General features: G+C 62.2%; 43 protein-coding genes and 4 pseudogenes. 21 read left to right on the top strand and 26 right to left on the bottom strand.

What is annotated here, in order from left to right:
• Positions 1-128: 128 nt before the first annotated feature.
• A pseudogene (locus tag ACLHZ1_RS08565) lies at positions 129-605 on the bottom strand (transposase); the annotation flags it as partial.
• Between the two features lie 900 nt (positions 606-1,505).
• Here ACLHZ1_RS08565 and ACLHZ1_RS08570 point away from each other — a divergent pair.
• From ACLHZ1_RS08570 to fabA, 4 genes and pseudogenes are all read left to right on the top strand, one after another.
• Positions 1,506-1,922, top strand: coding sequence for a helix-turn-helix domain-containing protein (locus ACLHZ1_RS08570; protein ID WP_206220025.1), 417 nt, complete (start codon positions 1,506-1,508; stop codon positions 1,920-1,922).
• Positions 1,923-2,108: 186 nt separating this feature from the next.
• A pseudogene (locus tag ACLHZ1_RS08575) lies at positions 2,109-2,711 on the top strand (transposase).
• 240 nt (positions 2,712-2,951) lie between these two features.
• On the top strand, positions 2,952-4,928 hold the full coding sequence (locus ACLHZ1_RS08580; protein WP_427261734.1) for a Lon protease family protein: 1,977 nt from the start codon (positions 2,952-2,954) through the stop codon (positions 4,926-4,928).
• Positions 4,929-5,004: 76 nt separating this feature from the next.
• Positions 5,005-5,565 (top strand): 3-hydroxyacyl-[acyl-carrier-protein] dehydratase FabA, encoded by a 561-nt coding sequence (gene fabA, locus ACLHZ1_RS08585; protein WP_427261735.1) that lies wholly within the window; start codon positions 5,005-5,007, stop codon positions 5,563-5,565.
• Between the two features lie 78 nt (positions 5,566-5,643).
• Here fabA and rmf read toward each other — a convergent pair whose 3' ends face one another.
• The 14 genes from rmf to ACLHZ1_RS08655 all read right to left on the bottom strand — a co-directional run bounded on the left by rmf (position 5,644) and on the right by ACLHZ1_RS08655 (position 25,963).
• Positions 5,644-5,820, bottom strand: coding sequence for a ribosome modulation factor (gene rmf, locus ACLHZ1_RS08590; protein ID WP_084205227.1), 177 nt, complete (start codon positions 5,818-5,820; stop codon positions 5,644-5,646).
• A gap of 163 nt (positions 5,821-5,983) precedes the next feature.
• The gene (locus ACLHZ1_RS08595; protein ID WP_427261736.1) at positions 5,984-7,636 is read right to left on the bottom strand and encodes a DUF3466 family protein; all 1,653 of its coding nucleotides are present in this window, start codon (positions 7,634-7,636) and stop codon (positions 5,984-5,986) included.
• A gap of 8 nt (positions 7,637-7,644) precedes the next feature.
• The gene (gene uup, locus ACLHZ1_RS08600) at positions 7,645-9,558 is read right to left on the bottom strand and encodes an ATP-binding cassette ATPase Uup (protein WP_427261737.1); all 1,914 of its coding nucleotides are present in this window, start codon (positions 9,556-9,558) and stop codon (positions 7,645-7,647) included.
• Between the two features lie 66 nt (positions 9,559-9,624).
• Positions 9,625-9,861, bottom strand: coding sequence for a glutaredoxin family protein (locus ACLHZ1_RS08605; RefSeq protein ID WP_427261738.1), 237 nt, complete (start codon positions 9,859-9,861; stop codon positions 9,625-9,627).
• Positions 9,861-12,044 carry a bifunctional 23S rRNA (guanine(2069)-N(7))-methyltransferase RlmK/23S rRNA (guanine(2445)-N(2))-methyltransferase RlmL gene (gene rlmKL, locus ACLHZ1_RS08610; protein WP_427261739.1) on the bottom strand — a complete coding sequence of 728 codons (2,184 nt, stop codon included), beginning with the start codon at positions 12,042-12,044 and terminating at the stop codon, positions 9,861-9,863. Before rlmKL ends, ACLHZ1_RS08605 begins: the two co-directional genes overlap by 1 nt.
• A gap of 238 nt (positions 12,045-12,282) precedes the next feature.
• Complete coding sequence (locus ACLHZ1_RS08615) at positions 12,283-12,819, bottom strand: cell division protein ZapC (RefSeq protein WP_408793338.1); 537 nt, start codon at positions 12,817-12,819, stop codon at positions 12,283-12,285.
• A 99-nt stretch (positions 12,820-12,918) separates the two neighbouring features.
• Positions 12,919-13,929: a quinone-dependent dihydroorotate dehydrogenase gene (gene pyrD / locus ACLHZ1_RS08620; RefSeq protein WP_408793339.1), complete on the bottom strand. Its 1,011-nt coding sequence runs from the start codon at positions 13,927-13,929 to the stop codon at positions 12,919-12,921.
• A gap of 65 nt (positions 13,930-13,994) precedes the next feature.
• Positions 13,995-18,836 carry an NAD-glutamate dehydrogenase gene (locus ACLHZ1_RS08625; protein ID WP_427261740.1) on the bottom strand — a complete coding sequence of 1,614 codons (4,842 nt, stop codon included), beginning with the start codon at positions 18,834-18,836 and terminating at the stop codon, positions 13,995-13,997.
• 272 nt (positions 18,837-19,108) lie between these two features.
• On the bottom strand, positions 19,109-19,330 hold the full coding sequence (locus tag ACLHZ1_RS08630; RefSeq protein WP_427261741.1) for a DUF2835 family protein: 222 nt from the start codon (positions 19,328-19,330) through the stop codon (positions 19,109-19,111).
• A gap of 100 nt (positions 19,331-19,430) precedes the next feature.
• Positions 19,431-22,055, bottom strand: a complete 2,625-nt coding sequence (gene pepN / locus ACLHZ1_RS08635) for an aminopeptidase N (RefSeq protein WP_427261742.1) — start codon at positions 22,053-22,055, stop codon at positions 19,431-19,433.
• Between the two features lie 135 nt (positions 22,056-22,190).
• On the bottom strand, positions 22,191-24,203 hold the full coding sequence (gene prc / locus ACLHZ1_RS08640; protein WP_427261743.1) for a carboxy terminal-processing peptidase: 2,013 nt from the start codon (positions 24,201-24,203) through the stop codon (positions 22,191-22,193).
• A gap of 8 nt (positions 24,204-24,211) precedes the next feature.
• Positions 24,212-24,856, bottom strand: a complete 645-nt coding sequence (proQ, locus tag ACLHZ1_RS08645) for an RNA chaperone ProQ (protein WP_408793347.1) — start codon at positions 24,854-24,856, stop codon at positions 24,212-24,214.
• A 102-nt stretch (positions 24,857-24,958) separates the two neighbouring features.
• Complete coding sequence (locus tag ACLHZ1_RS08650; protein WP_427261744.1) at positions 24,959-25,417, bottom strand: GAF domain-containing protein; 459 nt, start codon at positions 25,415-25,417, stop codon at positions 24,959-24,961.
• Between the two features lie 84 nt (positions 25,418-25,501).
• A complete protein-coding gene (locus tag ACLHZ1_RS08655; protein WP_427261745.1) occupies positions 25,502-25,963 on the bottom strand; it encodes a hypothetical protein in 462 nt (153 codons plus the stop codon).
• Between the two features lie 289 nt (positions 25,964-26,252).
• Between ACLHZ1_RS08655 and ccoN the strand changes: the two genes are divergently transcribed.
• From ccoN to ttcA, 11 genes and pseudogenes are all read left to right on the top strand, one after another.
• Positions 26,253-27,677, top strand: coding sequence for a cytochrome-c oxidase, cbb3-type subunit I (ccoN, locus tag ACLHZ1_RS08660; RefSeq protein WP_427261746.1), 1,425 nt, complete (start codon positions 26,253-26,255; stop codon positions 27,675-27,677).
• A 17-nt stretch (positions 27,678-27,694) separates the two neighbouring features.
• On the top strand, positions 27,695-28,309 hold the full coding sequence (gene ccoO, locus ACLHZ1_RS08665; RefSeq protein WP_408793354.1) for a cytochrome-c oxidase, cbb3-type subunit II: 615 nt from the start codon (positions 27,695-27,697) through the stop codon (positions 28,307-28,309).
• A gap of 11 nt (positions 28,310-28,320) precedes the next feature.
• Entirely contained in the window at positions 28,321-28,500 is a 180-nt protein-coding gene (locus tag ACLHZ1_RS08670) for a cbb3-type cytochrome oxidase subunit 3 (protein WP_408793356.1), read from the top strand.
• On the top strand, positions 28,500-29,486 hold the full coding sequence (gene ccoP, locus ACLHZ1_RS08675) for a cytochrome-c oxidase, cbb3-type subunit III (RefSeq protein ID WP_427261747.1): 987 nt from the start codon (positions 28,500-28,502) through the stop codon (positions 29,484-29,486). Before ACLHZ1_RS08670 ends, ccoP begins: the two co-directional genes overlap by 1 nt.
• 126 nt (positions 29,487-29,612) lie before the next feature.
• Complete coding sequence (locus ACLHZ1_RS08680; protein ID WP_408793360.1) at positions 29,613-30,101, top strand: FixH family protein; 489 nt, start codon at positions 29,613-29,615, stop codon at positions 30,099-30,101.
• A gap of 86 nt (positions 30,102-30,187) precedes the next feature.
• Positions 30,188-32,557 (top strand): annotated as a pseudogene (locus tag ACLHZ1_RS08685) (heavy metal translocating P-type ATPase); the annotation flags it as partial.
• A gap of 115 nt (positions 32,558-32,672) precedes the next feature.
• The gene (gene ccoS, locus ACLHZ1_RS08690; protein ID WP_041992418.1) at positions 32,673-32,861 is read left to right on the top strand and encodes a cbb3-type cytochrome oxidase assembly protein CcoS; all 189 of its coding nucleotides are present in this window, start codon (positions 32,673-32,675) and stop codon (positions 32,859-32,861) included.
• Entirely contained in the window at positions 32,845-33,531 is a 687-nt protein-coding gene (locus tag ACLHZ1_RS08695) for a sulfite exporter TauE/SafE family protein (protein ID WP_427261748.1), read from the top strand. The genes ccoS and ACLHZ1_RS08695 overlap by 17 nt, the downstream gene beginning before the upstream one ends.
• Positions 33,532-33,600: 69 nt before the next feature.
• Positions 33,601-34,353 carry an FNR family transcription factor gene (locus ACLHZ1_RS08700; protein ID WP_427261749.1) on the top strand — a complete coding sequence of 251 codons (753 nt, stop codon included), beginning with the start codon at positions 33,601-33,603 and terminating at the stop codon, positions 34,351-34,353.
• A gap of 127 nt (positions 34,354-34,480) precedes the next feature.
• Positions 34,481-35,428 carry a universal stress protein UspE gene (uspE, locus tag ACLHZ1_RS08705; RefSeq protein WP_427261750.1) on the top strand — a complete coding sequence of 316 codons (948 nt, stop codon included), beginning with the start codon at positions 34,481-34,483 and terminating at the stop codon, positions 35,426-35,428.
• 67 nt (positions 35,429-35,495) lie between these two features.
• Positions 35,496-36,404 (top strand): tRNA 2-thiocytidine(32) synthetase TtcA, encoded by a 909-nt coding sequence (gene ttcA, locus ACLHZ1_RS08710; RefSeq protein ID WP_427261751.1) that lies wholly within the window; start codon positions 35,496-35,498, stop codon positions 36,402-36,404.
• 76 nt (positions 36,405-36,480) lie between these two features.
• On the opposite strand, the gene ACLHZ1_RS08715 is transcribed toward ttcA, so the two are convergent.
• Together ACLHZ1_RS08715 and ACLHZ1_RS08720 are read right to left on the bottom strand one after the other, a co-directional pair.
• A complete protein-coding gene (locus tag ACLHZ1_RS08715; RefSeq protein WP_427261752.1) occupies positions 36,481-37,152 on the bottom strand; it encodes a DUF2987 domain-containing protein in 672 nt (223 codons plus the stop codon).
• A gap of 9 nt (positions 37,153-37,161) precedes the next feature.
• On the bottom strand, positions 37,162-37,899 hold the full coding sequence (locus ACLHZ1_RS08720; RefSeq protein ID WP_427261753.1) for a hypothetical protein: 738 nt from the start codon (positions 37,897-37,899) through the stop codon (positions 37,162-37,164).
• A 580-nt stretch (positions 37,900-38,479) separates the two neighbouring features.
• Between ACLHZ1_RS08720 and rbsD the strand changes: the two genes are divergently transcribed.
• The 6 genes from rbsD (at position 38,480) to ACLHZ1_RS08750 (ending at position 44,362) form a co-directional block, all read left to right on the top strand.
• A complete protein-coding gene (gene rbsD, locus ACLHZ1_RS08725; RefSeq protein WP_427261754.1) occupies positions 38,480-38,899 on the top strand; it encodes a D-ribose pyranase in 420 nt (139 codons plus the stop codon).
• 21 nt (positions 38,900-38,920) lie between these two features.
• Entirely contained in the window at positions 38,921-40,450 is a 1,530-nt protein-coding gene (rbsA, locus tag ACLHZ1_RS08730) for a ribose ABC transporter ATP-binding protein RbsA (protein WP_427261755.1), read from the top strand.
• Complete coding sequence (gene rbsC / locus ACLHZ1_RS08735; protein WP_408793372.1) at positions 40,447-41,412, top strand: ribose ABC transporter permease; 966 nt, start codon at positions 40,447-40,449, stop codon at positions 41,410-41,412. The genes rbsA and rbsC overlap by 4 nt, the downstream gene beginning before the upstream one ends.
• A gap of 43 nt (positions 41,413-41,455) precedes the next feature.
• The gene (gene rbsB, locus ACLHZ1_RS08740) at positions 41,456-42,331 is read left to right on the top strand and encodes a ribose ABC transporter substrate-binding protein RbsB (RefSeq protein ID WP_427261756.1); all 876 of its coding nucleotides are present in this window, start codon (positions 41,456-41,458) and stop codon (positions 42,329-42,331) included.
• Between the two features lie 97 nt (positions 42,332-42,428).
• Positions 42,429-43,361, top strand: a complete 933-nt coding sequence (gene rbsK, locus ACLHZ1_RS08745; RefSeq protein WP_427261757.1) for a ribokinase — start codon at positions 42,429-42,431, stop codon at positions 43,359-43,361.
• Positions 43,361-44,362 carry a substrate-binding domain-containing protein gene (locus ACLHZ1_RS08750; protein WP_427261758.1) on the top strand — a complete coding sequence of 334 codons (1,002 nt, stop codon included), beginning with the start codon at positions 43,361-43,363 and terminating at the stop codon, positions 44,360-44,362. Before rbsK ends, ACLHZ1_RS08750 begins: the two co-directional genes overlap by 1 nt.
• Positions 44,363-44,460: 98 nt before the next feature.
• Here ACLHZ1_RS08750 and ACLHZ1_RS08755 read toward each other — a convergent pair whose 3' ends face one another.
• The 9 genes and pseudogenes from ACLHZ1_RS08755 to pheS form a co-directional block, all read right to left on the bottom strand.
• Positions 44,461-46,173, bottom strand: a complete 1,713-nt coding sequence (locus tag ACLHZ1_RS08755; RefSeq protein ID WP_427261759.1) for a diguanylate cyclase domain-containing protein — start codon at positions 46,171-46,173, stop codon at positions 44,461-44,463.
• An 11-nt stretch (positions 46,174-46,184) separates the two neighbouring features.
• Entirely contained in the window at positions 46,185-46,676 is a 492-nt protein-coding gene (locus tag ACLHZ1_RS08760; RefSeq protein WP_427261760.1) for a molybdopterin-dependent oxidoreductase, read from the bottom strand.
• Positions 46,677-46,823: 147 nt separating this feature from the next.
• Complete coding sequence (gene cobB, locus ACLHZ1_RS08765) at positions 46,824-47,597, bottom strand: Sir2 family NAD+-dependent deacetylase (RefSeq protein ID WP_427261761.1); 774 nt, start codon at positions 47,595-47,597, stop codon at positions 46,824-46,826.
• A 171-nt stretch (positions 47,598-47,768) separates the two neighbouring features.
• Positions 47,769-48,413, bottom strand: coding sequence for a GNAT family N-acetyltransferase (locus tag ACLHZ1_RS08770; protein ID WP_427261762.1), 645 nt, complete (start codon positions 48,411-48,413; stop codon positions 47,769-47,771).
• Entirely contained in the window at positions 48,414-49,652 is a 1,239-nt protein-coding gene (locus ACLHZ1_RS08775; protein ID WP_427261763.1) for a response regulator, read from the bottom strand.
• 8 nt (positions 49,653-49,660) lie between these two features.
• A pseudogene (locus ACLHZ1_RS08780) lies at positions 49,661-53,639 on the bottom strand (response regulator); the annotation flags it as partial.
• Between the two features lie 45 nt (positions 53,640-53,684).
• A complete protein-coding gene (ihfA, locus tag ACLHZ1_RS08785) occupies positions 53,685-53,984 on the bottom strand; it encodes an integration host factor subunit alpha (RefSeq protein WP_427261764.1) in 300 nt (99 codons plus the stop codon).
• Positions 53,985-53,987: 3 nt separating this feature from the next.
• Positions 53,988-56,387, bottom strand: coding sequence for a phenylalanine--tRNA ligase subunit beta (gene pheT / locus ACLHZ1_RS08790; protein ID WP_427261765.1), 2,400 nt, complete (start codon positions 56,385-56,387; stop codon positions 53,988-53,990).
• Between the two features lie 12 nt (positions 56,388-56,399).
• The gene (gene pheS / locus ACLHZ1_RS08795; protein ID WP_427261766.1) at positions 56,400-57,383 is read right to left on the bottom strand and encodes a phenylalanine--tRNA ligase subunit alpha; all 984 of its coding nucleotides are present in this window, start codon (positions 57,381-57,383) and stop codon (positions 56,400-56,402) included.
• Positions 57,384-57,671: the final 288 nt, after the last annotated feature.

Here is a 57,671-nt window from a genome sequence, read left to right on the forward strand (position 1 = left end):
AGATCGGCGAGGCCGATAGCCTGGAAAAACTCGAAGCCCTGCTACCCTGGAACGTCCCGCTGGAGCCCATTGCAAAAAAAGTGGCGCAATACAACGAAGGCAAGTAGGTCGATTTAGCGGCGCTTACGATCCAGCGGCCGGTTTTGCCATTCGTGGACCTGCTCGATGACACGTTCGGTCACCTTCGATACCAGCCCCGCCGAGATGTCGGCGTCATACATCTCTTTGAACGCGTCCACGATATCCCGCGTGCTCAAGCCCTTGGCGTAGAGGGCGAGGATCTGGTCGTCCATCTGGGTCAGGCGTGACTGGCCCTTGCGGACGAACTGAGGTTCGAAGGAGGAGTTACGGTCACGAGGGGCCTGGATAGTGACCTCTCCGTGCTGTCCTTTTAGGCGCTTGGTGGAATAGCCATTGCGATTGTTGCCGGTCCCACGGCCTTGTGGGGCGTGTTTCTGGTAGCCCAGATGCTCGTCCATCTCGGCATTGAGCGCGGTCTCGACGGTGAGCTTGATCAGCTGTTGGGTGAGGGTGCCGAGATCTTTTTCAGATTTGATGTCTTTTGCCAGCTCAGCGGCCAGTGCTTTGAGTTTGTCTTGGTCCATTTGCTTACCCACGAAGGTATCCTTTTGAAAAAGTTACTTATTCGTGGGCGGTTACACAATTGGATTTACAGGCTCCACTTGATCGTTGCCAGCAAGACTTTGACAATACACATCTTGGTCTCACGCGTAAAATAAACCATACACTAAAAACCCAAGATAGAGTAAAACAATACGATCCTGAAGAAGAAATGCGTCGTCTTCTTTCTGGCATTGGTTAATCCGTGCTATTGATCATTTAATTAATATTTGACGGCATCAGTAAGATCCCTACCCTACTGTCTTTGTAATATCTGTTAGATAATTCCCTAGTTTTCGCTAACTCGCCCAAAGGTGTCAGGATCTGCAGGTTGATAGTTCTCTGAGAACATGTTTTGCAAACGATGATCTTGCCTTAAATTTGCCAACGTCTGAAAAAAACAGTCTTCACACAAATACACCTGGTAGCGTTCACCATGGTGGTGCACAGAACTGTAACCCCAGCTGGCTTCCAACGTGCCGTATTCCTGCGTGCCGCACGAAGTTCTCGTACTGCAACCACAAACATCACAGAGAATATCGACAACCTGTTTGGTCGGGTCCATGACTTCCACTATTCATAGTAATATTCCTTTTTTAACCCTACAGCACCGAAAATCGATGGCCACCATTGGGATTTGGAGGCCTTCTGAATCGCCTACCCCTATATATAAGTTATTTTATCACGACAAAACTTTGCAATCGTCTAAAGGTATTGCAGATCGAATCTCATGGGTGAAACGTTCTAGCAGTGTTAGGAGTTCTCATAGTAAGATGAAATTATGCATGTTAACAACTTGTTCATCACTCTCATTTCTGACAGAATATCCTGCTCCAGATAGTCGCTATTCTCCGCGAGTACAGGAGAAACAAGGAGCTACTATCATGTTAAATCCGGCTCTGGTCCAGATTAGAGCAGCATTAGCCCAAGTGCCTTACATCGCCCACATCAATAATCAGGACGATTATGAGCGAGCTCTTGAGCTGATGGACGAGCTGATCGATGACTATGAAACCAATAAGCAATTGATTCAGTTGCTTGCAACCAGTCTCGAGCGCTGGGAAGACGGGGCTGTCGAGTTCGCCGACTTCAACAAGGCTTTAGCAGGCGTGGAGCCGGGCATTGCTGTCTTGAAGACTTTGATGATCCAGCACCGACTGGGGGTGGCTGACCTGCCTGAGCTGGGCTCCAAGTCCAACGTGAGCAAGCTGCTCAATACCGCAGAGGGCAAAAAACTTACCCGCCAACATATCGAGGCGCTCAGCAAACGTTTTTCAGTGTCACCAGCACTGTTTTTTTGATTTCCAGTGGAGCTAATCCAACTCAAGTTAGATCGTCGCGCTTGGAGGCGGTATAACCGGTCGTACCAACCCATGAAATTTAAGTGTTTCCCATCTTCAAGCTAAATAAGCGTCCTGTTGTAGTGGTCTAATCATCCCGGACACCATTTTAGTTGGTACAGTCGCCACCATGACTTGAGGTGTTCAATGACAAGATTACGTCGCTCAGTTACTGCCGGGTTCAAGCTGGATGCCGCATCCCTGGTACTCGACCAGGGATACTCTGTCCCCGAAGCCAGCCGTTCACTGGATGTCGGTGAAACCATACTTCGCCGCTGAGTTCAGCCACTTCAATCCGAACGCAGTGGCACCACCCCAATCAACAAAGCGCTAACTCCGAAGCAGCAGAAAATCCAGGAGCTGGAAGCCCTCATCACCCTGGTCTGCTACGCTTTCGCTGTCCCAACGTCCTGTTTTTACAAAAATTTAGCCCTGAAGCGGACCATTAACAGTTAGCGGATGAAACAACGAAGCGAGTTGTGCCATTTGTTTAAAGAGAACCGGGCTGGTATCCAATCAGCCGGGCATTTCGGCAACGGTTGTGGCGCTGTCGCATGGCTCAAAGCATGAGTCGTCGTGGTAACTGCTGGGAGCGTCAACGCCCCGCTGGAGCGGTTGTTCAGAAGCCTGAAGTCAGAGTGGCTCCCTGTGACGGGATACATTAGCCTGCGGGAAGCAAAACGGAATATCAGTTATTACCTGATGGATTACTACAACTGGCGGCGTCCACATCAACACAGTGATAGCTAACCGCCAGCAGCATCCGAAAATCGACCTACCTAATGTCCGGATTTATTTGACTACCGCCCCTTCCTATTCATGAAGTGATTTTAAGTTCATGAAATACAAAAAATTGATTTATATGAATAAAAAGCAATGAACTACCTTGGTAGTATAGACTTGTTAAATGTGATATTCCATTTCCTGTCACGCCTATACGAACTGTGTATAATGGCAACAATTGCTCCTCTCTCCGACCGGATGTCTTAAGTGGCTGAATTAACATCAGAACAACTGAAACCCGCTTTTGCGATTGACCTCTTTGCTCCCCTGAGCGAACTCGACCCTATTCCCTTTGCCGCCTTGCAACCCAGAGCCATTTCAGCCATCAAGCGTCTGGCCAGTTTCGACGGCGATTGCCCCGTGATGCTGATCAACGGCTTCCCCGGCGCAGACTACGAACAGGTGTGCCGCACCCTGATTGCCGACACCCATGGCAAGGACGGCGATCTGTTCGATCTCTGCTATACCGAGAACCTCAACAATCCATTCAAGCCCATCTGGCTGCGACTGCAACCGGGCACAGGGTTCGAATTTTGCGAGATGGTTGGCGAGCTGCTCAAGCTGATGAGCCATCATCTGGATGCCGAGCGCCTGGTGACCCGCATCATGCGCAAGCAGAAGGATGACCCCAAGATAGCCGACTTCCTGTCGGATCTGTCGGCCCATGTCGCCCTCGGCCTCGAGTTTCAGCACCCCGTGCTCATCAACCTGCTGATCCATCACGAAGATCAGCAGGCCCCCGTGGTCTATGGCCGGGATCTGAACTGGGACACCCTGTTTGGCTCCATCAACTATCAGACCGAGCAAGGCTCGGTCTACGCCAACCAGCATCTGCTGGAGCCGGGCCTGATGCGTCAGGCCAATGGCGGCTATCTCATCTTGCAACTCGATGAGCTGCTGGATCAGCCCCACCTCTGGTTCAAGCTCAAGAACGCCATGCTCAAGGGCGAGCTGGACTGGAATGCCTACCAGGAAGGCAAGACCCTGACTCCCTTCTTCGCCCCGGAGGCGACGCCTATTCGGCTCAAGCTGATCCTGGTCGGCGATCGGTTGGAAGTGGCCGAATTCCAGATGCTCGACCGTGACATGTCGGAGCGGATCTTCCTGCGCGCGGACCTGGTCTCCGAGGTGGAGATTGACGATGAACTGCCTGACTTTCTCGGCTACCTGGCCTGGATCCGCCAGCGCTGGTCCCTGCTGGACTTCACCCCGGCAGCCCAGGCGGCGCTCTGCCGTCACGCCAGCCGGCTGTGCGACCATCAGGAGTGGCTCTCCCTCTCCGAGGTGCAGCTCACCGCCCTGATGCGGCTGGCAGACAGTCTGGCCCGGGAGCTGGAGGCCGACATCATCGATCAGGAGCACATCGTCAATGCCCTGGCCGAGCAGGATTTCCGCTTGAATTACCTGGTTGAACAGTCCGATCAGGGGGTGATCGATGGCCAGATCCTGCTGCAGACCGAGGGGGAAGAGATAGGCCAGATCAATGGCCTCTCCGTGATCCAGGTCGCCGGCCACCCCTACGATTTTGGCGAGCCGGTTCGCCTCACCGCCACCGTTCATCTGGGAGATGGCGACGTGGCGGATATCGAGCGCAAGGCGGAGCTGGCCGGTCATATCCATGCCAAGGCCATGATGATCATCCACGGCTATCTCTCCAACAAGTTCGGTGCGGAGAACCCCTCACCTCTGTCGGCCAACCTGGTGTTCGAGCAGTCTTATCACGAGATTGACGGGGACAGCGCCTCCCTGACCGGCCTGTGCGCCCTGCTCTCTGCCCTCGCCCGCCAGCCCATCTATCAGCACTTTGCCGTCACCGGCGCCGTCGACCAGTTTGGTAATGTCCAGGCGGTGGGCGGGGTCAACGAGAAGATCGAGGGCTTCTTCCGGGTGTGCCAGATCCACGGCCTCAATGGCAAGCAAGGCATTCTGTTGCCCGGTACCAATGCCCAGCAACTGAACCTCTCCGACGAGGTGATTGCCGCCGTCGAGCAGGGACTGTTCCACATCCACCCGGTGGACCATGTGGAGGAAGCCATCGAGCTGCTGACCGGCTGCGTGGCCGGGGAGCCGGATATGCCGGATACCCTGTTTTTCCGCATCCAGCAGCGGCTGGACGATCTCAACGGCACTCTGCCCAAAACGGGCATAATGCGCACCATACTGGGCCGTCTGTTTGGCCATTAACAAGTGATCGGAGTTGTCTAGCGCACAGGTGTACGCTAGATTGGCTCCGCTTTGACTCATATGAAGGATACACAGCGTGACCCAAGATAAAACCGCCTCTGCAACTCCCCTCTCCCTCTGTGAACAAGGCAAGACCTCGTTCTCCCGCGAGGAGCTGCTCGCCTGCAGCCGTGGTGAACTGTTTGGTGAGGGCAACAGCCAGCTGCCCGCCCCCAACATGCTGATGATGGATCGCATCGTCACCATCAACGATAACGGCGGCGAGCACGGCAAGGGCGAGATCCTGGCAGAGCTCGACATCACGCCGGACCTCTGGTTCTTCGATTGCCACTTCCCGGGCGATCCCGTCATGCCGGGCTGCCTGGGCCTGGATGCCATGTGGCAGTTGGTCGGTTTCTTCCTCGGCTGGAAAGGCGGCCCCGGCAAGGGTCGTGCCCTGGGGGTGGGTGAAGTGAAATTTACCGGTCAGATCCTGCCGACCGCCAAGAAGGTCACCTACAAGATCACCTTCAAGCGGGTCATCAACCGCAAGCTGGTCATGGGGATCGCCGATGGCGTGGTCGAGGTGGATGGTCGCCCCATCTACAGTGCCACCGACCTGAAAGTGGGCCTGTTCAAGGACACTACCAGTTTCTGATCTTGCCATGTCACGGCAAGCATCAACGCAAAGGGGCCTGTCGGGCCCCTTTCCTGTCTTTGAATGGTGATGAAGTGACTACTTCATGAAGAGTCCTGAACTCCGTCCTTCCATGGCTTCACGCCATCCCCCCAGCCATTGGCCTCGGGCGTCCAGACACTGGTACGGACAAGATTCGCTTTGTTTACCGACAACGCCAGCCTGATAACCGCGAGCGCGAGCTCTCTCCAGACGGTCCCGTTTTTGTCTCTTCATATTCAACGACCCTCTTCGTGGAACGAAAAAAGCGACCAGTTATTCACCAGTCGCTTTCATCATTAACGCAAGGCCAAAGTCAGGTCAAATAAAACTTCCCATGCTAATCGTGGCTTGTGACACAAGGCACTGAACTGCATTACATTTTTATGACCCGCTTTTTTCAGCCACGGCGACGCAGCCAGGCAAAAGGCAGACCCAGCAGAGTCAGCCAGAACAGGCTGCCGCCACCACCACCGCCGCCGTCACCATCCTGACCGGTCTGGTTGACGACCGGGGCGTTGGCCACCACGCGATTGGCGGCTATGCCCTCATAGTTGAGGCTGTCCGGGCTCAGCTTGACGCTGACCACGGTGGCATTGCTGCGGTTGTTGAGGTCGGTCTCGCTGCCATAGCGATAGGCGGTGGCCGCTATGGTGCCATCCGCGCTGATGCCGCTGGCATAGGCGATGTGGTAGTAGGCCCCATTCTGACTGCAACTCTTGCTGCCGGCATCGCTCAGGCCGCAGATGAGGTCGTTGAGATACCAGTTGCTGCCATTGGCGGCGTTGAGCAGGAAGGCTTCCTGCATGCGGTTGGTACCGCCGCTCACCGGCTGGGTCTGATGACGGGAGTCACGCCAGCCGACCACCATGTTGTGATCGTTGATGGCCGCGGCTTCCGAGTTGGCACCGCTGATCGGACTGTTCTTGAGGGGCACGGAGGCGTTGCTGCTCGGGTTGTTCAGGTTGAACACGAACATCTCGACCGGGCGGTTCTGCCCCTTGTTGGTGCCATAACGCTGGTTGCCTATCACATAGCCGTTGGCATTGACGCCGCTGGCCCAGCTGCCGCGCAGGCTGGCATCGCTGTCATCCGGCTTGCCGTCGGACAGGGGAATGGCCTTGGTGGTGCCAGCCGACTTGTTGGCCAGATCCAGGGTCCAGTAGGCGGCGAGATCCAGGCTGTGCTCCGCATACTCTTCGTCGGTGGCCGAATAACCGACCGCGACCCAGCTGCCATCCTTGAGCTTGGCAGCCTGGAGCGCGGAGGCGGTCTGCACCATGTTCTTGTCATCGTCGTAGTAGCTGGTTGGCTGGAACAGGGTGGCAGCGTCATTGTCTACCAGCCAGAAGGCCGCCTGGGTGTCGACCCCAGGGCAGTAGCGGTAGTCGCCGAAGCTGTCGTCATCGCCGTTATAGCACTCTGTGTACTCGTCGGTGGTGACCTTGCGGTTCTTGCCGGTGGCGGCGGTGCCAGTCACCAGGTACTGACTGCCGCTGACATGGGCCACGCTGGTGGCACTGCTCAGCACATTGGTACCGTTCACCTGGTAGCTGCCATCCAGGGCTACCTGGTTGCCGTCGTTGATCACGGCAAAGCCGGTGCGGCTGTTGGCCAGCCCACTGACCGCGTTCTTGGAGGACTTGTAACCCACATAGGTGCCGCTATCGGACCCCATAGCGACCACCAGGCCATCGGTTTCGCTGCCAGACAGGCCCAGGTTGTCGCGCTGGGAGCTGGAGTCGAGGAAGTCGCGGCGCCACTGGTAGCCAAAGTTGGCATTGTCTTCCCAGAAGGCATCGCAGACGTCACTGGAGAGGATGCAGTTCTGATCGAAGCGGAATCTGTCTACCAAAAAGTCAGAGAAGGGTGCGGAGGAGAAGAAGCTGCCCGCATCGTTCGTCAGTTTCACCGCCAGCACGCTGTTGTCGGCGCTGATCCCGACCCCATAGCCCTGCCCCACTTCGGTAATGGTGAAGAAAGGGCTCTGCGCCGCCTGGGCATTGAGGCTGGCGCCGACCAGTACGGCCAGTATGGATAATTGCTTTTTCATCTACGTCCTTAGTCCTGATGTTTCAACGCTTCCAACTCCTCCCAACGGGAGAAGGCCTGTTCCAGTGCTGCCTCGGCAGCACTCAGGGCATGTAGCTTCTGCTGTGTCTGTTCGGCACTGAGCGAGAAGAAGCCGGGCTCATTGATTTCGCCCTGCAATGTATCAAGTTCGGCTTCAAGTTGCTCCAGTTTTGCGGGCAGAGATTCCAGCTCCAGCTGCAATTTGTAGGAGAGCTTGCGGCTCTTTTTGGCGGGTTCGCTCGTCGTCGCGACGGACTCTGTCGCCGTCGGGGCCTTGCTCGCCGCCTTGGCCGGTTGCGCCGCCTGCTGGGCACGGGTCGCCATCATGTCGGCATAGCCGCCCACATAATCGCTGATCCGGCCATCTCCCTCGAACAGCCAGCACCCGGTCACCGTATTGTCGATGAAACGGCGATCATGGCTGACCAGCAGCAGGGTGCCGGGATAGTCTGCCAGCAGCTCTTCCAAAAGTTCCAGGGTTTCGACATCCAGGTCGTTGGTTGGTTCATCCAAGATCAACAAGTTACTGGGCTTCAAGAACAACTTGGCCAACAGTAGACGGTTTTTCTCGCCCCCTGACAATGCCTTGACCGGGGTCCGCGCCCGCTTGGGCTCGAACAGGAAGTCCTGCAGATAGCCCAGGATGTGGCGGGAGCGGCCGCGCACCATGACTTCCTGCTTGCCCTCCCCCACGTTGTCCACCACGGTCAGCTCGGGATCGAGTTGCTCTCGGTACTGATCGAAATAGGCCACCTCCAGGTTGGTGCCCCCCTTGACCAGCCCGCGGCTGGGGGCGAGCTGACCCAGCAACAGCTTGATCAGGGTGGATTTGCCGCAGCCGTTGGGGCCGACCAGGGCAATCTTGTCGCCCCGCAGCACCTGCAGATCCAGCCCCTGGAACAGGGTGCGATCGCCAAAGTCCAGCCCGAGTCCCTCGGTCTCGAACACCAGCTTGCCGGAGCGATTGACCTCGTCCAGTTGCAGCTTGGCCTTGCCCTGCAGCTCGCGGCGCTGAGAACGCTCCCGGCGCATCGCCTCCAGGGCCCGCACCCGCCCTTCGTTGCGGGTACGGCGGGCCTTGATGCCCTGGCGTACCCACACCTCTTCCTGGGCCAGCTTGCGGTCGAACTCGGCATTTTGCAGCTCTTCGACCCGCAGCGCCTCTTCCTTGCCCTGCAGATACTCGTCGTAGTTGCCGGGCCAGGAGGTGATCACGCCACGATCCAGATCGATGATCCGGGTCGCCAGCTTGTGGATGAATTCCCGATCGTGGGAGATGAACACGATGGCGCCGCGAAAGTCCTTGAGGAAATCTTCCAGCCAGTTGATGGCCTCGATGTCCAGGTGGTTGGTCGGCTCGTCCAGCAGCAGCAGATCCGGATCGCACGCCAGTGCCCGGGCCAGAGCCACCTTGCGCAGCCAGCCGCCGGAGAGGCTGTCGAGGGTCACATCGGGATCCAGCCCCAGCAGGGTTAGCACCTGGCTGATGCGGGTCTCGAACTGCCAGCCGTTCTGATAATCGAGCTGCTCTTGCAACTCGCTCATCTTGCGGATGTTGGCGTCCGAGGGATCGTGCCCCAGCTCCAGAGAAATATGGTGGTACTGTTTGAGCAGCTCGCCGACGCCAGCCAGCCCTTCGGCAGCATAGTCAAACACCGTGAGTTCGCTCGAGGCGGGGGGATCCTGCTCGAGGCGGGTCACTTTCAAGTCTTGCTGCAACACCAGACGGCCATCGTCCAGGGGCAATTCGCTGGCAATCACCTTCATCAGGGTGGACTTGCCCGCCCCGTTGCGGCCCACCAGGCAGAGACGCTCGCCCCGCTCTATGGTGAGCTCGGCGTTGTCGAGCAGCGGGAAATCACTGAACGACAGGGAGGCGCCGTGCAATGTTAATAAAGCCATGTTCGTTCCTTATTGCGTATGAAAAAACGGGCGGCAGACTGGATCTCCCCCCGTTTCATCGTCAAATCAGCACTGCTCCTGACGCCCAGTCCAGGCCGTCAGGTCCGCCAGGGTGAAGGGCCAGCCCAGTTCGCGGCCGGCCTCATCGCGCACGACCGGAATGCGCACCCGGTAGGCCTCGAGCCAGTCGGCGTCATCCAGGATGTCGCAGCGGCGGGTCCTGCCAGCAAGGCCGGCCTGCTCCACCAGCGCCCAGGCCTGTTCGCACAGGTGGCAGCCGTCGGTGTGAAACAGGGTCAGCATCAGGCCTGCGCCTCGGTCTGCTCAGGGGCGTGGGTGATGATCCAGCAGTTGTGGATATGCTGGTTGCGCTCGAAATCCTTGGGCCGGGTCTTGCCGGTGATGTTCTGAACCTTGAGACCAGCGGCCTCGAGACCGGCAAGATCCATCTTGAAGTGGCGCTTGTTGTTGGAGAACACCAGGGTGCCGTCCGCCGCCAGCAGGCGTTTGAGGTGCTGCATCAGCAGCAGGTGATCCCGCTGCACGTCGAAGCTCTCGTCCATCCGTTTGGAGTTGGAGAAGGTGGGCGGATCGATGAAGATGAGATCGTACTGATCCTCGGCCTCGGAGAGCCACTTCAGGCAATCTGCCTGGACGAACTTGTGCTGACGGCCCACCAGGGAGTTGAGCCGCATGTTGTCCTGCGCCCAGTTGAGGTAGGTGTGGGACATGTCCACCGTCGTGGTTTCGCTCGCCCCGCCAAGGCCCGCGTGCACGGTGGCACTGCCGGTGTAGGCGAACAGGTTCAGGAAGCGCTTGCCACGGGCCATCTGACCCAGCATGCGACGGGTCTGACGGTGGTCGAGGAAGAGGCCGGTATCCAGGTAATCGTAGAGGTTGACCCACAGACGGGCGCCGTACTCCTGCACCTCCATCCGGTGCTGCTCCTCGGAGAGCTTCTGGTACTGCTGCTTGCCTTCCTGACGCTCGCGCACCTTCAGGATCACCTTCTCGCCGTCCATGCCGGTCACCTTGATGGCGGCCTGCACCATGTCGAGCAGACGCTGACGGGTCTTCTGGGCGGGAATGTCCTTGGGCGCGGCGTACTCCTGCACCACCAGGTAATCCCGATAGCGGTCGATGGCGGCGTTGTATTCCGGCAAGTCGGCGTCATAGAGGCGATAGCAGTCGATCCCCTCCTTGCTGGCCCACTTCTCCAGGGTCTTCAGATTCTTGCGCAGGCGGTTGGCAAAGTCCTGGGCCACCTCTTTCTGGGAGGCCACGGAGTCGAGCGCGATCTGGTAGTTGCGCAGCTGACACTCCAGCGCCCCGTTGAACAGGCGATACTGCTTGTCGGCCCGCAAGCGCAGGCAGCTCAATAGCTCAGGGGAGGCAGACAAAATGGTGACCTTCCAACCCTGGAAGCTGCGGCGCAGGGCATCGCCCAGGGCCTGGTGCACTTCCAGCAGGGCCGGGAACTCCCCGAGACGCTCGCCATAGGGCGGGTTGGAGATGAGCATGCCGATCTCGCGGGCCTCCCCTTCCACAGCAGGCATCGGCAGCGGGTTCTCCAGCGCGGTCACGTCCGCCTGCTTGAAGGTGATGAGGTGGGCCACGCCGGCCGCCTTGGCGTTGTCGCGGGCCTTCATCAGCACGCGGGGGTCGGCATCGCAGCCAAACAGCTTGGCTTCGCAGCGCTGCATGCCGCGCTTGGCGCGCACCTGGGCTTCCATCATCAAGCTCTGCCACAGATCAAAGTCGTGTTGCAGCCAGCGATCGAAACCGAAGCGCTCCCGGCGCAGGGCCGGCGCCATGTCGGCGGCGATGAAGGCCGCTTCGATGAGCAAGGTACCGGAGCCGCACATGGGGTCCATCATGGGCTCACCGGCCCAGCCGCTGCGGGCGATCATGGCCGCCGCCAGGTTCTCTTTAAGGGGCGCCTCCCCTGTGCCCTGACGGTAGAAGCGCTGGTGCAGCGCCGGGCCTGACAAGTCCAGCGTGATGTTGGCCTTGCCCTTGCCCAGGTGCGCCATGATGCGAATGTCCGGCGACTTCTTGTCCACGTCCGGGCGCACATGGCCGCGCTTGGTGAAGCGATCGACGATGGCATCCTTGATCTTGAGCGCCCCGTACTGGGTGTTGCGAATGGCGGGGTTGGTACCGGTGAAGTCCACGGCGATGGTGGCGGTACCGGAGAAGTGCTCTTCCCAGGGAATGGTGTGGGCGCCGAGATAGAGATCCAGATCGTCGTTCATCTGGAATTCGGACAGCACCAGCACGATGCGGGAGGCAAAGCGGCTCCACAGGCAGGCCTTGTAGCCGATGGCCAGTTCGCCCTTGAAGTGGACGCCGGCCACGGTCTCACGGACCTGCTCAGCACCCAGATTGGTCAGCTCGACGGCCAACAGGTTTTCCAGCCCCTTGGGGCAGGTTGCAAAAAATTCTTTCATCACGCTCACGGGGAACCCATAAAAATAGGCCCGCATTATACCCCATTCGCGGCCGTCTTGGCTGCCCCGAACATCACCAACTCCCCCTCAATTCACGGCCAGAGGGAAGATATCGGGGAAACGCGGGGGCGAGCTGCCCCTCGTCCCCTGCGATCCCGCCCGGGAGCGGCAGCTTCTCTTGCAAAAGGCAGCAGGGAAATGGGCACAGGCAGGAAGAGTCAATACGAGAGCCTCGGTCTGCCGGCCAGCAGACAGGCAAGGGGGATGGTGGGGGTCAGCCCACCTGGCGCAGCTCGGGAGCGGCCCTGTGATAGAGGCCCAAGCGGTTGTTCATCACCTTGATCACGGCAAATCTCGGCATCAGCTTGTTGCCGCTCAGCATCAACTCCTCGGTCAGATTGAGGCAGACGCTGGCTTGCTCCCCCGCCTCTATCACCATGAACACCCCTTCACCGTGCTGAGTGTGCATGACCACCAGCTCCCCCCGCTCCGGCATCAGGCGCTGACCCAGTTCAATAAAGAACCAGCTCTGGGGCATCAGGGGTTTATAAAAACGGCTCACCGCGATGGCATTTAATACCAGCTGCACCTGATGAGGCACGCTCCAATTGAGATCGGCGGCGTTGTCCATCAGCTGATAATAGAGGGAGGCATCATCGACACAGAAAGGCTGGGTAGTAAAAGAGGCTGGCACCAGCTGGCGCCCTTGATATTCGGTCGCGAATATCATCTCATCGCTCAGCTCCAACATCAGACGGTCGGACTTCGCATCATAATGCCATTGCCATTGATCGTTCGGTTGGAGAAACATGAGACGCCCTTCCTTGCTGCAGTAATTCGACTCTATTCCAAGTCGATAATTTCGGCAACCTTAATTCCGGGCGTCTTTATATTAAATTGACCAGATACGTCAGATATTGGTCACTATCTCTTTCACCAGGGCCGGCCCCTTATAAATAAAGCCGCTATATATTTGGACCAGGGTGGCACCGGCTTGCAGTTTCTCCCGGGCGGCCATGGCGCTGTCCACACCCCCGACGCCGATAATAGGAATGGCCCCTTTCAGCTCCTGAGCCAATAAACGGATCACCTCGGTGCTCTTGTGCTGCAGCGGACGACCGCTCAATCCCCCCGCCTCACCGGCATGGGGCATGTCATAGATCATCTCGCGCGCGAGCGTGGTATTGGTGGCGATGACGCCATCGATGCCATTTTTCAACAAGGATCCGGCCACCTGTTTAATTTCATCCAGGCTGAGATCCGGGGCGATTTTAACCGCCAGCGGCACATACTTCTTATATTGCGCCGCCAGCACTTGCTGACGTTCTTTGAGGGCGGCCAGCAGTTCGTCCAGCGCATCCCCATACTGCAACTGACGCAGACCCGGGGTATTGGGAGAGGAGATATTGACGGCGATATAACCGGCATGATCATAAACCTTGTCCATGCAGATCAGGTAATCGTCTTTGCCGTTCTCGATGGGGGTATCTTTATTCTTGCCGATATTAATGCCGATCACCCCCTGATATTTGGCGGCCTTGACCCGCTCCACCAGATGATCCACCCCGAGGTTGTTGAAGCCCATGCGGTTGATGATCCCCTCGGCCGGCACCACCCGAAACAGGCGGGGCTTGTCGTTGCCACTCTGGGGCTTGGGGGTCACTGTGCCCACTTCAATGAAGCCGAACCCCATGGCACCGAAGGCGTCGATGCACTCGCCATCCTTGTCGAGCCCTGCCGCCAGACCGACCGGATTGGCAAAATTAAGCCCCATGCAGGTGACGGGGCGTTGGGGCAAGGATTGGCGGAAAAAGATATCGAGCGGTGTGCCATGAAGACGGGCGAGTTGCTTGAGGGAGAGCTCGTGAGCCTGCTCCGGATCCAGCTTGAACAATAAATGCCTGGCGAGGGGGTAAAACATCTTTGCTCCTTAAAAAAAGCCCCGGCAACTGGCCGGGGCTTTTGGGGTGATGATGCCACTCGATGTTATATCGAGGTTCGGCAATTCAACTGGAGCAGGTTCAACTCCCGCAAGGCCACCGAGAACTTGGCGAACTCGTGCGTGCTGGTGGTCTTGAAGTCGGCCAACATATGGGTCCAACGGGACAAGAGTTGCTCATGCTCCGCAATCCAGTCGGCCAGTATGGTATCGCATTCTCCCTGATCTTTGCACCCTTCCAGCACCACGGAAGTGAGGCTGCGTTGCTGCCAGTCCAGATCCTCGCGAAACGACGCTCTGGCCATCGCCTGCCAGTGGTTGCCCACCGGCTGATGGTTGATCTGCTCCAGGAACCAGTGCAGGTCGAGCTTGGCACCGAGGCGATAGTAGACATTGGCCACCCGCAGTATGTCGCTCTGCTGATCCGCCGCAATCTGCGCCAGATCCAGGCAGGAGAAGAGGCTGCTCATGTGGGCCACCTGACGGGCGATGGCCTCTGGCACCTGCCTGTCCATCAGGGCGGCAACCGCCTGGCGGTGTTCGGCCACCTCGCTCTCATCCATCACCTCGTAGAGGTGCTCGCTCAACGCCTCGAAGGCGGGGCGGAAGAAGGCGATGTTCTCCCCTATGCTCCAGCCGCGGTTGCGGGCACGCAGGAACCAGCGTGTGGCGCGGCGCACGATGCGGCGGCTGGCGAACATCAGCTCGAGCTGGGTCTCGGCGTTCACCCGGTTGTCCAGGGATTCGATGTCGCGCCACAGGGGGTCGAAGCCGAACACTTCCCGGGCCATGGCGAAGCAGGTGGCGACCTCCGCCACGGAGGCGCCGGTCTCGTCGCGCATCCGGGTCGCAAAGTTGAGCCCCATGTCGTTGACCAGCATGTTGGCGACCCGGGTCGCGATGATCTCGCCCCGCAGCGGATGCTGGGCCAGGGCCTCGCCGAAGCGCTGTTGCAGCTGCTCGGGGAAGCTGGTGACCAGCATGCGGGCCAGGAAGGGCTCGTCGGTGATCTCGGGGCAGTTGAGCTGCTCCTTGAGCACCATCTTGCCGTAGGCCACCAGCACCGCCAGTTCGGGGCGGGTCAGGCCCTGCCCGGCCGCCATGCGCTCGGAGAGATCCTCGTCGGAGGGGAGGAACTCCAGCGCCCGATCCAGCTTGCCTTCCCGTTCCAGCCCCTGGATGAAGCGCTGCTGCTCCTTCAGCTGATCGCCGCCACGGAACTGGGTAACCGAGATGGACTGGGACTGGCGATAGGCGTTGGTCAGCACTATGTCGGCCACCGCGTCCGTCATCTCGTAGAGCATCTGGTTGCGCTGCTTGAGGGTCAGTTCCCCTGCGGCAACAAGTTGGTTCAGCAGGATCTTGATGTTGACTTCGTTGTCGGAGCAGTCCACCCCGCCCACGTTGTCGGTGAAGTCGGTGTTGATGCGGCCCCCCTGGCTGGCGTACTCGATACGGCCGAGCTGGGTGAAGCCGAGGTTGCCCCCCTCGCCGACGATGCGGGCCCGCAGATCGCGGCCATTGACCCGCAGGGCATCGTTGCTGCGATCCCCCACCTCGCCATCGCTCTCCTTGTGGCTCTTGACGTAGGTGCCGATGCCGCCGTTCCACAGCAGATCCACGTTCAGGCAGAGCAGCGCCTTGATCAGCTCGTTCGGCGCCATGCTGGCCTTGTCGGTGCCGAGCAGGGTCTGGATTTGCGGGCTCAGCTTGATGGACTTGGCGGAGCGCAGGAAGATGCCGCCGCCGGCCGAGATGAGCTCACGGTTGTAATCGTCCCAGCTCGATCCCGCCAGCTCGAACAGCCGCTTGCGCTCGGCGAAGGTGCTGGCCGCGTCCGGCGTCGGGTCGATGAAGATGTGCATGTGGTTGAAGGCGCCCACCAACTGGGTGTGCTCGGAGAGCAGCATGCCGTTGCCGAACACGTCGCCGGCCATGTCACCTATCCCCACACAGGTGAAGTCGGTGGTCTGACAGTCGATGTCCAGCTCGCGGAAGTGCCGCTTGACCGACTCCCAGGCGCCGCGCGCCGTGATGCCCATCTTCTTGTGGTCATAGCCGACCGAGCCGCCTGAGGCAAAGGCGTCGCCCAGCCAGTGGCCGTACTCCTGGCTTATCTCGTTGGCGATGTCGGAAAAGGTGGCGGTGCCCTTGTCTGCAGCCACCACCAGGTAGTAGTCATCCTCGTCGTGACGCACCACATCCCTGGGCGGGATCGCCTCCCCTGCAATGATGTTGTCGGTCACGTCCAAGAGGCCTCGGATAAACAGGCGATAGCAGGCCTTGCCCTCCTCCTGGATCACGGCGCGGGGAGCCCCCACCGGCATCTGCTTGCAGTAGAAACCGCCCTTGGCGCCGACCGGCACGATGACGGTGTTCTTCACCTGCTGCGCCTTGACCAGACCCAGCACCTCGGTGCGGAAGTCTTCCTTGCGATCGGACCAGCGCAGGCCGCCCCGGGCCACCTTGCCCCAGCGCAGATGCACCCCTTCCACCCGTGGCGAGTAGACGAAGATCTCGAATTTCGGCAGGGGCAGCGGCATCTCGCTGATCCCGGCGGGGGCCAGCTTGAAGGAGATATAGGGTTTGACCTCCCCTTCCTTGTCCAGCTGGTAATAGTTGGTGCGCAGGGTCGCCTCTATCATCTCCATGTAGCGGCGAATGATGCGGTCGTCGTCCAGGTTGGCCACCAGATCCAGCTTGGCGGTCAGCTGCTCGTGCAGCTTGGCCAGTACCTTGGCATCCTGCTTGCCAGCCGGATCCAGGCGCGCCTCGAACAGGGAGAACAGCAGCTGGGCCAGCTCGGGATAACGGGTCAGGGTCTCCTCGATGTAGCTCTGGCTGAAGGAGACACCGGTCTGGCGCATGTATTTGGCATAGGCGCGCAGCACGGAAACCTGACGGCCGGTGAGGCCGGCCCCCAGCACCAGACGGTTGAAGCCGTCATCTTCCAGGGTCTTGTTCCAGACGGCGGCGAAGGCCTGCTGGAAGCGCTGCTGGCTCTGGGCCAGGCTGAAGGGCTGATCGCCGCGCAGCAGCATGGAGAAGTCGAGGATCCAGAACACGTCGCCGTTGGGGGTCTTGACCTGGTAGGGGGTCTCCCCTATCACCCTCAGCCCCATGTTTTCCAGCATGGGCAGCACGTCGGAGAGGTGGATGGGTTCGGCGCGGTGGAACAGCTTGAGGCGGACCCGGCGATCGTCCTCCTCCTCCTGGGCGCGGTAGAACAGCATGCCCAGCGGCTCGGCCTCGCTCAGGTTGTCCAGGGCCATGATGTCGGCCACGGCGGAGCCCGGCAGCACGTCTTCCTTGTAGGCGCGGGGGAAGGCGTCGTTGAAGCGGCGACCCAGCTCGTTGCCCTTGGCCTCGCCATAATGGGCCAGCAACACGGAATCCAGGCGATCGTCCCAGCTGCGGGCCGCTTCAATCAGGTTGTTCTGTACTTGGTTCACATCCACATCCACGTTGTTATTGTTCACTCGGACTATGTAGTGGGTCCGGGCCAGCACGCCCTCGGAGAAGTAGACGTTGAACTCCACCTCTTCGCTGCTGCCAAAATATTTCTGCAATATCTGTTGGGTCTTGATCCGCAGCGCCGTGTTGTAACGCTCCTTGGTGACATAGACCATGCAGGAGAAGAAACGGCCGTAGACGTCGCGACGCACGAACAGGCGCAGCATGTCCCGCTCCTGCATCGCCAGCACCCCCTGCCCCGTGGCCAGCAGCTCCTCTTCGCGGGCCTGGATCAGCTCATCGCGCGGGTAGGTTTCCAGCACGTTGAGCAGCGCCTTGTAGGCGTGGGAGCCCGATTCAAAGCCGGAAGCGGCCATGATGCGCTCGAGGCGGTGACTGATGAGCGGGATCTGGGTGGCGCTGGTGTTATAGATGGAGGAGGCGTAGAGGCCGATGAAACGATCCTCTCCCACCACCTTGCCATGCTCGTCGAAGCGCTTGATGCCGATGTAGTCCACATAGGCCGGGCGATGCACCCGGGATTTGCTGTTGGACTTGGTCAGGATCAGCAGATGGTTGGAGAGGGCGGCGTGGCGGGCGCTGGCGGGCATGTGGCCCAGGCGCTGTCCCTCGTCCTTGATGGAGTTCTTCATCAGGCCCAGGCTGGAATCGGGCTGGGGCAGGATCTCGTGGTCCCCCTCCACCGCCTTGACGTCGTAGCGGCGATAGCCCATCAGGGTGAAGTTGTGGGCGGCGACCCACTTGAGGAAGGCGACGGTGGAGTCCACCTCCTCCTTGCTGACCGGGCTGTTGCGGCTCGGCAGCTCCTCGATGATCTCGTTCAGGCGCGCCAGCATGGGCTGCCAGTCGCCGACCGCCAGCGCCACCTCACCGGCCACGGAGTCGAGCTCGGCGGCCAGGGCCAGCATCTGGCTCTCTTCGGTCAGGTGATCGATCTCGATGAGGAAGGCGGTCTCGGCCGATGTCTGCTGCGCCGTGTGCTCCAGATCCAGGATCGCCTCTATCTTACCATCCTTGCCGCGGATGAGGTGCAGCGGTTGATGCAGCATCATGTGGGCCGTGATGCCCCGGCGCTTGAGCGCCATGCGGATGGAATCCACCAGGAAGGGGGAATCCTGCAAGATGATCTCGACGATGGTATGGGGCGACTGCCAGCCATGACGGGTCAGCTCGGGGTTGTAGACCCGGATATAGGGCTCGGTGCCGGTGCGCTGGTTGAGGGCATTCCACAGGCTGAGGGCGGCGCCGTAGAGATCGCTGTCATTGCGATCGTGCAGATCATCGCTCGCCATGTTGCCGTAGAACTTGGCAACGAAGCGCTCGACCAGGGAGGCACTCTTGTGGGGTAGCTTTTGATGGATCAGGCTGAGAACGTTTTCGAGCAGAACTGAGGTAGGGGCGTCTTTCAATGCCATTGCTAGTTTCCTTATCGGACCGACATCACCGACAGCGACATCCACCCTGGATGCCCGCTGGTACAGAGTTGTGCGAAGTGTAATGGGTCGGATCCGGGAAGGCGAGCGAAGCTGATAATGAAATGTTAAAAACTAGCGGCAGATCACGGCTCAGGCTGTCATTAATTTTGTCATTTTAGAAAAATGCAGAAAATATCACTGACAAACTCCGTTTTAACCCGATAGTTAGTGATATTAAGCAGATAATTACGCGGTTTGCTGTTTGGTTTTTGTTAATTTATGCGTTCCAGGCCGATGAAGCGGTGATCGTCCCCCGTCTTGAGCCAAAAACGGCCATGGACCCCGCTCTGGCCGACGAAAGGACGGATCTTGTCCAGCCCCAGCTCCAGGGTCAGTCCCTGATCGCAGCGCACCACCAGGCGGCGGGCATGCCCCTGGTACATCAGCAATATCTCGTCACGGGACAGACTCAAACCAAAGGTAAACTGCTTCACTCCCTCTTCTCCTCCTGCAGGCCGCCGATCCGGGTCGGCGGTCATCAATGACAGGGCCGGGCGATCTGCCCGGCCCTGTTTCCCTTCACTGGCACAAGGCTTACTGGGCCAGGGCCTTGCTCACCTTCTCATAGAGATCCCGGGCCAGGCTCGGCAACCCCTGCAACCGTGCCAGCTCGGCACGGATCAGCCCTCTGCGTTCCTCGTCCAGTCGCTTGAACTGGATAAGCGGCGTGATGAGACGGGACGCCACCTGGGGGTTGATGCTGTTGAGCTCGATCAGCAGATCGGTCAGGAAGCGATAGCCGCTGCCATCCCGGGCATGGAACTGCACCTGGTTGCCCATGGCGAAGCTGCCCACCAGGGCCCGCAACCGGTTCGGGTTGCGGATGCTGAAGGTGGGATGGCTCATCGCCTGGCGCACCTCCTCCAGCACGTCGGCGGCCGGCTTGGCGCCCACCAGGCGCAGCCAGTTGTCCAGCACCAGGCCGTCATGGGCCCACTTGCCCTCGAAATCGGCGAGGAGCGCGGCGCGGCACGGCAGCAGATGGCCGTTGGCCACCTGGAGCGCCGCCAGGGTGTCGGTCATGTTGTCGGCCTGGGCATATTGTTCCCGCACCAGGGCATCGGCGAGTTCTGCATCCAGCGCCGCCAGATAGCCCAGCACCACGGCCTTGAGGGCGCGCTTGGCCATGTCGGCGTGCACCACCTGATAACCGTTCAGGCGCAGGCTCTCATAGCACGTCAGCAGGCGGTCGCCGAAGGCCCTGGCCAGTGCGGCCTGGATCTCGCCGCGCACCCGATGGATGGCGTCGATGTCCGCCACCTCGAACAGCTCGGCCAGGGTCGCCTCAGCGGGCAGCGCCAGGATCTCCGCCTTGAGGGCGGAGTCCAGCGCCTCGTCATCGAGGATGGTGACGAAGGCGCTTAGCAGCGTATCGGACAGCGCCACCCCCTGCCCTTGCTGTACCCGGGCCACGCCGTCGATCACCGCCTTGTTGATCAGCATCTGGGCCGCATCCCAGCGGGCGAACTCGTTGCGGGCAAAGCGCATCAGGAAGGCGAGCGCCTCGTCGCTGTAATCAAAATGCAGCTTGACCGGCGCACTGAAGTCCCGCAGCAGGGAGGGCACCGGCCTGACCGGCACTTGGTCAAACACGAAGGTCTGCTGTGCCTCCAGCACGTCGAGCACGTTGCCGATGGCCTTGCCCTGATATTGCAGCGGGATGACGGCCCCTTTCTCATCGTAGAGCTCGATGTCAAAGGGGATGTGCAGCGACAGCTTTTGCGGCTGATCCTGGGTCGGCGGGGTGTGCTGGCGCACGTGCAGGCGATAAACGCCGCTCGCCGCGTCGTAGTCGTCGGTCACGGTGAGCTCGGGGGTACCGGACTGGCTGTACCAGCGGCGGAAGCGGCCGAGATCGACACCGGAAGCATCTTCCATCGCCTGCACGAAGTCGTCGCAGGTGGCGGCGGAGCCGTCATGACGCTCGAAATAGAGGCGCATGCCGGCCTGGAATGCCGCTTCTCCCAACAAGACGTGCAGCATGCGGATCACTTCAGAGCCCTTCTCGTAGACGGTCAGGGTGTAGAAGTTGTTCATCTCTATCACCACATCCGGACGGATGGGGTGGGCCATGGGGCCGGCATCTTCGGCAAACTGCGGGCCGCGCACGGTGCGCACGTTGTTGATGCGGTTGACGCCGCGCGACCCCAGATCCGAGGAGAACTCCTGATCCCGGAACACCGTCAGCCCCTCTTTGAGGCTTAACTGGAACCAGTCGCGGCAGGTGACCCGGTTGCCGGTCCAGTTGTGGAAGTATTCGTGGGCGATCACCCGCTCTATGCCGTGATAGTCGCCGTCGGTGGCGGTGGCCGGGTTGGCCAGCACGAACTTGGAGTTGAAGACGTTGAGCCCCTTGTTCTCCATGGCCCCCATGTTGAAGAAGTCCACCGCGACGATCATGTAGATGTCGAGGTCATACTCCAGATCGAAACGCTGCTCGTCCCAGCGCATGGCGTTGACGAGGCTCTCCATGGCGAAACCGGCGCGGTCCAGATTGCCCTTGTCGACGAAGATCTCGAGGGCCACCTCGCGGCCGCTTTTGGTGACATAGCGGTCCCGCTCCACGTCGAAGTCACCGGCTACCAGGGCGAACAGGTAGCTGGGCTTGGGGAAGGGATCCTGCCACTGCACGAAGTGGCGGCCGCCATCCAGATCGCCGCTGTCGACCTTGTTGCCGTTGGAGAGCAGATAGGGGTATCTGGCCTTGTCGGCGGTGATGCGGGTGCTGTAACGGGCCAGGATGTCGGGCCTGTCCAGGTAATAGGTGATGCGGCGAAAACCCTCCGCCTCGCACTGGGTGCAGTAGGCATCGCCGGACTTGTAGAGCCCCTCCAGCGCCGTGTTGCCGGCGGCGTCCAGGTCCGTGACTATGGTCAGCACGCACTCGGCGGGCAGGTTGCTGAGTCGCAGCTGGTTGTCGGTCAGCTCATACTGCTCGCACGCCACCCCGTCTATGCTGACGCTCACCAGCTGGAGGCTCTCGCCATCGAGGGCCAGCACCTCATTGTGCTCGCCGTTGCGGCGAATGCGGGAGATGGCGGTGACACGGCAGAGGGGATCCTGCAGCTGGAAATCGAGATCCAGGCTGTCAATCCAGTAGAGAGGGGCTTGATAATCCTGGCGATATTTGGCCGTCATGGCCTGAGAGTGATCGGTCATTATTATGTGCTTCCACGCTTGTTATGGGCGTATCGAGGCTGTCACAAGGCCATCCCCGGGTCAAATAGTTTGCATTCAGGCAAGAGAAAGGGCGACTTGCGTCGCCCTTTTGTCCATGACTCGCCGAGGCTGACCTCAGTGGGGAGCCAGCTTGACCAGATCCGCCGTGATATTGGCGGACTCCAGCAGGTACTCATCGGGTGCCTCAAAGTCCGCAGGCAACTCGTCCAGGCTCTTGATGGCAGGCTTGCCCATCCGCGCCAGGCGCTCGTTGGCCCGCAGCAGGGCCAGGGCATCCTGCTTGTCCTGCTCGGCACGCCGCTGCGCTTCGTTCAGGGAGAGGGATTTCTTGTCCTTCTCGGCACGATACTCCTGGATGTCCTGCAGCACGTAGGCGAACTCGGGATCCGTCTTGATCCTGGCCTGGTGCGCCGCTTCCAGCTTGGGGATCAGGTTGGTGAAGTTGCCCAGGGTCTGATAATCCGCCGAGGCGATCTTGTCCCAGGGCAGCGCATGGAACTCACGGCTCTCCCCCGTCTCCTCCGGCGTGACCGGGGTCGGGAAGCTGATGTCCGGCGCGACACCCTTGTTCTGGGTACTGCCGCCATTGATGCGGTAGAACTTGGCAATGGTGTACTGCACGTGGCCCAGAGGCTGATCGTAGAAGTCGTACACCTTGGCCAGGCTGCGGTGCTGCTGCACCGTGCCCTTGCCAAAGGAGTTCTCTCCCAGGATCAGGGCGCGGCCATAGTCCTGCATGGCGGCGGCGAAGATCTCGGAGGCCGATGCGCTGTAGCGGTCGATCAGCACCGACATGGGCCCGCCGTAGTAGATCTGGCCATCGTCATCGCCATTGACCGAGATCCGGCCCATGTGATCGCGGATCTGCACCACGGGACCGCTGGCGAAGAAGAGGCCGCTCAGGGCAGAGGCCTCGGTGAGGGCTCCGCCGCCGTTGCTGCGCAGGTCCACCACCAGGCCGTCTATCTTCTGCTTGTTGAGGCTGGCCAGCTCCTTGATGACATCGTCATGAAGGTTGACGTAGAAGCTCGGGATCTCGAGTACCCCTATCTTCTTGCCCTGGGTCTTGATCACCTTGGACTTGGCGGCCCGGTCTTCCAGACGCACCTTGTCCCGGGTCAGCTCGACCTGCTCGGTCTTGACGCTGGCGCCCTTGCCACGCTGGATCTCGAGACGCACCTTGCTGCCCTTGGGCCCCTTGATGAGCTCGACCACGTCATCCAGACGCCAGCCTATCACATCGACTATCTTGCCATCCTCCTGCCCCACCCCGACGATCTTGTCATCGGGCTTGAGGTGGTTGGACTTGGCGGCCGGACCACCCGGCACCAGGGAGCGGATCACGGTGAAGTCATCTTCCGCCTGCAACACGGCGCCTATCCCTTCCAGCGAGAGGTTCATCTCGGTGTTGAAGCGATCGGCGTTGCGGGGGGAGAGATAGCTGGTGTGGGGCTCGATGGCGCGCGAGAAGGAGTTCATGAAGAGCTGGAACACATCCTCGCTCTCGGTCTGGGACATCCGCTTGATGGCGTTGTTGTAACGCTTGCCGAGCAGCTCCTTGATCTCGGGCCACTCCTTGCCGCTGAGCTTGAGGCTCAGGGCATCGAACTTGACCCGCTGACGCCACAGCTCGTTGAGCTCGGCTTCATCCCTGGGCCAGGGCGCCCCTTCCCGATCGAAGACGTATTGATCGGGCTGGGTAAAATCGAAAGGGGTATCAAGCAGTTGGAGGGCGTATTCGAACCGCTCATAGCGTCGCTGCTGACTCAGATTGAACATATCGTAGGCGGGCGCCAGACGGCCCCGCTCGAGATCGGTATCGAAGCCATGACGGTATTTTTCGAACCGCTTGATGTCAGAGGCCAAAAACAGGTTGCGGCTGAAGTCCAGATTCTCGAGATACTGATCGAACACCACCTCGGAGAAGGCATCGTCCAGCTTGAACTGCTTGTAATGGGAGCGGGTAAACAGATTGGCAATTCGCTTGCTGGCCGTAGCATGTTGGCTCTCTTGAGCCAACACAGGCAAATCACTTTCCTTGAGCACCGGCTCGACGGCCTGTGCAAGCCCGGCAAGCGCCAGGCTACAGGCGACGAGGGAAAAACGAATTACGCCATGCTTCAACATTTGTCTCCTTAGAGAACCAGATGCTCGAATTTGACGCGCAGCATCATGCCGGTCTGCAGCTGAACCTGCACATCATCCTTGGTGATTTCCTTGATGGTCGCCGGGACCGGAGACTTGCCCAGCACCACGTTGACGGCTTGTTCCACTTTCAGCTCACCGGCCTGGGCCTGACGATACTGCTTGGGAGCAGCAGCGGCGGCGTCCGGTTTGCGCGGGGCAGGACGACGGGGCTTCTTCGGTTTCTCTTCGCGCTTGCCAGCGGCATCGGCCTTGGCCTCGCCTTTGGCCTCTTTCTTGTCGTCTTTGTTGCGACGGTTGGCAAAGACGCGGTCCTTGCTCTCCTTGAGCGCCTGCTTGGCGTGCTCGATGTGCTCTTCGGTCAACAAATCGCCCGGGTTACCATCGAGATCGACGCGAGCCTGGCCGGCCTTGAGGCCGTGCAGATAGCGCCAGCTGGAAGTGTATTGACGCAGGGCGGAACGCAGCATGGTCTTGGAGACCCTGTCATCGTCAGCAAGACGCTCGGCCAGATCCTGGAAGATGCCAATCTTGAGTGGCTTGGCCTCTCCTTCAGCGATGAAGCAGGCCGGGAATTTCTCGACCAGGTAGGCAACGATCTCTTTACTGTTCTTCAGCTTTTCAGTGTTTTCCATGTATAACCTTGGCTTTCATATAAACGCACGGGCAACCCCGGGCACAACAAAGGCCCCATTATAGAGAGCTTGGGGCCTTTTGCGAACCATCTCGCACCTAACTTACAGCAGGCGTTCCAATATTTGGACCGTATCTTCCAGCCCGAGCCGGTCAATCTGGTCAAAACGGTTGAAAACGGGACTGTCGATATCCAGCACCCCTATGATGACGCCATCACGGCGCAGCGGGATCACAATCTCCGAATTGCTGGCCCCATCGCAGGCGATGTGCCCCTCGAACTGGTGCACATCGTCGATGAGCTGGGTCTGCCCCTCGGCCACCGCCGTGCCGCAGACGCCGCGCCCGACCGGGATGCGCACGCAGGCGGGCTTGCCCTGGAAGGGACCCAGCACCAGTGTCTCCCCCTGCAACAGATAAAAACCGACCCAGTTGATCTCGGCCAGCTCCTGATTGAGCAGGGCGCTGAGGTTGGCCAGCTTGGCGATGAGGTCGGGTTCCCCTTCCAGCAGAGCCTGGGCCTGCTGGTTGAGCAGTCGATAAAATTCTTGTTTTTCAATCATGATGAAATGGTCTTGGTTCTCAGATAACCAGTGCAAGGTACCGCCCTGCCTGAAAAATTCAAATTAAATTTGCACCGCCCCCCCTCAACGGGTCACCGACAGCGCCACCTGTTGCCGCTCGCCATTGCGCCATTCGATGACCAGCAGCCATACCATGTGGTGGCTGGTGCAGGCCCCGACCTGGGTGTCGGCCAGCCACTGCCCTTCCCCTTGGGGCTCGAAAAACACCGGGATGCGCCCCATGAACATCTCCTGCCCCTCCAGCCAGCTCTTGATTGGCACTTGTCCCTGCGCCACCCCGTCAAGGCGTATCTGAAACGCCTGTTCTGCCCGCAGGGGGGGGTCATTCAGAGCTACTGTGAGCGGCGCTCCCCCGATCTGGAGCTCGCAAGAGGTGTGGGACAGATCACAGATCCGATCATTTTTCGCGTCCGCGCCTGCGCCGTCCACGCCGTCGAACCAGGTCCGATAGGCCATCAATCCGAGCAAAATGGTCAACACGATGAGCAGATGGGCAAATTTGCGTGAAGTCAGTCTCTCTTTCATTAAAAAACAACCTTGTAAGCTGGCTTTTAAATGCCATTTTCGTGATCTTGCGCATGGTAAAAACTGCGTGATGCGCCTGCGCTCGGAGCCAAATATATCACTGTTTATACTGTTATTTTACCTGTCAGTTCAGTATCATTCCCATCGAATTTTCATTTAGCTACTTTTTGCTTTTCCTTTCGTTAACAGTCGTTAACAACTGAAAAGGCAGTCGCTGATGAATTGAGTTGCCAGTCCCGGCCACCGGGCAAAAATCAAACAACAGCAGCATCGGAAGCGGAATACAACGATGAGCCATACAACAAACCACCCTGAGTACAACTACACGGTTGTCCGTCAGTTCACCATCATGACTATCGTCTGGGGAATTGTCGGCATGTCGGTAGGCGTACTGATTGCAGCCCAGTTGATCTGGCCTGCCCTCAACTTCGATACCCCCTGGCTGACCTACAGCCGTCTTCGCCCCCTGCACACCAACGCGGTGATCTTCGCCTTCGGTTGCTGCGCCCTGATGGCGACCTCCTTATACGTGGCACAGCGCACCTGCCAGACCCGTCTGTTCGGCGGTCCCCTGGCGGGCTTCGTGTTCTGGGGCTGGCAGGCCATCATCGTCGCCGCCGCCATCTCCCTGCCCATGGGGTATACCAGCTCCAAGGAGTATGCCGAGCTGGAGTGGCCCATCGACATCGCCATCGCCGTGGTCTGGGTCTCTTACGCCATCGTCTTCTTCGGTACCCTGATGAAGCGCACCACCTCCCACATCTATGTGGCGAACTGGTTCTTCGGCGCCTTCATCATCACGGTGGCCGTGTTGCATATCGTCAACAACCTGGAGATCCCGGTCAGCGGCATGAAGTCCTACTCCGTGTACTCGGGTGCCACCGATGCCATGGTGCAGTGGTGGTATGGCCACAACGCGGTCGGCTTCCTGCTCACCGCCGGCTTCCTGGGGATGATGTACTACTTCGTGCCCAAGCAGGCAGGCCGTCCGGTCTACTCCTACCGCCTCTCCATCGTGCACTTCTGGGCACTGATCTCCCTCTATATCTGGGCCGGCCCGCACCATCTGCACTATACGGCGCTGCCCGACTGGGCTCAGTCCCTGGGGATGGTGATGTCCCTCATCCTGTTCGTCCCCTCCTGGGGCGGCATGATCAACGGCATCATGACCCTGTCCGGCGCCTGGCACAAACTGCGGTACGATCCGGTGCTGCGCTTCCTGATCGTCTCCCTGTCGTTCTACGGCATGTCCACCTTCGAAGGCCCCATGATGGCCATCAAGACGGTCAACGCCCTCTCCCACTACACCGACTGGACCATAGGTCACGTCCACTCCGGTGCCCTGGGCTGGGTTGCCATGGTCTCCATCGGCGCCGTCTACCACCTGATCCCGAACCTGTTCAATCAGGGCCGGATGTACAGCGTGCGTCTCATCAACATCCACTTCTGGCTGGCGACCGTGGGCACAGTGCTCTACATCGTCGCCATGTGGATTTCCGGTGTGATGCAGGGTCTGATGTGGCGCGCGGTCAACGACGACGGCACATTGACCTACAGCTTCGTGGAAGCCTTGCAGGCCTCCTATCCCTTCTATTTCGTGCGCTTCCTGGGTGGCTGCTTCTTCGTCACCGGCATGTTGCTGATGGCCTACAACAGCTATCGCACCATCACTGCGCCCAAGGGTTCCCTCGAACCCGTCGCACAGCCAGCCTGATCTGAAGGGGTTAAAGCATGAGCAACAATAATCGTCACGAAATCTTTGAAAAAAGCGTCCCCATGCTGGTGATTGGCATCATCTTCGCCATCAGCCTGGGGGGCCTGGTGGAGATCACGCCGCTGTTCTTCCAGAAGCAGACCAATGAGCCGGTGGAGGGCCTCAAGGCCTACACCGCCCTGCAGATGGAAGGGCGTGACATCTATATCCGCGAGGGCTGCACCGTCTGTCATAGCCAGATGATCCGCCCGTTCCGCGCCGAGACCGAGCGTTATGGTCACTACTCGGTCGCCGGTGAGAGCGTGTGGGAACACCCCTTCCTGTGGGGCTCCAAGCGCACCGGTCCGGATCTGGCCCGGGTCGGCGGACGCTATTCCGACGACTGGCACCGCGCTCACCTGATCAACCCGCGCGACGTGGTGCCCGAGTCCAACATGCCCAGCTTCCCCTGGCTCGAGACCAATGTCCTGACCGGCGAGCTGACCGGCAAGAAGCTGGCGCTGTTCCGGGATCACTTCGGCGTACCCTACACCGATGAAGACATCCAGGGTGCCGAGGCGGCGGTGAAAGGCAAGAGCGAGCTCGATGCCCTGGTCGCCTATCTGCAATCACTGGGTCATGCCCTGAAATAAGGAGTCGGGAGATGGATTACGGCACCTTTCGCGGACTCTATACCCTGCTGCTGATGCTGATCATGTTCGGCATCATCGCCTGGGCCTATAGCAAGCGCCGCAAGGCCTCCTTTGACGAGGCCGCCAACCTGGTTTTTGCCGATGACGAGCAACCCAGTGCTGATAACAAGAACGCAGGAGCGAAGCAATAATGAGCACTCTGTTAAGCATTTTTGTGACCTTGGTGTCACTGGGTACCATAGTGGGCTGCTTCCTGCTGCTCATGTGGTGCCGCAATGACAAGATGGGGGTCGAAGAGGGCCAGTCCATGGGCCACTCCTTCGACGGCATCGAGGAGATCAACAACCCGCTGCCCAAGTGGTGGAGCTACATGTTCCTCTTCATGATAGTGATTGGTCTGCTCTACCTGCTCGCCTTCCCGGGTCTTGGCAACTTCAAGGGTCTGCTGGGCTGGCAGAGCTCCCACCAGGACATCCGCTCCCTGGCGGAGGGCAAGGCAGCCATCGAGGCCGCCAGGCAAGAGGGCAGCGCCCCCGAGTATGACCGCGAGCTGGCCAAGGCCGACCAGGTCTATGGTGCCAAGTTCAAGGAGCTCACCTATCAGGCCGATGGCAAGCATTACAAGGCCATCGAGGAGATTGCCGCCGACAGCGAGGCGCGCAAGGTGGGTCAGCGTCTGTTCCTGCAAAACTGTGCCCAGTGCCATGGTTCGGATGCCCGCGGTGGACGCGGCTTCCCGAACCTGACCGATGCCGAATGGCAATGGGGCGGTCAACCGGATCAGATCAAGACCACCATCATGAACGGTCGTCAGGGGGTGATGGCCGCCTGGGGCGAGGTGCTGGGCAAGGATGGGGTCAAGGAAGTGGCGGCCCATGTGCTGAGCCTGTCCGGTCGCAAGGTCGACATGGTGGAGGCGAAGAAAGGGGAAGCACGCTTCGCGGTGTGCGCCGCCTGTCACGGCCCGAATGCCAAGGGCGGCATCGCCGTCGGTGCGCCGGATCTGACCAACACCACCTGGTTGTACGGTGGCTCCCGTCAGGTGGTCGAGGAGACCATCACCCACGGTCGTCACGGCGTGATGCCCGCCTGGAAAGACATTCTGGGGGAAGACAAGGTGCACCTGCTCGCCGCCTATGTGTACAGCCTCTCCCATGGCGCAGAAGCGGCACAATAACAGCAGTAACATGTGATAAACACGTGATTACTCAGCAAAAAGCCTCGACTCTTCGAGGCTTTTTGTTATCTTGTGTCGCGCTGATTTCTCATTTTCGTTAATCATAGGTTTCACGGTAGTAGCACCATGACTCAACCCTGGTATCGCCAATTCTGGCCCTGGTTTCTCATCGCCCTCCCCGCCACCGTCGTCGTCGCCGCCATCGCCACCGCCATCATTGCCAGCAAGGATGGGGTCAATCTGGTGGCGGAGGACTATTACAAGCAGGGCAAGGAGATCAATCAGGATCTCAGCAAGTTTGACCGGGCCGAGGCGCTCCATATCCGCATCGCCCTCCAGCAACAGGATCAGGTGCTGACCCTCAAGCCGGTGAGCGGAGACATGGTGCCCAACCAGGCGCTGCGTCTGTCCCTGTTCCACCCCACGCTGGCCGGCCATGACAGCGAGCATCTGCTGACCAGCGATGCCAGCGGCACCTACCGCCTCCATCTGGCGCAGCCCCTCGGCGGCAAGTGGCACATTCGGGTCGATGCGTTTGACCACGAATGGCGCCTGCAAGAGACGGTGCAGTTCCCCCTGGCCGAGCCGGTGGAGCTCGATCCCAAGGGGCGTTGATCCCAGAACGAACGGCGGGCTGCTTGCGGTCGGCCGGTTTACCATCATGCCCCGTTCACGGGTTCACCCCCAAGGAGGGACACGCCATGTCCGGCTGTTTTCACTGTGGCGAGCCGGTGCCGGCTAACAGCCAGTACGCCTTTGAGATCAAAGGAATACTCAGGCCAATGTGCTGCCCTGGCTGCCAGGCGGTCGCCCAGACCATCATGGAGTGCGGCCTCTCCAGTTACTACGAACACCGCACCGCCCCGGGCGCCAAGGGGGAGATGATCCCCGCCGAGCTGGCCGCCCTCTCCCACTATGATCTGACCGATGTGCAGCAGGAGTTCGTCACCGACAGCGGCGCCTTGCGGGAGATCCAGCTCAGCGTGGAGGGGCTCACCTGCGCCGCCTGCGCCTGGCTCATCGAGCGCCACCTCACCACCCTGCCCGGCCTGCGCTACATAGTGGTCAACACCACCACCCACAGGGCCCGCATCAAGTGGGATCCGGCCCTGCTCTCCTTGAGCGACATCCTCAAGGGCTTCGCCCGCATCGGCTACCGGGCCTACCCCTTCCAGACCCATCAGCAGGAGGCGCTCTACGCCCGCGAGGTGCGCCGCTACATGTTCCGCCTCGCCCTGGCGGGACTGGGCTCCATGCAGGTGATGATGTGCGCCGTGGCGCTCTACATGGATCTCTTCATCAGCGTCGAGGAGGAGTTCATGATCTACTTCAAGTGGATAAGCCTGCTGCTCTCCACCCCCATCATGATCTACTCGGCCCAGCCATTTTACGCGGGGGCCTGGCGCAGCCTGCGCCAGGGTCAGCTGTCGATGGATGTCTCGGTATCCCTGGCGCTGATCGGCGCCTTCGCCGCCTCCATCTGGGCCACCGTCTTCAACACGGGGGAGGTCTATTACGACTCCATCACCATGTTTGTCTTCTTCCTGCTGCTGGGGCGTTTTCTGGAGTTGCGCGCCCGGCGCAAGGCGTCGGAGTCCAGCTCCAACCTGGCGCGGCTGGTGCCCATCATGGCGACCCGGGTCGATGAGCAAGGGGAGCATGAGGTGGCCGCCAAGACCCTCAAGGTGGGGGACAAGGTCCGGGTACTGGCAGGCGCCACCCTGCCCGCGGACGGCATCATCCTTCAGGGGCGAGCCAGCCTCAACGAGGCCATGCTGACCGGGGAGCAGCTGCCGCTGACCAAGGGAGAAGGCGACGCCGTCTACGCCGGTACCATCAATACCGATGCCCCGCTGCTGGTGCGGGTCAATCAACCCGTCGCCCACTCGCGCATCGCCCAGATCATGCGCATGCAGGATGAGGCCCTCGCCGACAAGCCCGCCATCGCCGAGCTGGCCGATACCCTGTCGCGCCACTTCATCCTGGTGCTGCTCATCATCGCCGCCGCGGTCTGGACCTTCTGGCACTTCCATCAGCCGGAGCAGGCCTTCTGGGTCACCCTGGCGGTGCTGGTCGCCACCTGTCCCTGCGCCTTGTCCCTCGCCACCCCCACCGCCCTCACCTCGGCCACCGCCCACCTCACCCGCAGCGGCATACTGCTGCGCCGGGGCCATGTGCTCGACATCCTGACCCGGGCCAACCGGGTGGTGATGGACAAGACCGGCACCCTCACCACGGGGGAGATCCAGCTCGCCGCCATCCAGCTGCTGGGGGACATGGATGAGGCCCAGTGCCTCGCCATCGCCCGGGCGCTGGAGTCCCAGTCCGAACACCCCATCGCCCGCGCCTTTCGTGCCCCCGGCGAGGTGGGTCTGGCGGTGCGTGACATCCAGCCGGTCGTCGGCCATGGCATCCGGGGCACGGTCGCAGGCCACCCCTATCGCCTCGGCAGCGCCGCCTGGCTCGGCATCCCCCCCGATGCCACCGTGCCCGGCCTGACCGTCTATCTCGCAGGGGATCAGGGCCCCCTCGCCCGCTTCCAGCTGGCAGACAGCCTGCGCCCCGACGCCCATGCCCTGATCGACGCCTTCAAGGCCGCCGGTCTCAAGACCACCATACTGACCGGGGATGGCTCGGCCCAGGCCGACGACATTGCCCGGGCCCTCGGGGTGGACGAGCTGGTAAAAGGTGCCACCCCGGATGGCAAGCTGGCCTACCTCAAGGCCCGGGAAGCGGCGGGTGAAATCAGCATCATGGTGGGGGATGGCATCAATGACGCCCCCGTGCTGGCGGGGGCCCACGCCTCCTTTGCCATGGCCGGGGGCACGGATCTGGCCAAGAACAGCGCCGACGCCATCCTGCTTGGCGACAACCTCGCCCGCCTGCTGGAGGCGCGCACCCTGGCCCTGCGCACCCGCAAGATCATCAAGGAGAACTTCGCCTGGTCCATCGGCTACAACCTGCTGGTGCTGCCGCTGGCGGCCAGCGGCTGGCTGCCCCCCTACCTGGCGGCGGCCGGCATGTCCCTGAGCTCCCTCATCGTCGTCACCAACTCCATGCGCTTGAACCGTGGCACCATGACGCGACCATCGGAGGCTCCCCCGGTTGGCGAGCCCCCGGCCACAGGAAACGGGCATCCGCCGCTCGCCGGGTTATCATGACCCTCTTCACCACAAGGCCAGTGCCATGAACATCATCTTCGTCCTGATCCCCATCGCCATCCTGTTTGTGATCATCGCCGCCGTCGTCTTCTTCTGGGCCATACGCTCGGAGCAGTTCGAGGATCTCGACAGGCAGGGCTCCAACATACTGTTCGATGAAGATGACGCCCCAAGGCAAGGAGACAAGGACAGCAAAGATGATCGGCAGCCTTGATCTGGTAGGCGCCCTGCTGGTGGGGTTGGCCGGGGCCGGGCACTGTATCGGCATGTGCGGCGGCGTCTCTGCCGCCCTCTCCATGGCCATTCCGCCCGCCAGGCAACACTTCTGGGGACGTCTTGGCTACCTCCTGTACTACAACCTGGGGCGGATCTTGAGCTATGTGCTGGCCGGCGCCCTGGTGGGTGGCCTGCTGGCCACCACGGGAGAGCTGGGGGCGGGCAAGCACGCCATCGCCGGCCTTCGCCTCGTCGCGGCCCTGCTGATGATAGCCCTGGGCCTCTATCTGGCGGGCTGGTGGCAGGGGATACTGCTGCTGGAGCGGCTGGGGGCCAAGCTCTGGCCCCATATCCAGCCCCTGGCAGGCAAGTGCCTGCCCCTCACCGCCCCCTGGCAGGCCCTCCCCTTTGGCATGGTGTGGGGCTGGCTCCCCTGCGGCCTGGTCTACTCCATGCTGACCTGGAGCGCGGCGGCGGGCTCGGCCAGCCAGGGGGCCCTCATCATGCTGTGCTTTGGCCTCGGCACCCTGCCGACCCTGTTTGCCCTCGGCGGCCTGGCCGACCGGCTGCGTTACTGGCTTACCCTGCGCAGCCTGCGTCTCGCGGGGGCTCTGCTGCTGATGGTTTACGGTCTCCATACCCTGGTGGTGGGGGTAGCATCCCTTTGAAACCCTATCCAAAACGGATGGGTTGATGGTAGACTTGTTTGATATAAATCAATTATTCCAAATGAGCCTATGATCCCGGACAAGAAACCTGGCAGACGTATTCAGAGCGGTGGCTGTGCAATTCATTGCCAGGATTGCAGCATCAGCCAGCTCTGCATCCCCTTCAGCCTCAATGACAGCGAGCTGGATCAGCTCGACAGCATCATAGAGCGCAAGAAGCCGATCCAGAAAGGCGAAGAGCTGTTCAAGGCTGGGGATGAGTTGAAGTCCCTCTATGCCATCCGTTCCGGAACCATCAAGTCTTATACCATCACGGAGCAGGGTGACGAGCAGATCACCGCCTTCCACCTGGCCGGGGATCTGGTCGGCTTCGATGCCATTCACAAGCACAGCCACCCCTCCTTCGCCCAGGCGCTGGAGACCGCCATGGTGTGCGAGATCCCGTTCGATGTGCTCGACGAGCTCTCCGGCAAGATGCCCAAGCTGCGTCAGCAGATCATGCGACTGATGAGCAACGAGATCATGGGCGATCAGGAGATGATCCTGCTGCTCTCCAAGAAGAATGCCGAGGAACGTCTGGCGGCCTTTCTCAGTAACCTCTCCCAGCGGTTCAGCGATCGCGGCTTCTCCGCCAAGGAGTTCCGTCTCTCCATGACCCGGGGCGACATCGGCAACTATCTGGGGCTCACCGTCGAGACCATCAGCCGTCTGCTGGGGCGCTTCCAGAAATCGGGCCTCATCGGGGTCAAGGGTAAATACATTACCGTGCTCGATCAGGCGGCCCTCGCCGCCATGGCCGGCATCACCCGTCCCTGCGCCTGACCCCTTCCCCCAGGCCGGATCCCTTGCCCAATAATTTGATCCGGCCCACGTCATTCCCTCTGCTCCTGCGCTAAGCTGTAAAGGCTAAAGGCCTGTCATCATTGGTCTTTTGTCCAAGGAGGAGCACATGGTCAACTACCGAAAAATCCTGGTGGTCATTAACCCGGAGCAAGAGCGCCAAATCGCCCTCGAGCGTGCAGTCAAGGTGGCCGAGCTGGAAACAGACGCTGTGCTTACCCTGCTGCTCACCATCTACGACTTCTCGTACGAGATGACCGCCATGCTCTCGAGCGAGGAGCGGGACGAGATGCGCACCGGCGTCATCAGTCAGCGCCGGGAGTGGCTGGACGAGATCCTCACCCCCTATCGCGCCAGAGGCATGCAGTGCGAGGTCAAGGTCGTCTGGCACAGTCGCCCCTTCGAATCCGTCATTCAGGAGGTGATCAACGGCAAGCATGATCTGGTGGTCAAGGCGACCCATCATCACAACTTCCTGCAGACCTTCATCTTCACCCCCACGGATTGGCACCTGCTGCGAAAATGCCCCTGTCCCGTCTTGCTGGTCAAGGAGGGGCACTGGCAGCGTGGCGGCAACATCATCGCCGCCATCAACTGCTCGAGCGACGACAAGGAGCAGCAAGGGCTCAACGATCGCATCACGGAAGAGGGTATGGGGGTCGCCGATCTGCTCGGCGCCAGTCTCTATCTGGTCAATACCTTCCCGGGCACGCCGGTCAACGTGGCCATCGAGCTGCCCGAGTTCGATCCCCACGCCTACAACGAGGCGATCCGCAAGCACCATGAATCCCTGCTGCTCAGCCATGCCGAGCGCTACCAGATCAATCCGCTCTGGACCCGGGTTGCCGAAGGCCTGCCGGAGGAGGTGTTGCCGGATCTGGCCGACGAGCTCAAGGCGAGCCTGATGATCATGGGCAGCGTCGGCCGCACCGGGCTCTCCGCCGCCCTGCTCGGCAACACGGCCGAACAGGTGATGGACCGCCTGCCCTGCGACATCCTGATCCTCAAGCCGGCCGACTATCAGTGCCCTGTCGAGGCCAAGTCGACGGAACCGTAACGGCGCCTTGCCCTCCCCCGGGACATGGCTATAATAAGCCGCTTATTTTTGTCCCGGGTTTGAGGTCATGGTGCAAGAGCTGAACGCCAAAGAAAAATACAGTTTCAACAAGCTGCAAAAGCGCCTGCGGCGCAACGTAGGTCAGGCCATCGCCGACTTCAACATGATTGAAGAGGGTGACAAGGTGATGGTCTGCCTCTCCGGTGGCAAGGACAGCTACGGTATGCTCGACATACTGCTGAGCCTGCAGGCCAGTGCCCCCATCCACTTCGATCTCATCGCCGTCAACCTGGATCAGAAGCAGCCGGGCTTCCCCGAGCACGTCTTGCCCGCCTACCTGAGCGAGCTGGGGGTTCCCTTCGAGGTCGTCGAGGAGGATACCTATGCCATCGTCAAGGAGAAGGTGCCCGAAGGCAAGACCACCTGCGCCCTCTGTTCCCGCCTGCGTCGCGGCATCCTCTACCGCCGTGCCCAGGAGCTGGGCTGCACCAAGATAGCCCTCGGCCACCACAGGGACGACATCCTCGAGACCCTGTTCCTCAACATGTTCTATGGCGGCAAGCTCAAATCCATGCCTCCCAAGCTGGTGAGCGACGATGGCAAGAACGTGGTGATCCGCCCGCTGGCCTACTGCAAGGAGAAGGATCTGGCGCGCTACGCCGAGGTCAAGGCCTTCCCCATCATCCCCTGCAACCTGTGCGGCTCCCAGGAGAACCTGCAACGCAAGGCCATCAAGCAGATGATGCAAGACTGGGACCGTCGCTTCCCGGGCCGTATCGAAACCATGTTCACCGCCATTCAGGATGTGGTGCCGAGCCACCTGCTCGATCACAAGCTGTTCGACTTCAAGAGCATCAACCGGGATTCCGGCATCATCGACGGTGGCGACAAGGCGTTCGATCCCCCCGAGCTGCCAAAAGCCCCCCTGCTCGACATCGACGAGATGGACATGCTGGACGTGATCGAAGTGCGCTGATGAGGCCTTCGACATGAAAAAGGAGCGCGCTGCGCTCCTTTTTTGATCTGGCACCCGCCGGGCTGGCGAGCAGGCGTCACCCCTTGTACAGCCAGGGCGTCAGGCGCACCAGTCGCCCCGCCGCCACCAGGGTCCCCCCCTCGAAGTCGGCCAGCTGCTGATTGTCGATGGTCAGGCTGCCCCCTTGCCAGGGCAGCGCCAACTGCTGCGCCCCCTTGCGCAGGTAGGCCTGGCCGGACGCTGGGGTGAGGGAGAGCCGCACGCCGGCCTGGCCCGGGAGAAAATGCTTGCCTATCATGCCCGCCATCTTGTCCAGCAGGGCCTGCATCTCCCCCTGGGCTCCCAGCAGATCCGCCACCGTCACCACGCCACCGTCAGCCTGCGCCAGCTCGGCCATCACCTGCACCGAGAGATCACAGCGGCCATGGTGGTCCGCCATCTCCAGCAGCACCTTGCCCTTGTCCAGATAGACCTGCTCGTCAAAGGGCAGGATCAGCTCCCCGTCCTCGGCCACGACGGCTGCTCTGTCCCGGTTGTCGCTGTGAATGCGCACCGACTGGGCCAGACACGGCTCCCCCTTCTCGGGATCCATCAGATAGAAGCCGAGTCGGGCCCGGCCGAAGTCGCCTTTCGCCTGGGTTTTCATGTGCCCGTAGAAGGTGCCGTAATCCAGGGCCAGGGGCTGCGCCATCAGGGCGCCCGGCAGCAGGGCCCCGGCCAGGATCAGGGGTTTGTACCAGAGCGTCATGTCACATCCTTATGCATTGAAATGATCCGGCGTCGCCGCCCCTTCGCTGACCTCCACCGCGATGCCGCACAGGTCCCGATAGAGGATCCCCTTGCAGTTGAAGTAGAGGGGGGCGACCCAGAGCAGCCCCAATCCCATGGGGATCATGGCCAGCAGGCAGAGCCCCAGCAGTATGCCGTGCAGCAGCACCAGGGAGGGCCAGCCCCGGGCAAAGACCCGCAGCGAGACCAGGATGGCCTGGGCCGGGCTCAGGCCCCGCTCCAGCACCAGGGGCACGGTAAAGAGCAGCCCCATGCCCACCAGGGCGGAGGGGATGAAGGCGAGCACCACGGGCAGGCCCAACAGGGCGAACAGGGGGCCAAACAGGCTGGTCAACAGGCTGCCGAGCAGGCTCAGGGTCCCCAGGCGCAGAAAGTGGCGGAAGAAGTCAAAGACCTGGCTGGCCCGGGCTCGCAATCCGATGGCCTGGGCCAGCCCCAGCATGTCCAGGGCCGAGCTCATGGGGGCCATGACCACCGTCAGCAGCAGGCTGATGAACATGGCGCTGTCTACCCCCTCCTCGCTGCTGAGCAAGGGGGCGAGCAACACATTGCTGAGCAGGATCCAGATTGCCATGACCCCCATGATGGCAAACAGCAGGCCAAAGCCGTTGCTGCGCGTCTGCTGCCAGCTCTCCTGCAAGATGGCCCGCACATCGAGCCGATCCCCCTTGTTCAGGGACTCCTCGAGGGAGCCTCCGATCCGCATTCTGTTGCTCACTAAATTGCCCACGCCCAGGTTAAAGAGAAGTAATAAGGGGCGCATTATAGCGGTTCGAGGGGGGAAACCCAGTCTTTTTGCCTGCCTCCAGCAGGGTAAAAAGTCTTTAAATTCATGGCATGGCGGCCAGGATAATCCCGGGATCTGCGCCTTGGTGCCGGACCTCGGCCCAAGGTACGGAGGGCCGCCCGCTCGCCCCGCCGGCGCGAGTAGTCATGGTGAGAGCCCTGTTCTCTGCTCGTAGTACGGCCATGCTTTTTATGATCCATCTGCAACGCCATCTGTGATGACCATTGGCGCAGTGCCCCTGCCCGGCCAGTGCGCCGAACATAGGGTCTGATTGACACCGCCTCTTGCCCCGAGCGCACCAATTTGGGGCTCAAGCTGAGATCGTTTTCACACTTTCGTTACCTGAGCGTGGATCTTGGGAGCCCTTGCGCCTATGGTTCACGGCATACGCAACCGGTTGCGTAACCGGTTGCTCATTGTGTCATCGGCCAGGGTGAAGTGGTTGCCTCCCCCGTCAGCGGGGCTCGGCCCCTTCGCCGTCACGCCAGGAGAGAGAAGTATGAAACGAGGCAAGCTGCTCAACGCCCCCCTGAGTGCCCTGGTGGCACGGATGGGCCACACCGACGAGATCACCGTCTGCGATGCGGGTCTGCCCATCCCGACGGGGCCGGAGCGCATCGATCTCGCCCTGATGGCGGGGACGCCGAGCCTTGCCACCGTGCTGGACGCCCTGCTCAGCGATCTGGTGGTGGAGAAGGTGATCATGGCAAGCGAAATCAAATTGATCAGCCCCGATGCCCATCAGGCACTGGTCGATCAGCTTGAGGCCCACGCCCTGGCCCAGGGCAAGCCCATCGCCATCGAATACTGCCTGCACGAGGCGTTCAAGACCCGCTCCCGCCAGAGCAAGGCTGTGGTACGCAGCGGCGAGGTGACCCCCTACGCCAACCTCATTCTCTGCGCCGGTGTGGCGTTTTAAGCCTCTTCAAGGAAGCTGCCAATGAGCACAACCTCCCCCCTCTCACCCATTCTGGAGCTGATCGGGATCGTCAAGACCTTCCCCGGTGTGCGCGCCCTCGACGAGGCGGGCCTCAAGGTCTATCCGGGCCAGGTGATGGCCCTGCTCGGTGAAAATGGCGCCGGCAAATCCACCCTGATGAAGGTGCTGACCGGCATCTATCAGGCCGACAGCGGCACCATCAGCTATCGCGGCCAGCCGGTGCACTTCAAGGGGCCGCGCGACTCCCAGGATCAGGGGATCAGCATCATCCATCAGGAGCTGAACCTGCTGCCGGAATTGTCGATTGCCGCCAACATCTTCCTCGGCCGCGAGCCCCGTACCCGCTTTGGCGCCATCGATCACAAGCAGTTGCGCGAGCGGGCCAGCACATTGCTGGCCCGCCTCGGCGTCAAGCACGGCCCGGACACCCGGCTCGGGGATCTGTCGATTGGCGAGCAGCAGATGGTGGAGATCGCCAAGGCGCTGTCGTTCGATGCCAGCGTCATCATCATGGACGAGCCCACCGATGCCCTGACCGACACCGAGACCGAGCAGCTGTTTGCGGTCATTCGCGAGCTGCGCGAGCAGGGCTGCGGCATCGTCTACATCTCCCATCGCCTCAAGGAGATCTTCCAGATCTGCGACAGGGTCACCGTGCTGCGGGACGGCAAGTGGATTGGCGAACAGGCGGTGAGGGATCTGGACGAAGACAGGATCATCGAGATGATGGTGGGCCGCCGGCTGGAGGAGCAGTACCCGCGCCTTTCCCGCGAGCTCGGCCCGGTCAGTCTGCAGGTGAAAGACTTGGCCGGCCCAGGCGTGCGCGGGGTGAGCTTCTCCCTGCGTCAGGGGGAGATCCTGGGCTTCAGCGGCCTGATGGGCTCGGGGCGCACCGAGCTGATGAAACTCATCTACGGCGCCAGCCCCATCAGCCGCGGTGCAGTCGAGGTCGATGGCAAGGTGCTGGTGCCGAGGAGCCCGGCCGATGGCCTGGCCGCCGGCATCGCCTACATCTCCGAGGATCGCAAGGGGGACGGCCTGGTGCTGGAGCTGTCGGTGCGCGAAAACATGAGCCTGTGCGCCCTCGGCGAGTTCATCCGTGGCGGCAAGATTGACGGCCAGGCCGAGCGCCAGGCGGTGGGGGACTATGTGCGCCTGTTCAACATCAAGACCCCGAGTCAGGATCAGCTGATAAAACTGCTCTCCGGCGGCAACCAGCAGAAGGTGGCCATCGCCAAGGGGCTGCTGACAAGGCCCAAGGTGCTGATCCTGGACGAGCCGACCCGGGGCGTCGATGTGGGGGCCAAGAAGGAGATCTACCAGCTCATCAACCAGTTCAAGCAGGAGGGGATGAGCATCATCCTGGTCTCCTCCGAGATGCCGGAAGTGCTCGGCATGAGTGATCGCATCCTGGTGATGCACGAAGGGCGCATCAGCGCAGAGTTCAACACCGAGGGCGCCAATCAGGAGAAACTGATGGCGGCCGCCGTCGGCAAACAGTGGCAAGCAGAGCAAGAGGCAGCACAATGACAACCCAAACCCTTCCCCGCCGCGGCGTCATGAGCAAGGCCTGGTGGATAGAGAACAAATCCCTGGTGGCCCTGTTGGTGCTGATCGGCGTGGTCTCCTTCTTGAGCCCGAATTTCTTCACCGCCGACAACCTGCTCAACATACTACGCCAGACCTCGGTCAACGCCATCATGGCGGTGGGCATGACGCTGGTCATTCTGACGGCCGGCATCGACTTGTCGGTCGGCTCTGTGCTGGCCCTGTGCGGCGCCCTGGCCGCCACCATGGTCGCCATGGAGCTGCCCATCGCCCTGGTCATTCCCCTCACCCTGGGGGCCGGCGCCCTGCTCGGCGGCGTCAGTGGCCTCATCATCGCCAAGGGCAAGGTGCAGGCGTTTATCGCCACCCTGGTCACCATGACCGCCCTGCGCGGCGTCACCATGGTCTATACCGAGGGGCGCCCCATCTCCACCGGTTTCAGCGAGGGATCCGATCACTTCGCCTGGCTGGGGACCGGTTACCTGCTCGGCCTGCCGGTGCCCATCTGGCTGATGGCCATCGTCTTCCTGCTGGCCTGGTACCTGCTCAACCACACCCGTCTGGGTCGCTACATCTATGCTCTGGGGGGCAACGAGTCCGCCACCCGCCTCTCCGGCATCAATGTCGCCAGGGTCAAGCTCGCGGTCTACGGCCTGTGCGGCATGCTGTCGGCCCTGGCGGGACTCATCGTCACCTCCCGCCTCTCCTCCGCCCAGCCCACCGCCGGCATGGGCTACGAGCTGGATGCCATCGCCGCCGTGGTGCTGGGGGGCACCAGCCTGATGGGGGGCAAGGGCCGCATCATGGGGACCCTGATCGGTGCCCTCATCATCGGCTTCCTCAACAACGCTCTCAACCTGCTCGACGTCAGCTCCTATTACCAGATGATCGCCAAGGCCAGCGTGATCCTGCTCGCCGTGATGATCGACAACAAAAGCAAATAACGACAACCACACACACCCATAACAAAGCACAAGGAATGAAACGATGAAAAAGCTCAATACCCTGCTCGCCGCCGCCATCATGTCCGTGCTGGGCACCGCCCAGGCGGCCGATCACTCCCTGGCCATGGTGGTCTCCACCCTCAACAACCCCTTCTTCGTCACCATGAAGGAGGGAGCCGAAGCCAAGGCCAAGGAGCTGGGCTATGAGCTGGTGGTGCTCGACTCCCAGAATGACCCGGCCAAGGAGCTCGCCAATGTGGAAGATCTCACCGTGCGCAAGGTAAGCGCCATCCTGATCAACCCCACCGATTCGGACGCCGTGGGCAACGCCATCCGCCTGGCCAACCGGGCCGCCATCCCTGTGCTGACCCTGGACCGCGGCGCGGCCCAGGGCGAGGTCAAGGCCCACATCGCCTCCGACAACGTGGCCGGCGGCAAGCTGGCGGGGGACTTCATCGCCGAGAAGCTGGGCAGCGGCGCCAAGGTGATCCAGTTGGAAGGGATCGCCGGCACCTCCGCGGCCCGGGATCGCGGCGAAGGCTTCGCCATGGCGGTGAAGGCGCACCAGTTCGAGGTGCTGGCTTCCCAGCCCGCCGACTTTGACCGCACCAAGGGGCTGAACGTCATGGAAAACCTGCTGGCCGCCCACGGCGGGGTCCAGGCGGTGTTCGCCCAGAACGACGAGATGGCCCTGGGTGCCATTCGCGCCGTGCAGGCGGCCGGCAAAGAGGTGATGATCGTGGGCTTTGACGGCACCGACGATGGCAAGGCCGCCGTGGTCCGTGGCAAACTGGCCGCCACCATCGCCCAGCAGCCGGCGCTGATCGGTGCCATCGGCATCGAGACCGCCGACAAGGTGCTCAAGGGCCAGCCGGTGGAGCAGTCCATCCCGGTGCCGCTGCAAGTGGTCAGCCAGTAAATGACAGGGGGGAGGCTCGCCTCCCCTTCTCTCGACGCCTCGCGTGTCTCTCGCCTTGGGCAGACCCAAGCCAAGATGCATCAAGGGAAATCAAACTATGAATCGTCTCGTTGTCCTCGGCAGTGTCAATGCGGATCATGTGCTGCGGGTGCCGCACTTTCCCCGCCCCGGTGAGACCCTGGCCGGCCACAGCTACCGGGTCTTCCCCGGCGGCAAGGGGGCCAATCAGGCGGTGGCCGCCGCCCGCCTCGGCGCCGCCGTCTCCTTTATCGCCCGCATCGGGGCGGACGCCATCGGCCAGCAGATGCGCGACGGGTTTGCCAGGGATGGCATAGACGTGAGCGCGGTGGAGCAGGACGAGCGCCTGCCCACCGGCATCGCCATCATCTATGTGAGCGACGAGGGGGAAAACAGCATAGGCCTCTCCGCCGAGGCCAACGGCGCCCTCGACACCGCCATGGTCAGACGCCATGAGGCCCTGATCGCGGGCGCCCACACCCTGCTGCTGCAGCTGGAGGTGCCGCTCGACAGCGTGCTGGAGGCTGCCCGTCTCGCCCGCGCCCACGGCACCCGGGTGGTGCTCAACCCGGCGCCCGCCCGCACCCTGCCCGCCGAGCTGCTGGTGCTGGTGGATCTCATCACCCCCAACCAGACCGAGGCCGAGCTGCTGACCGGCGTCAAGGTGAGCGACCAAGCCAGCGCAGCCCGGGCCGCAGCCCGCTTCCATCAAATGGGGATAGCGGAGGTGATGATCACCCTGGGCTCGCAAGGGGTCTATTGCAGCAAGGGGACACAACAGCAACTTATCCCGGGCTTTCGGGTCGAGGCGGTGGACACCACGGCGGCCGGCGACACCTTCAACGGCGCCCTGCTGGCGGCCGAGCTCGCCGGCGCGGATTTCCAGCAGGCGGTGCGCTTCGCCCATGGCGCGGCGGCCCTGTCGGTGACCCGCCTCGGCGCCCAGAGCGCCATCCCGCTCAAGGCCGAGGTGGAAGCCTTCCTCCTCGCCCATGACGAGCGGGAGGCCTGATGGCCAATATCAAGGAGGTGGCGGCGCGGGCGGGGGTCTCCACCACCACCGTCTCCCACGTCATCAACGAGACCCGCTTCGTGGCCGAGGATACCCGGCAGCGGGTCTTCGCCGCCATGCACGAGCTCAACTATGCCCCCAGCCTGGTGGCCCGCAGTCTCAAGGTCAAAGAGACCCACAGCATCGGCATGCTGGTCACCACCTCCAGCAACCCCTTCTTCGCCGAGGTGGTGCGCGGGGTGGAGCGCTACTGCTTCGAGCAGGGCTACAACCTGATGCTGGGCAACACCGAGGGAGAGGCCGAGACGGCGCTCTCCTACCTCAAGATGATGCTGAGAAAACGCGTGGATGGCCTGCTCATCATGTGCAGCGAGGGGCAGCAGGAGGTGTTCAACCAGCTCGACTGGCTGGGCACACTGCCTGTGGTGGTGATGGATTGGGGACTCGACAGCGACAGGGTCGACCTCATCGCCGACAACTCGCACCTGGGGGGATATCTCGCCACCCGGCACCTGATCGAGCTCGGACACAGGGAGATCGGCTGCATCATGGGACCCGAGGGGCGCGCCCCCTCCACCCAGCGGCTGGCGGGCTTCCTCCAGGCGATGGAGGAGGCTGCACTCCCGGTGCGGCCCGAGTGGTTGCAGGGGGGAGCATTTGATTGCGCCAGCGGCTTTGCCGCCATGACGCGCCTGCTGGCCCAGCCCACCCGGCCGAGCGCCCTCTTCATCTTCAACGACATGATGGCCATGGGGGCCATCAGCGCCGCCCACCTGGTGGGGCTCAGGGTGCCGGAGGATCTCTCCCTCATCGGCTATGACAACGTCGAGCTGGCCCAGTATCTCTCCCCCCCCCTCACCACCATCAACCAGCCCAAGGAGGCCCTGGGCCGCCTCGCCGTGACCCGGCTGCTGGCCCGCATCCATGGCGAGCAGATAACCAATCGCCTGATCACCCAGGAGCCCGATCTGGTGATCCGCCAATCCTGCCGCGGCTACTGAGCCGCGGTCCGTCCTTGTCACATCCGTCAAAGAGGGAGCCCTGGGCTCCCTCTTTGACGTTGACGCCTGTTGCCCGGCGCCGGGTTCGGGGGCGGCCCTCAGGCCTGCAAACCGCCGGCCGGGCGAGGCACCTCTCTGAGCCGGGCGGGCCAGAGGGTGGTGAGCCCCAGGGCCTGCACCAGGGGTTGCAGGGCGGGCCAGAGGGTGGTGAGCCCCAGGGCCTGCACCAGGGGTTGCAGGGCGGCCGCCTCCTCCTCGCTGGTGCGACAAGGGGTCCAGTAGGCCAGGGGCCAGCCGCCCCTGGCCAGGGACATGGTCGCACTCCCCACCTCCTCCAGCCCCAGCACCAGCTCGGCCTGGAGCACCAGCGCCTTGAGCTCGGGATCCTCCTTGGCCAGAAACGGCAGCCCGGCGATGATGCGCCCACTCGCCAGGCAAATCAGGGTACTGCGCAGCAGGCGGGCGAGCTGGGTCTTGCTCATCCCCAGCAGCAGCGGCAGAGAGGTCATGGTATAGGCCTGGGCCAGCACATGGGCCATCACCTCCTCAAACAGTCCGGACTCTTCCAGCCAGGTGAGGGGGCAGCGCTGTCCATCGTGCCAGCTGAGGGTGAGCCGCATCGCCAGGGGGGGATGGTGCGCCGCCACCATAGGTTCCAGGTGTATCGTCAGCGGCATCTCGGTTCCCTGCTCCAGCCAGCGTTGCAGCCGCCATACCAGCTGATGGCGCTGTTGCAGCTGACCGAGCATGGCGAGGCTGAACTGGACCAGGTCCCCCTGCTGCCCCCCCTTGGCCTGATTGAGCGCCAATATGGTGTGATCTATCAGGGTATCCCGGGTGTCCCCCTCTTCCGTCAGCGCCAGGCCCAGGCGGCAGCGCAGCTGAAAGCTGCTCTCCCTGGTGCGAAAGTCGAACGCCAGCAATGCCAGCAGCGCCTCTGCCCGGCTGCGACAGGCAAGGGCATCGGGGCAATCGTCGAGGACGCAGGCAAATTCATCCCCCCCGAGCCGAAAGGCGTGGCCATGGGGCCAGCGCGTCAGCTTGTCTGCCACCACCTGGAGCAGGCGATCCCCCACCTGATAACCCAGTTGATCGTTGACCTGCTTGAAGCGCTTGAGATCCAGGATGATCAAGGCCACCAGGCCGCCCCGCCCCAGGCTGAGGTCGAGCTGCTCATGGAGGGCGAGCCGGTTGCCAAGCCGGGTCAGGGGATCGGTGCGCGCCTGGCGACGATTGAGCATGTTGGCCCGCACCAGGGCGGCTACCAGCAGCACACCGGCCGCCAGCAGGGTCAGCTGCCACACCTGCAACAGCAGCAGGTTGCGGCGAATTTGGGTCACCGACGCCTCCCGCTCCTCCCCGGTGAGCACCACCCGGCTGATCTGCTCGAGCCGCTTGCTCGCCGCCCCCAGGCGCTGCTGCAGGCGATCGAGCCCGGGCCCCTCCTGCAGATGCCCCGCATCCATCTGGGCCTCGATGGACTTGAGCTCATCAAACAGCTCATGGGCTATGCCGGCCAGGCCCAGCTGGCCGCGCACCACCCGGGTCTCCTCGCTCACCAGGAAGATGTCGATGCGGTTCCAGAACAGATCGTACTCCAGGGAGAGCGCCTCCATGCTCCCCACCCCGCCCCGGTAGAGTTTCAGCTCATAGAGAAAGCGCTGGGAGTCGAGCAGCAGCTGGTGAATGTTCCAGTGAGAGCCGCGGTAGAAGTAGTCCACCAGGCGCTCATGCTTTTGCTGCAGCATCAATCCCCACAGGGAGGAGCCGATAAACAGCAGACAGATCCCGAACAGCAGCGCATTTTGCACGGAGCGACGCCTCAATCGAGCACCTCTAGCCGCACGATCTGCCACACCATGGAGGCCTGCACGTTGGGGTCTTCCGCCAGCTTGGGTGCAGAAGAGAAGGGAAACAGCAACCAGAAGGGGCCCTTGTTACGGCGGGTCAGGGGCTTGCCATCCTCGCTCATGGCCAGGATCAGGGGGTGATCGCCATAGTCCGAGAGCCGCACCTCATGGCTGTAGTTGTTCAGGGCGATCGCATTGACCCGATCGGCCTTGGGGCTGATCTGGCGGATCACGTCCCGCAGCAGCGGGCCGCGATAGCCATGCCGGCCCTGGGTCCAGGGGGTTCCCGTTTCGAAAGAGACCTGAGGCAGGGCCTCCAGTTCGCTGCGCTTGAGACTCTTGCTGCTCCCATCTGGCGCAACCAGGGTCAACATGCTCGCCTCGTGGGCCTGCGCCCCTGGCGCCATCAGACCGCCGAGCAAGACAGTGGTGGCAAGCCACCTGGTGATCGTCCGTGTCTGCATACCTTGCCCTCTACTGTGATATCCATCAGCACTGTCTCATTCGAGTTTGCTTTCTTATCAGGGAGAGTGCAACAGCCTTGCTCGGCATAGGGTAAAAAGGTCGCTATTGCCCGCCCCTGTGTTCGCACAGGGGCCGACGCCTCCGGCTCAATGGCGCTCGCGCATCTCCATCCAGTTCTCCCCCTCCATGGACTTGGGCTGATGCACGCCGCAGCGTTGCAGCAACTCGTCCACGAAGGCGGGCACCAGCAGGGAGGCGGGGCCGTAGCGCTTCTCGTCAAACTGGCTGCCCACCTCACTCGGCTCCAGATTGAGCTCCAAAGTATGGGCCCCATTGAGACCGGCCTCATGAATGAAACCGGCCGCAGGATAGACGGCCCCCGAGGTGCCAATGGAGATGAAGAGATCGCACTGGGCCAGGGCGCCATAGATGCGATCCAGCCCGAGCGGCATCTCGCCAAACCAGACCACGTGGGGGCGCAGCGGCTGGGGAAACTGGCAGCAGGAGCAGAGCGCCTCCTGGCTCAGATCCCCGCGCCACTCGATCACCTGGGCGGAGACGGGGCAGCGGGCCTTGAGCAGCTCACCGTGCATGTGGATGAGCTGCTTGCTGCCCGCCCGCTCGTGCAGATCGTCGATGTTCTGGGTGATCAGGGTGACCTGGCCAGGATAGAGGCGCTCGAGGCGCGCCAGGGCGTAATGGGCGGGATTGGGGTGGACGCTCTCCTGTTGCAGCTGATGACGGCGGGCATTGTAGAACCCCTGCACCAGGGCGGGATCCCTGGCATACCCCTCCGGGGTCGCCACATCCTCCACCCTGTGCTCTTCCCACAGGCCATCGCTGGCGCGAAAGGTCTTGATGCCGGACTCGGCAGAGATGCCGGCTCCGGTCAATATCACTATGTGTTTGGGCGCTTGCATGCACAACTCCTTGACGCAGCCGATGGGGAGACCTTAGCACAGGCCCTGGGAGGGGCCTATTCGCCCTTGGTATTAGGCATGGCGGGGGGCTCACAGCAACAGAGGGGAGATGTACTCGGCCAGTGCATCAGCGCGCCGGGGTGGCCTCTGGGCCCTTGATGGCAGGGGTGCCTATTCCCCCTCGCGATCAGGCGTGGCGAGCACCGCCGAGGCGGCCAGCAGCGGATCCAGGGCCGCGAGATCGAGGCGCACGAAGATGAGCTCGCGGCCGGTGACCAGGGTAAGGGGCAGCCCCAGCCCCTTGAGCAGCCCCAGCATGGGTCTGTTCTGGGCCAGCACCTCGGCGGTCCACTCGCCAATCCCCTCGCCCCGGGCCAGGATGGCCAGGGCCAGCAGCAGCCGTCGCCCGGCCCCCTTGTGCTGAAAGTGGTCGGCGACGATGCAGGAGAACTCGGCCCGATCCGGGTGCAGGCGGCGCCGAACCGACTGGGCCTGGGCCAGTGGCTCTCCCCCGGCGTCGCACAGCAGCAAGGAGATCTGCCGCTCCCTGGGGTAGTCGAGAAAGAAGCTCACCTGCTCCGGGGTCGGGGGCTGTTTGGCGCGCATGAATCTGAGATAGACGCTCTGCTGGCTCAGCCCGGCGAATGCCTGCACGATGCGCGTCTCATCCTCCGGCCCCAGCTCGTGCAGGGTACAGCGCTCCCCCGCCAGCACCATGGTGAGGGGCAGATCGGCACGGCGCCGGGCCGGCCGCCAGCCGGCCAGGCCACGGCGAAGGCGTGCCTCGTCCCGAGGCCAACAGAGATAACGCGCCATCTACCAGCGCCCCGCCGCGCCCAGCAGGCGCCAACGCTCCTCATCCTGCAGGTTGAGGCTGTCATCTAGGTAGATGGCGATCCCCAGATCCCGCACCCGCCCCATGAAGCGGTCGAGCAGGGAGTCCGCCGGGGCGCTCGCCCACTCCTGGGCGAGCCGTTGCCCCAGCAGCAGGTGCTGGAACGGCAGACGCTCGATCAGATCGAACGGCAGGTGCTCGCCATTGTCGAGCAGCAGGGCCAGCTTGACTCCCGCCAGGCTCGCATGCAGCACCAGGGCAAACGGCGCCTGGGCCGTGAGCAGGGCATCCCGGCGTTGAACCACCAGGGTCAGATCCTCGGGAGCGCGCCCCACCTCCTCGAGCCAGCCCTTTAGCTCGGACCACTCCTGGGTGAGCCCGGCCAGGGGGAGCCAGTGTCCGCCCCCGGCCGGAGGATTGGACTGCAGGCTCAGGGTGCCCAGGCTCGCCCCCTGCCAGTTGCGAACGGTGCGGCGCAGGCCATGGAGACGGCGCTGATGCTGGGGGCCCAGGTAGATCACCTTGAGCTGGCGCAGCAGCTCCTCCTCCTGCAGCGGCTTGGCGAGGGCGGCGAGCACGTTGAAACCGGCATCGTGCAGCAGGCGGCGGCTGCCGTCGATCAGGGTCTGCTCATGGGCGGAGAGCAGGATAAGGGGCAGCCGCTGGTATTGGGGGTTGGCGAGCAGCAGGCTGATGGCGTCCTGCTCCGCCAGGCTGAGGTCGCTCAACAGCAGGCCGGTGTTGCCCTGAGCCAAGGCCTGCAGGCAGGCCGTCCCATCCTGCACCCAGCGGCACGGCAGGCCGAGGGCCCGGATCTGCTGCTGGAGCTGGGCCCCCTGAAAGGGGTGATCCTCGAGCAGCAGGATCTCAAGGCCGGCCAGCCAGTCACACCACTGCCGGTGGCGCAGCGCCAGGGCCTCCTGCCAGGGTTCGTCGAGCCGATACACCCCCTCCCCCTGCGACATGGCGGCCAGGTAGTCCGCCCCCTGGTGGGCGGCGGGATCGAACAGGGCGATGGCCCCGCTGGCAAACAGCCCGGCCCACTGCCAGCTGGCATCGGGCCGGGCGCGCCACAGCTGGACATGGCTCGGCAGGCCGCTTGCCCTGGCGTGGTGATAGGCCTGGTTATCCAGGGCGTAGAGGGTCACGGCATGAAAGCCGGAGCCCTCCTCGGCCGGGGACTCCAGCAGAGCCATCAGCTCTTCCTCTGTGATGATCATTGTCTCTGTCTCTCGGTCAAGCGGCGCGCCGTCTCATCCAGTGCCAGGCGCAGCAAGGGGATCAAGGGGGGAGCAGGCTCCTTGTGCCAATCGTCCATCGCCTGCAACAGGGGGGCAGCCGCCACCATTTTCGCCGCGCCCCTCATCTTGTGCAAATGGCCGTTGATCTGGCTGCTATCGCCCCTGGCCAGCGCCTGGGCCAAGGCCTCTATGTCCCGGCTCGTGCTCTCCACATAGAGGGCGATCAGGGCATCGCTGAGGGCGGGCATGGCCCAGGGGGTTGGCGCCATCTGCGCCGCCAAGGGGGGCTCGCCCTCGTCCGGACGGGAGCCTGCCCGCCGGATCCGGCGCAGCAAAGCGGCGAGATCCACCAACCGCAGCGGTTTCTCAAAGCGGCCATCGCAGCCGCAGGATGCCAGGCGCCGGGCCGCCTGCTCGCTCACGTCGGCGGTGATGACATAGACGGGCAGCGCGCGATAGCTGGGGTTGCCCTTCAACTGCTGGCAGAGCTCGGCCCCGTCCATCACCGGCATCTGCAGATCGGTCAGCACCAGATCCACCTCCTGCTCGGCCAGCACCGCCAGCGCCTGCTGCCCCTGGCTGGCGCACCAGACCCGGGCGCCGAGCTGGCCGAGCTGCATCCGCAGCAGGGCACGGTTCATGTCATGGTCTTCGACCAGCAAGACCCGCAGCCCCTCGCCCGCCTGCTGCAAGCGACCCTGACCATCGATGCTGCTCTCCCCTTGCAACAGGCTCACCAGGGTGCCGGGCACCCAGCTCTTGCCCTGCCAGAGCCAGCTCAGCAACCCCTGTTCATCCTGCTGCTGGGCCAGACAAGGCACCCCGTCCCCGGGGGCGGCCAAGGTCAGGTTGAGCCGCCCTAGCCAGGGTTGCAGCCGTGCCAGCTCGGCCTCGGGCAAGCTGGTCGTCAGGGTCGTGGCCGGCAGCACCCTGACCGAGTCCGGGATGGAGGGCCCGAGGGGCAAGGTGGCGATGAAGCGGCTTCCCCCGCCGAGATTGGGGCTCACGGCGATGGTGCCCCCCATCTGCTCGATCAGCTGGCGGCAGATGGCCAGTGCCCTGGGCCCTCAGTTGACCGCTCACCTCCCCCTGCTCGAACGGGGCAAACAGCCGGGGCATCAGCTCCTGGGCTATCCCGGGCCCCTGGTCATCGACGCCGATACGCAGCCTCTCCTCGCCCTCGTCCGCGTGCCGATCCGCCCAGAGGCAGACGCTGCCACGACGGCTGAACTTGATGGCGTTGGAGAGCAGGTTGTGCAGCACCTGCCCCAACCTGTGGGGGTCGAGCTCGAGCTGGGCCGGCAGCGAGGCGCAGAGATCCAGCCGCAACTGCAGGCCCTTGTTGCGGGCCTTGGGCCAGTGCACGGCGGCGACCCGCTCGCACAAGAGCACCAGATCCGTGGGCTGGGGAGTCAGGCTCAGCTTGCCGCTCTCGTTGCGACTGAAATCGAGCACGTCATTGAGCAGCCCCAGCAGCTCGTCCCCCGCCTGGCGCACGCTGGTCACGGCCCCCTGCTGCTCGTCGCTGAGGGGGGTGGCGGCGAGCCACTCCAGCCAGCCGAGGATGGCATTCATGGGGGTGCGGATCTCGTGGCTGATGGCGGCCAGGAAGCGCCCCTTGGCCTGCATCGCCTGCTCGGCCCTGGCGTGGGAGCGCTGCAGCGCCTGCTCCTGCTCCACCTGCATGGTGGCATCCAGCACCACGCCATAGACGCGCCATACCCCCTCAACCCTCTCATCGAGCCGCCGCCCGCGGCCGTGGAACTGCAACCAGCGCAGTCCCAGGGTCGGATGCCGGTAGCGCAGGGCGTGGGAGACCGGCTCCCCCGCCGCCAGCAGCCGGGGCATGCGCACCTGCAAGCGGCGCCGGTCGCGGTCATAGAGGGCGGCCAGGGCCTTGAGGGGGTCGCGGCGCAGCCGGTTGCTCGACACCCCGAGCAGGGCGAAACTGCCCCGGCTGACAAATTCCATCTCCCCCAGGCTGCCGCCGCGCAACACGAACTGCACCACCATGCCCGGCACCGTATTGGTAAGGGCCCGCAGCCGCCGCTCCGCCTGGCGGGAGAAGCGTTCGCGCTCGCGCAGTGAGCTGATGTCGGAGAGAGCGATCAGCTCCCCCGCCGGTCCCCGCTGATCCAGGCGCAGCGGGATCTGGGCATAGGAGAAGACCCGCTCCCCCAGGGTCAGCTCCCCTTCGGTGGCGCCTATCTCGGCGGGCGGCAGGGCGATGGGGCCGGGGTAACGCGCCTCCAGCCGCTTGCCGCGCTTGTTGCGTTTGATGATGTCGCCGTTGCCATCGCGCAGGAAGACGGGGACCGGCAGGGCCTGGAACAGGGATTCACGAAAACGGCTCTCGATGGCCAGGGCCTGCTCGGCGGCGAGGCGCTGCGCCATCTCCTGGAAGAGCTGCTGGCGGGAGCGCCAGATCAGGGTGATGACGGCGGCGCTGATCAGCAGGGCCAGCAGCACGGAACCGAACAGCACCCAATAGCTGACGCCGCTCTGCTGGGTGAGGACGAGCCGATGCCAGCGCTGGGTCAGCTCCGTCATCTGCTCGCTGTTGAGGGTCATCAGGCCCTGATCCAGCACGTTGGCCAGCAGCTGGTGCTGCCGATTGATGGCAAACCCCAGGGCGAATCTGTCGTGCAGCTCGGTCACGTTGAGCCCGGCCAGCTGATTGCTGCGCAGGGGATATTGCAACTGATAGAGCTCGCTGAGCAGCCAGTCCGCCTTGCCGCCGCGCAGCTCGGCCAACCCCTGATCCACATCCCTGACCCGGACCCAGGCCGCGTTGCCGTAGCCGGACAACATGTCCGGATCGTACAGACTGGTGGGCACCAGCACCCGCTCCCCCCTGAGCTCGCCGAGGCGCACTATCTTGCGATCCTTGGGGGAGACGAGGGCGAAGCGGTTCTCGGCGATGGTGCGGCTGAAGGCGAACTCCTGGCCCAGGCGAGGAGACTCCAGCAGGCCCGCCATCATGTCCACCTCCCCGTGCCTGAGCTTGGCCAGGGCCTCCTCCCGACTGGCGGCCACCACTATGTCAAAGCGCAGCCCCGTCTGCTGGCCGACCCAGCGCAACACGTCGCCGCTCCAGCCGGTCAGCTGGCCCTGCTCGTCGACGCCGCTGTAGGGCATGAGATCCGGGTTGACCGCCAGGCGCACCCGGCTGCCCCGCCCCGCCAGCCAGGCCTGCTCCTCGTCGGTGAAATAGACGGGGTTGATGGTCTGCTTGCCATCGGCCAGGTAGCGTTCCAGATCCTGATAGAGGGCCCCCGGGGTCAGGTAGCGGATGGCGGTGTCGATCAGCCGCTTGAGCTCGGGCCTGTCCCCCATCATCAGGCGATAGCCTATCACCCTGTCATCGTTGCGCAGCCGATGCAGCCGCAGCCCCTCCGCCGGGTTTTGCCGCATCAGGTAGCGCAGTTGCAGGTAGTCGCCGAGATAGGCGCTGCCCTCGCCCGCCTTGAGCGCCTCGAACCAGCGGCCGGGATCGGCGAGGGGCTGCTGCCTGGCCTTGGGATAGAGCCGGGAGAGGCGCGCCGACTGCTGCCACAGGGGCGAGGTGAGGAAGACGGCGTCATTGAGCTTGCCGCGGTAGAGGATGGCGGACTCGGACTCCAGAATGGGACGGCTGTAGAGCCGCCCAAGCGCCGCGGCCGGGGTGGGGCCTATGTGGGGCACCAGATCGCAGCGGCCCGATTGCAGCCCCTCCCCGACCGCCTGCCAGTTCGGCAGCCGCAGCGTGACCAGGGGCACCGGCAGCGTGCCGGCCAGCCGGTCAAGCTGCTCCATCAGAAAGCCCCCCTTCTCCTCCAGATAGGGAAGCCGCACCAGCGCCGGATAGCAGAAGGTGAGCTTGTCGAGAGACGCCACATAATGGAGGGTCGAGGGGGGCAGCGGCAGCACCATGGCCTGGGCCGTGCCGGCCAGCAGCCAGAAGCTGAGGGGAAGCAGACGTCTCATGGCATAGCAAAAGCCAGGCGGGTGCCTGGCTTTTCGTGACTCATTTCAAGACTCATTGGGTTCGACCGTCTCGACCCTGGCCTTGAGTTTCTGGCCGGGTCGGAAGGTGACCACCCGACGGGCGCTGATGGGGATATCCTCGCCCGTCTTGGGGTTGCGACCTGGACGCTGATTCTTCTCACGAAGATCGAAATTACCGAAGCCCGAGATCTTGACCTGTTCGCCGCGTTCCAGCGCTTGTCGGATCTCCTCAAAGAAGGCTTCCACCAACTCTTTGGCTTCACGCTTGCTCATCCCGAGCTGGGTGAACAGGTGCTCTGCAATATCGGCTTTGGTAAGCGCCATAGATCAATCCCTCAAGGATGCATTCAACTCTTCACCGAGGGCCCGCACGACGTTGTCCACGGTCTCGGCAATCTCTTTCTCCTCCAGGGTGCGCTGGGTGTCTTGCAACGTGAGACTGATGGCCAGGCTCTTCTTGTCCTCTGCCATACCAGCGCCCTGGTACACGTCAAACAAGTTTATTCCAACTAACTGATTTCCGCCAACTTTTTTAATTACTGCCAGCACATCACCGGCCAGAACCTGACGATCAACCACCAAGGCGATATCGCGGCGGTTGGCCGGGAAGCGGGATATTTCGGCAGCAAGTGGCACCTTGGCCGGCACCAGTTTGTTGAGCTCCAGCTCGAACAGCACGGCGCGGGTCTTGAGGCCCAGTTTCTTTTCCAGGTTCGGGTGGATCACGCCGATGTGGCCGATGGGCTCGCCATTGCGCAGCACCAGGGCGGTCTGACCCGGATGCAGGGCGCTGTGTTCGCCCCGCTCGAAGCTGAAGCTGGCCCCTTCGGCGGTGAGATCCAGCACAGCTTCCAGATCCCCCTTCAGATCGAAGAAGTCGGCGCCCCGGTTCTTGACGTCCCAGTGCTCGTCGCTCTGGTTGCCGGTGATGATGCCGGCCAGCATGGGCTCTTGGCGGATGCCGTTCTCGGCGTGCTCGTCCTTGATGAAACGCAGCCCCTGCTCGAACAGGCGCACCCTTGGCTGCTGACGGTTCTGGTTGTACACCACGGCCTGGATGAGGCCGGTGAACAGGGAGACCCGCATGGCCGACATCTCGACCGAGATGGGGTTCGGCAGCACGATGGCATCGCTCTGGGGGAACAGGGTCTGCTGGGTCTTGGGATCGACGAAGCTGTAGGTGATCGCCTCCTGGAAGCCGCGGGCAACCAGCAGATCGCGCACCCGCTTGATGGTTACCTGGCCTTCGGCCTGCTCCACCATGGCCAGCGAAGCGACCGGTTTGAGGTTGGGGATGTTGTTGTAGCCGTAGATGCGGGCCACTTCCTCGATGAGGTCTTCCTCGATGGCGATATCGAAACGCCAGGAGGGGGCCAGCGCGCTCCAGCCGTCGGCCTGGCTGGTCACCTGCATGCCGAGGCGGGTCAGGATCTCGACCACCTGCTCATCGGCGATCTGGATGCCGATCACCTTGTCCAGCTTGGCGCGGCGCAGGGTGATGGGGCTTGCCTTGGGCAGATGGGCATCGGATTTGACTTCGATGACCGGGCCTGCTTCGCCGCCGCACTCTCCGCCACAAATATCCAGCAGCAGACGGGTGGCGCGGTCCATCACCTTGTGTTGCAGCTCGGGGTCAACCCCGCGCTCGAAACGGTGGGACGAGTCGGTGTGCAGGCCGTAGGCACGGGCGCGACCTGTGATGGAGAGCGGCGCGAAGAAGGCGCATTCCAGCAGGATGTCGGTGGTGGTCTCACTGACGCCGGTGCGATCGCCGCCGAAGATGCCGGCCATGCAGGCAGGGCCTTTGCCATCGGCGATGACGAGGGTGTTCTCTTTGAGCTTCACCTCGTTGCCATCGAGCAGGGTCATGGGCTCGTCGGCGCAGGCGCGGCGCACCACCAGTTCCCCGTCCAGCTTGGCCAGATCGAAGGCGTGCATCGGCTGGCCGTATTCCAGCAGCAGGTAGTTGGTGATGTCGACGATGGCGTCGATGGAGCGGATGCCGCCACGGCGCAGCTTCTCCTGCATCCAGAGCGGACTCTGGGCCTTGAGGTTCAACCCCTTGATGACGCGACCGAGATAACGCGGGCAGTCCGCCGGCGCCTCGACCCGGATCGGGAAGCTGGCGTCACAGGCGGCAGGGGCCGGAGTCCAGGTCGGCTCGACCACGTCCACGCTGTTGAGCACGCCAATCTCGCGGGCCAGACCGGCGATGCCCAAGCAATCGGCCCGGTTCGGGGTCAGATCCACGTCGATGCTGACGTCATCGAGGTTCAGATATTCGCGAATGTCGGTGCCGATGGGGGCGTCCAACGGCAGCTCTATGATGCCATCGGCCTCCACGTCGATACCCAGCTCGCTGAAGGAGCAGAGCATGCCGTGGGACGGCTGGCCGCGCAGTTTGGCCTTCTTGATGGTGAAATCACCCGGCAGGGTCGCCCCGACCTTGGCGACGCAGACCTTGAGGCCGGCGCGGCAGTTCGGCGCGCCGCAGACGATGTCCAGCAGCTCGCTCTCGCCCACGTTGACCTTGGTCACCCGCAGCTTGTCGGCGTCCGGATGCTGGCCACACTCGACCACTTCACCCACGACCACGTTATTGAACTGACCGGCCACCGCTTCCACGGCGTCCACTTCCAGACCGGCCATGGTGATCTGTTCGGCCAGTGCGTTGTCACTCAACTCGGTGCGGACCCACTCCATCACCCAGGATTTACTGAATTTCATGTTCTCTCGCCCTTACTTGAACTGCTTGAGGAAGCGCAGATCGTTTTCGAAGAAGGCACGCAGGTCATTGACCCCGTAACGCAGCATGGTCAGGCGTTCGACGCCCATGCCAAAGGCAAAGCCGGAATATTTTTCCGGATCGATGCCGCCGGCGCGCAGCACGTTCGGATGCATCATGCCGCAGCCCAGCACTTCCAGCCATTTGCCGTTCTTGCCCATCACATCCACCTCGGCACTCGGCTCGGTGAACGGGAAATAGGAGGGACGGAAACGAATGGTGAGATCTTCCTCGAAGTAGTTGCGCAGGAAGTCGTGCAGTATCCCCTTGAGCTCGGTGAAGCTGGCATGCTCGTCGATCAGCAGGCCTTCGACCTGATGGAACATGGGGGTGTGGGTCATGTCGTAGTCGTTACGATAGACACGGCCAGGGGCGATGACGCGGATCGGCGGCTGCTGCTTCTCCATGGTGCGGATCTGCACCCCAGAGGTATGGGTGCGCAGCACCAGGTCCGGGTTGAAGTAGAAGGTGTCGTGATCGGTGCGCGCCGGATGGTGCGCCGGAATGTTCAAGGCATCGAAGTTGTGGAAGCCATCTTCAATTTCAGGGCCGTGCGCCACCTTGAAGCCCATCTCGCCAAACAGGCGCTCGATGCGCTCTATGGTGCGGGTCACCGGGTGCAGACCACCGTTCTCGATGCGGCGCCCCGGCAGGCTGATGTCGATGGTCTCGGCGGCCAGCTTCTGGTTGAGCTCCTGGGCAGCCAGGTCATCACGACGGGCATTGAGCGCGTCCTGCACCTGCTGTTTGGCCTGGTTGATCACGGCGCCCGCGGCGGGACGCGCCTCAGGGGACAAGGTGCCGAGGGACTTCATCTGCTCGGTAAAAAAGCCCTTTTTACCCAGATATTTGACCCGAATTTCGTCAAGCGTCACGCCATCGCTGACGCTCTCAATCTCGGCCTTGGCCTGGCCTACCACTTCTTCAAGCTGTTGCATGTCTTCCTCGTCACCACTCCCAACAAGGGAGCCTGTATACGCTAAAAGGGGAAAGAGGAAGATAATACAAAAAAAGCGCAGGTGCTGACCATAGTTATGCCCTGCTTTTCTCCCGCAAAATCATTTTGTTACCCCTCCCCTGCCGTTGATCGGGCCAGAACGGCCCCAGCCATTGCCTGTCGATACAAGTTTGTTGGCATACTGCACTCCTCCGTTCACGGTCGTGGCGCCATAGGCAGAATATTGGCAAGCGATGCGAGGAGCGCATCGGACCAAGTCCTCCTTCAC

The organism is Aeromonas sobria, assembly GCF_050266975.1.
Lineage (GTDB): Bacteria > Pseudomonadota > Gammaproteobacteria > Enterobacterales > Aeromonadaceae > Aeromonas > Aeromonas sobria_B.

Coding starts and splice junctions, on each gene's coding strand:
- ACLHZ1_RS08570 (WP_206220025.1), top strand. CDS start 1,506: ATGTTAAATCCGGCTCTGGTCCAGATTAGAGCAGCATTAGCCCAAGTG.
- rmf (WP_084205227.1), bottom strand. CDS start 5,820: ATGAAGAGACAAAAACGGGACCGTCTGGAGAGAGCTCGCGCTCGCGGT.
- ACLHZ1_RS08595 (WP_427261736.1), bottom strand. CDS start 7,636: ATGAAAAAGCAATTATCCATACTGGCCGTACTGGTCGGCGCCAGCCTC.
- uup (WP_427261737.1), bottom strand. CDS start 9,558: ATGGCTTTATTAACATTGCACGGCGCCTCCCTGTCGTTCAGTGATTTC.
- ACLHZ1_RS08605 (WP_427261738.1), bottom strand. CDS start 9,861: ATGCTGACCCTGTTTCACACCGACGGCTGCCACCTGTGCGAACAGGCC.
- rlmKL (WP_427261739.1), bottom strand. CDS start 12,044: ATGCGGGCCTATTTTTATGGGTTCCCCGTGAGCGTGATGAAAGAATTT.
- ACLHZ1_RS08615 (WP_408793338.1), bottom strand. CDS start 12,819: ATGTTTCTCCAACCGAACGATCAATGGCAATGGCATTATGATGCGAAG.
- pyrD (WP_408793339.1), bottom strand. CDS start 13,929: ATGTTTTACCCCCTCGCCAGGCATTTATTGTTCAAGCTGGATCCGGAG.
- ACLHZ1_RS08625 (WP_427261740.1), bottom strand. CDS start 18,836: ATGGCATTGAAAGACGCCCCTACCTCAGTTCTGCTCGAAAACGTTCTC.
- pepN (WP_427261742.1), bottom strand. CDS start 22,055: ATGACCGATCACTCTCAGGCCATGACGGCCAAATATCGCCAGGATTAT.
- prc (WP_427261743.1), bottom strand. CDS start 24,203: ATGTTGAAGCATGGCGTAATTCGTTTTTCCCTCGTCGCCTGTAGCCTG.
- proQ (WP_408793347.1), bottom strand. CDS start 24,856: ATGGAAAACACTGAAAAGCTGAAGAACAGTAAAGAGATCGTTGCCTAC.
- ACLHZ1_RS08650 (WP_427261744.1), bottom strand. CDS start 25,417: ATGATTGAAAAACAAGAATTTTATCGACTGCTCAACCAGCAGGCCCAG.
- ACLHZ1_RS08655 (WP_427261745.1), bottom strand. CDS start 25,963: ATGAAAGAGAGACTGACTTCACGCAAATTTGCCCATCTGCTCATCGTG.
- ccoN (WP_427261746.1), top strand. CDS start 26,253: ATGAGCCATACAACAAACCACCCTGAGTACAACTACACGGTTGTCCGT.
- ccoO (WP_408793354.1), top strand. CDS start 27,695: ATGAGCAACAATAATCGTCACGAAATCTTTGAAAAAAGCGTCCCCATG.
- ACLHZ1_RS08670 (WP_408793356.1), top strand. CDS start 28,321: ATGGATTACGGCACCTTTCGCGGACTCTATACCCTGCTGCTGATGCTG.
- ccoP (WP_427261747.1), top strand. CDS start 28,500: ATGAGCACTCTGTTAAGCATTTTTGTGACCTTGGTGTCACTGGGTACC.
- ACLHZ1_RS08680 (WP_408793360.1), top strand. CDS start 29,613: ATGACTCAACCCTGGTATCGCCAATTCTGGCCCTGGTTTCTCATCGCC.
- ccoS (WP_041992418.1), top strand. CDS start 32,673: ATGAACATCATCTTCGTCCTGATCCCCATCGCCATCCTGTTTGTGATC.
- ACLHZ1_RS08695 (WP_427261748.1), top strand. CDS start 32,845: ATGATCGGCAGCCTTGATCTGGTAGGCGCCCTGCTGGTGGGGTTGGCC.
- ACLHZ1_RS08700 (WP_427261749.1), top strand. CDS start 33,601: ATGATCCCGGACAAGAAACCTGGCAGACGTATTCAGAGCGGTGGCTGT.
- uspE (WP_427261750.1), top strand. CDS start 34,481: ATGGTCAACTACCGAAAAATCCTGGTGGTCATTAACCCGGAGCAAGAG.
- ttcA (WP_427261751.1), top strand. CDS start 35,496: ATGGTGCAAGAGCTGAACGCCAAAGAAAAATACAGTTTCAACAAGCTG.
- ACLHZ1_RS08715 (WP_427261752.1), bottom strand. CDS start 37,152: ATGACGCTCTGGTACAAACCCCTGATCCTGGCCGGGGCCCTGCTGCCG.
- ACLHZ1_RS08720 (WP_427261753.1), bottom strand. CDS start 37,899: ATGCGGATCGGAGGCTCCCTCGAGGAGTCCCTGAACAAGGGGGATCGG.
- rbsD (WP_427261754.1), top strand. CDS start 38,480: ATGAAACGAGGCAAGCTGCTCAACGCCCCCCTGAGTGCCCTGGTGGCA.
- rbsA (WP_427261755.1), top strand. CDS start 38,921: ATGAGCACAACCTCCCCCCTCTCACCCATTCTGGAGCTGATCGGGATC.
- rbsC (WP_408793372.1), top strand. CDS start 40,447: ATGACAACCCAAACCCTTCCCCGCCGCGGCGTCATGAGCAAGGCCTGG.
- rbsB (WP_427261756.1), top strand. CDS start 41,456: ATGAAAAAGCTCAATACCCTGCTCGCCGCCGCCATCATGTCCGTGCTG.
- rbsK (WP_427261757.1), top strand. CDS start 42,429: ATGAATCGTCTCGTTGTCCTCGGCAGTGTCAATGCGGATCATGTGCTG.
- ACLHZ1_RS08750 (WP_427261758.1), top strand. CDS start 43,361: ATGGCCAATATCAAGGAGGTGGCGGCGCGGGCGGGGGTCTCCACCACC.
- ACLHZ1_RS08760 (WP_427261760.1), bottom strand. CDS start 46,676: ATGCAGACACGGACGATCACCAGGTGGCTTGCCACCACTGTCTTGCTC.
- cobB (WP_427261761.1), bottom strand. CDS start 47,597: ATGCAAGCGCCCAAACACATAGTGATATTGACCGGAGCCGGCATCTCT.
- ACLHZ1_RS08770 (WP_427261762.1), bottom strand. CDS start 48,413: ATGGCGCGTTATCTCTGTTGGCCTCGGGACGAGGCACGCCTTCGCCGT.
- ACLHZ1_RS08775 (WP_427261763.1), bottom strand. CDS start 49,652: ATGATCATCACAGAGGAAGAGCTGATGGCTCTGCTGGAGTCCCCGGCC.
- ihfA (WP_427261764.1), bottom strand. CDS start 53,984: ATGGCGCTTACCAAAGCCGATATTGCAGAGCACCTGTTCACCCAGCTC.
- pheT (WP_427261765.1), bottom strand. CDS start 56,387: ATGAAATTCAGTAAATCCTGGGTGATGGAGTGGGTCCGCACCGAGTTG.
- pheS (WP_427261766.1), bottom strand. CDS start 57,383: ATGCAACAGCTTGAAGAAGTGGTAGGCCAGGCCAAGGCCGAGATTGAG.